49 protein-coding genes are annotated in these 57,671 nt (G+C 65.4%); 25 read left to right on the top strand and 24 right to left on the bottom strand.

Annotated features, from left to right (window positions below; all coding sequences use genetic code 11):
- Positions 1-73 precede the first annotated feature (73 nt).
- Positions 74-1,276, bottom strand: a complete 1,203-nt coding sequence (locus tag AU197_RS13520) for an acyl-CoA dehydrogenase family protein (protein WP_064403220.1) — start codon at positions 1,274-1,276, stop codon at positions 74-76.
- 2 nt (positions 1,277-1,278) lie between these two features.
- On the bottom strand, positions 1,279-2,091 hold the full coding sequence (locus tag AU197_RS13525) for an enoyl-CoA hydratase/isomerase family protein (protein WP_064403221.1): 813 nt from the start codon (positions 2,089-2,091) through the stop codon (positions 1,279-1,281).
- A gap of 91 nt (positions 2,092-2,182) precedes the next feature.
- Between AU197_RS13525 and AU197_RS13530 the strand changes: the two genes are divergently transcribed.
- The 3 genes from AU197_RS13530 to AU197_RS13540 are packed head-to-tail and all read left to right on the top strand — an operon-like array spanning position 2,183 to position 5,510.
- Positions 2,183-3,379, top strand: coding sequence for a cytochrome P450 (locus AU197_RS13530; protein WP_064403222.1), 1,197 nt, complete (start codon positions 2,183-2,185; stop codon positions 3,377-3,379).
- A complete protein-coding gene (locus AU197_RS13535; protein ID WP_064403223.1) occupies positions 3,376-4,176 on the top strand; it encodes an enoyl-CoA hydratase/isomerase family protein in 801 nt (266 codons plus the stop codon). The genes AU197_RS13530 and AU197_RS13535 overlap by 4 nt, the downstream gene beginning before the upstream one ends.
- A gap of 47 nt (positions 4,177-4,223) precedes the next feature.
- Entirely contained in the window at positions 4,224-5,510 is a 1,287-nt protein-coding gene (locus AU197_RS13540; protein ID WP_064403224.1) for a cytochrome P450, read from the top strand.
- Positions 5,511-5,611: 101 nt separating this feature from the next.
- On the opposite strand, the gene AU197_RS13545 is transcribed toward AU197_RS13540, so the two are convergent.
- Positions 5,612-6,964 carry a phosphotransferase gene (locus tag AU197_RS13545; protein ID WP_064403225.1) on the bottom strand — a complete coding sequence of 451 codons (1,353 nt, stop codon included), beginning with the start codon at positions 6,962-6,964 and terminating at the stop codon, positions 5,612-5,614.
- A gap of 81 nt (positions 6,965-7,045) precedes the next feature.
- Between AU197_RS13545 and AU197_RS13550 the strand changes: the two genes are divergently transcribed.
- The 4 genes from AU197_RS13550 to AU197_RS13565 are packed head-to-tail and all read left to right on the top strand — an operon-like array spanning position 7,046 to position 10,111.
- A complete protein-coding gene (locus AU197_RS13550) occupies positions 7,046-7,867 on the top strand; it encodes an SDR family oxidoreductase (protein WP_064403226.1) in 822 nt (273 codons plus the stop codon).
- Positions 7,868-7,872: 5 nt separating this feature from the next.
- Complete coding sequence (locus tag AU197_RS13555; RefSeq protein ID WP_082696666.1) at positions 7,873-8,649, top strand: SDR family NAD(P)-dependent oxidoreductase; 777 nt, start codon at positions 7,873-7,875, stop codon at positions 8,647-8,649.
- A gap of 5 nt (positions 8,650-8,654) precedes the next feature.
- The gene (locus tag AU197_RS13560; protein WP_064403267.1) at positions 8,655-9,176 is read left to right on the top strand and encodes a nuclear transport factor 2 family protein; all 522 of its coding nucleotides are present in this window, start codon (positions 8,655-8,657) and stop codon (positions 9,174-9,176) included.
- On the top strand, positions 9,158-10,111 hold the full coding sequence (locus tag AU197_RS13565) for an SMP-30/gluconolactonase/LRE family protein (protein WP_231744920.1): 954 nt from the start codon (positions 9,158-9,160) through the stop codon (positions 10,109-10,111). The genes AU197_RS13560 and AU197_RS13565 overlap by 19 nt, the downstream gene beginning before the upstream one ends.
- Positions 10,112-10,118: 7 nt before the next feature.
- On the opposite strand, the gene AU197_RS13570 is transcribed toward AU197_RS13565, so the two are convergent.
- Complete coding sequence (locus AU197_RS13570) at positions 10,119-11,414, bottom strand: amidohydrolase family protein (RefSeq protein ID WP_064403227.1); 1,296 nt, start codon at positions 11,412-11,414, stop codon at positions 10,119-10,121.
- Between the two features lie 114 nt (positions 11,415-11,528).
- Here AU197_RS13570 and AU197_RS13575 point away from each other — a divergent pair, with 114 nt between their 5' ends.
- A complete protein-coding gene (locus AU197_RS13575) occupies positions 11,529-11,735 on the top strand; it encodes a hypothetical protein (protein WP_064403269.1) in 207 nt (68 codons plus the stop codon).
- Position 11,736: 1 nt separating this feature from the next.
- Here AU197_RS13575 and AU197_RS13580 read toward each other — a convergent pair whose 3' ends face one another.
- The gene (locus AU197_RS13580; RefSeq protein ID WP_064403228.1) at positions 11,737-12,879 is read right to left on the bottom strand and encodes an acyl-CoA dehydrogenase family protein; all 1,143 of its coding nucleotides are present in this window, start codon (positions 12,877-12,879) and stop codon (positions 11,737-11,739) included.
- A gap of 3 nt (positions 12,880-12,882) precedes the next feature.
- Positions 12,883-13,929 carry an acyl-CoA dehydrogenase family protein gene (locus tag AU197_RS13585; protein ID WP_064403229.1) on the bottom strand — a complete coding sequence of 349 codons (1,047 nt, stop codon included), beginning with the start codon at positions 13,927-13,929 and terminating at the stop codon, positions 12,883-12,885.
- 167 nt (positions 13,930-14,096) lie between these two features.
- Between AU197_RS13585 and AU197_RS13590 the strand changes: the two genes are divergently transcribed.
- A complete protein-coding gene (locus AU197_RS13590) occupies positions 14,097-14,897 on the top strand; it encodes an SDR family NAD(P)-dependent oxidoreductase (RefSeq protein ID WP_064403230.1) in 801 nt (266 codons plus the stop codon).
- On the opposite strand, the gene AU197_RS13595 is transcribed toward AU197_RS13590, so the two are convergent.
- From AU197_RS13595 to AU197_RS13610, 4 genes are read right to left on the bottom strand one after another with little or no spacing between them, the layout of a single operon-like run.
- Entirely contained in the window at positions 14,890-16,086 is a 1,197-nt protein-coding gene (locus AU197_RS13595) for a cytochrome P450 (RefSeq protein WP_064403231.1), read from the bottom strand. The genes AU197_RS13590 and AU197_RS13595 overlap by 8 nt on opposite strands.
- Positions 16,087-16,093: 7 nt before the next feature.
- Complete coding sequence (locus tag AU197_RS13600; protein ID WP_064403232.1) at positions 16,094-16,546, bottom strand: VOC family protein; 453 nt, start codon at positions 16,544-16,546, stop codon at positions 16,094-16,096.
- Positions 16,543-17,787: a CoA transferase gene (locus tag AU197_RS13605; protein WP_353612131.1), complete on the bottom strand. Its 1,245-nt coding sequence runs from the start codon at positions 17,785-17,787 to the stop codon at positions 16,543-16,545. Before AU197_RS13605 ends, AU197_RS13600 begins: the two co-directional genes overlap by 4 nt.
- Positions 17,763-18,986, bottom strand: a complete 1,224-nt coding sequence (locus AU197_RS13610) for a CaiB/BaiF CoA transferase family protein (protein WP_231744922.1) — start codon at positions 18,984-18,986, stop codon at positions 17,763-17,765. The genes AU197_RS13605 and AU197_RS13610 overlap by 25 nt, the downstream gene beginning before the upstream one ends.
- Before the next feature lie 78 nt (positions 18,987-19,064).
- Here AU197_RS13610 and AU197_RS13615 point away from each other — a divergent pair, with 78 nt between their 5' ends.
- Positions 19,065-20,297 (top strand): CaiB/BaiF CoA transferase family protein, encoded by a 1,233-nt coding sequence (locus AU197_RS13615; protein WP_231744923.1) that lies wholly within the window; start codon positions 19,065-19,067, stop codon positions 20,295-20,297.
- A gap of 2 nt (positions 20,298-20,299) precedes the next feature.
- Here AU197_RS13615 and AU197_RS13620 read toward each other — a convergent pair whose 3' ends face one another.
- Genes AU197_RS13620 through AU197_RS13630 form a run of 3 tightly spaced genes read right to left on the bottom strand, consistent with a single transcriptional unit; the run spans position 20,300 to position 23,708 of the window.
- Positions 20,300-21,418, bottom strand: coding sequence for a thiolase family protein (locus AU197_RS13620; protein ID WP_064403235.1), 1,119 nt, complete (start codon positions 21,416-21,418; stop codon positions 20,300-20,302).
- Entirely contained in the window at positions 21,415-21,639 is a 225-nt protein-coding gene (locus tag AU197_RS13625; RefSeq protein ID WP_064403236.1) for a hypothetical protein, read from the bottom strand. Before AU197_RS13625 ends, AU197_RS13620 begins: the two co-directional genes overlap by 4 nt.
- A gap of 2 nt (positions 21,640-21,641) precedes the next feature.
- The gene (locus tag AU197_RS13630) at positions 21,642-23,708 is read right to left on the bottom strand and encodes a CoA transferase (RefSeq protein WP_231744924.1); all 2,067 of its coding nucleotides are present in this window, start codon (positions 23,706-23,708) and stop codon (positions 21,642-21,644) included.
- A gap of 128 nt (positions 23,709-23,836) precedes the next feature.
- Between AU197_RS13630 and AU197_RS13635 the strand changes: the two genes are divergently transcribed.
- Complete coding sequence (locus AU197_RS13635; RefSeq protein ID WP_064403237.1) at positions 23,837-25,051, top strand: cytochrome P450; 1,215 nt, start codon at positions 23,837-23,839, stop codon at positions 25,049-25,051.
- 25 nt (positions 25,052-25,076) lie between these two features.
- Here the strand turns inward: AU197_RS13635 and AU197_RS13640 are convergent, their stop codons facing one another.
- Genes AU197_RS13640 through AU197_RS13655 form a run of 4 tightly spaced genes read right to left on the bottom strand, consistent with a single transcriptional unit; the run spans position 25,077 to position 29,094 of the window.
- Positions 25,077-26,132, bottom strand: coding sequence for an acyl-CoA dehydrogenase family protein (locus tag AU197_RS13640; protein ID WP_064403238.1), 1,056 nt, complete (start codon positions 26,130-26,132; stop codon positions 25,077-25,079).
- The gene (locus AU197_RS13645) at positions 26,122-27,315 is read right to left on the bottom strand and encodes an acyl-CoA dehydrogenase family protein (protein WP_064403239.1); all 1,194 of its coding nucleotides are present in this window, start codon (positions 27,313-27,315) and stop codon (positions 26,122-26,124) included. Before AU197_RS13645 ends, AU197_RS13640 begins: the two co-directional genes overlap by 11 nt.
- On the bottom strand, positions 27,312-28,622 hold the full coding sequence (locus tag AU197_RS13650) for an amidohydrolase family protein (RefSeq protein ID WP_064403240.1): 1,311 nt from the start codon (positions 28,620-28,622) through the stop codon (positions 27,312-27,314). Before AU197_RS13650 ends, AU197_RS13645 begins: the two co-directional genes overlap by 4 nt.
- Before the next feature lie 46 nt (positions 28,623-28,668).
- Positions 28,669-29,094, bottom strand: a complete 426-nt coding sequence (locus tag AU197_RS13655) for an SRPBCC family protein (RefSeq protein WP_064403241.1) — start codon at positions 29,092-29,094, stop codon at positions 28,669-28,671.
- Positions 29,095-29,175: 81 nt separating this feature from the next.
- Between AU197_RS13655 and AU197_RS13660 the strand changes: the two genes are divergently transcribed.
- The 6 genes from AU197_RS13660 to AU197_RS13685 all read left to right on the top strand — a co-directional run bounded on the left by AU197_RS13660 (position 29,176) and on the right by AU197_RS13685 (position 34,543).
- Positions 29,176-30,072 (top strand): enoyl-CoA hydratase/isomerase family protein, encoded by an 897-nt coding sequence (locus AU197_RS13660; RefSeq protein WP_064403242.1) that lies wholly within the window; start codon positions 29,176-29,178, stop codon positions 30,070-30,072.
- Between the two features lie 65 nt (positions 30,073-30,137).
- Positions 30,138-31,043 (top strand): SDR family NAD(P)-dependent oxidoreductase, encoded by a 906-nt coding sequence (locus AU197_RS13665; RefSeq protein WP_064403243.1) that lies wholly within the window; start codon positions 30,138-30,140, stop codon positions 31,041-31,043.
- A gap of 20 nt (positions 31,044-31,063) precedes the next feature.
- Complete coding sequence (locus tag AU197_RS13670; RefSeq protein WP_064403244.1) at positions 31,064-32,446, top strand: aromatic ring-hydroxylating oxygenase subunit alpha; 1,383 nt, start codon at positions 31,064-31,066, stop codon at positions 32,444-32,446.
- Between the two features lie 17 nt (positions 32,447-32,463).
- Entirely contained in the window at positions 32,464-32,886 is a 423-nt protein-coding gene (locus tag AU197_RS13675) for a Zn-ribbon domain-containing OB-fold protein (protein WP_064403245.1), read from the top strand.
- Positions 32,886-34,064, top strand: coding sequence for a thiolase family protein (locus AU197_RS13680; RefSeq protein ID WP_064403246.1), 1,179 nt, complete (start codon positions 32,886-32,888; stop codon positions 34,062-34,064). Before AU197_RS13675 ends, AU197_RS13680 begins: the two co-directional genes overlap by 1 nt.
- 68 nt (positions 34,065-34,132) lie before the next feature.
- Positions 34,133-34,543, top strand: a complete 411-nt coding sequence (locus AU197_RS13685; RefSeq protein ID WP_231744925.1) for a nuclear transport factor 2 family protein — start codon at positions 34,133-34,135, stop codon at positions 34,541-34,543.
- Positions 34,544-34,558: 15 nt separating this feature from the next.
- On the opposite strand, the gene AU197_RS13690 is transcribed toward AU197_RS13685, so the two are convergent.
- From AU197_RS13690 to AU197_RS13720, 7 genes are read right to left on the bottom strand one after another with little or no spacing between them, the layout of a single operon-like run.
- Positions 34,559-36,277: an MCE family protein gene (locus AU197_RS13690; RefSeq protein ID WP_064403247.1), complete on the bottom strand. Its 1,719-nt coding sequence runs from the start codon at positions 36,275-36,277 to the stop codon at positions 34,559-34,561.
- Positions 36,277-37,467, bottom strand: a complete 1,191-nt coding sequence (locus AU197_RS13695) for an MCE family protein (RefSeq protein ID WP_064403248.1) — start codon at positions 37,465-37,467, stop codon at positions 36,277-36,279. The genes AU197_RS13690 and AU197_RS13695 overlap by 1 nt, the downstream gene beginning before the upstream one ends.
- A complete protein-coding gene (locus tag AU197_RS13700) occupies positions 37,464-38,795 on the bottom strand; it encodes an MCE family protein (protein ID WP_064403249.1) in 1,332 nt (443 codons plus the stop codon). The genes AU197_RS13695 and AU197_RS13700 overlap by 4 nt, the downstream gene beginning before the upstream one ends.
- Entirely contained in the window at positions 38,792-39,862 is a 1,071-nt protein-coding gene (locus tag AU197_RS13705) for an MCE family protein (protein WP_064403250.1), read from the bottom strand. The genes AU197_RS13700 and AU197_RS13705 overlap by 4 nt, the downstream gene beginning before the upstream one ends.
- Positions 39,852-40,883: an MCE family protein gene (locus tag AU197_RS13710; RefSeq protein WP_064403251.1), complete on the bottom strand. Its 1,032-nt coding sequence runs from the start codon at positions 40,881-40,883 to the stop codon at positions 39,852-39,854. The genes AU197_RS13705 and AU197_RS13710 overlap by 11 nt, the downstream gene beginning before the upstream one ends.
- Positions 40,883-42,082, bottom strand: coding sequence for an MCE family protein (locus AU197_RS13715; RefSeq protein WP_156434415.1), 1,200 nt, complete (start codon positions 42,080-42,082; stop codon positions 40,883-40,885). The genes AU197_RS13710 and AU197_RS13715 overlap by 1 nt, the downstream gene beginning before the upstream one ends.
- Positions 42,083-42,125: 43 nt before the next feature.
- Positions 42,126-43,340, bottom strand: coding sequence for a cytochrome P450 (locus AU197_RS13720; protein ID WP_064403252.1), 1,215 nt, complete (start codon positions 43,338-43,340; stop codon positions 42,126-42,128).
- A gap of 195 nt (positions 43,341-43,535) precedes the next feature.
- On the opposite strand from AU197_RS13720, the gene AU197_RS13725 reads away from it, so the two are divergent.
- From AU197_RS13725 to AU197_RS13760, 8 genes are all read left to right on the top strand, one after another.
- Entirely contained in the window at positions 43,536-44,099 is a 564-nt protein-coding gene (locus AU197_RS13725) for a TetR/AcrR family transcriptional regulator (protein ID WP_156434416.1), read from the top strand.
- 266 nt (positions 44,100-44,365) lie between these two features.
- Positions 44,366-45,139, top strand: a complete 774-nt coding sequence (locus AU197_RS13730; protein ID WP_064403254.1) for an SDR family NAD(P)-dependent oxidoreductase — start codon at positions 44,366-44,368, stop codon at positions 45,137-45,139.
- Between the two features lie 66 nt (positions 45,140-45,205).
- Positions 45,206-46,009 carry an alpha/beta fold hydrolase gene (locus tag AU197_RS13735; protein ID WP_064403255.1) on the top strand — a complete coding sequence of 268 codons (804 nt, stop codon included), beginning with the start codon at positions 45,206-45,208 and terminating at the stop codon, positions 46,007-46,009.
- 1,386 nt (positions 46,010-47,395) lie between these two features.
- On the top strand, positions 47,396-52,066 hold the full coding sequence (locus AU197_RS13740) for a hypothetical protein (RefSeq protein WP_231744926.1): 4,671 nt from the start codon (positions 47,396-47,398) through the stop codon (positions 52,064-52,066).
- A gap of 9 nt (positions 52,067-52,075) precedes the next feature.
- Positions 52,076-52,360 (top strand): hypothetical protein, encoded by a 285-nt coding sequence (locus AU197_RS13745; protein WP_064403257.1) that lies wholly within the window; start codon positions 52,076-52,078, stop codon positions 52,358-52,360.
- On the top strand, positions 52,360-56,463 hold the full coding sequence (locus tag AU197_RS13750) for a papain-like cysteine protease family protein (RefSeq protein WP_064403258.1): 4,104 nt from the start codon (positions 52,360-52,362) through the stop codon (positions 56,461-56,463). The genes AU197_RS13745 and AU197_RS13750 overlap by 1 nt, the downstream gene beginning before the upstream one ends.
- The gene (locus AU197_RS13755; RefSeq protein WP_064403259.1) at positions 56,456-56,716 is read left to right on the top strand and encodes a hypothetical protein; all 261 of its coding nucleotides are present in this window, start codon (positions 56,456-56,458) and stop codon (positions 56,714-56,716) included. The genes AU197_RS13750 and AU197_RS13755 overlap by 8 nt, the downstream gene beginning before the upstream one ends.
- Positions 56,717-56,752: 36 nt before the next feature.
- Entirely contained in the window at positions 56,753-57,256 is a 504-nt protein-coding gene (locus AU197_RS13760) for a DUF2505 domain-containing protein (protein WP_064403260.1), read from the top strand.
- Positions 57,257-57,671: the final 415 nt, after the last annotated feature.

Consider the following 57,671-nt stretch of genomic DNA (forward strand, 5'->3'; position numbering starts at 1 on the left):
ACCACCGCGGCCACACAGCACTCGGCGGTCAGCCACCAGCCAGTCGTGTACCTAACCTCTCAGGTCAGTACAGCTAGCGCGGCAAGCCGAGACCGGTGGTAGAGATCAGGTCCCGCTGAATCTCGCTGGTGCCGCCGCCGATGGTGTGCAGCAGCGACAGCAGCAGGCCTTCCGAGAAGTGACCGTCCAGCACGGCCTCGGGGTCGTCGGGCATCAGCGCGCCCGCGGGGCCCAGGATCCGCGCGCCCAGTGCGCGAAGCTCGGCAGTCAGTTCCGAGTGGTACAGCTTGGACAGCGACGGCAGCGCCGGATCCAACGATCCCGCCGCCTGTAGGTGTGCGACCCGGTAGGACAGGATCCGTCCCACCTCCACCCGCTCGACCGCCCGTGCCAGTGCCAGCCGGTTGGTCGGATCCGCCAGCGGGTCATGGGGTTTCCCGCGCTGCGCATGGCACCAGTCGACGAGCTCGTCGAGATAGCGCTGCGCCTGTGCGGCACGGGTCACGTTCGATCGTTCGGCGTTCAGAAGAACCTTGGCGACCTTCCACCCGTCACCCTCCGCGCCGACCAGGTTCGCCGCAGGCACCCGCACATCGTCGAAGAACTCCTCGGCGAATGTCGGGTAACCCGTCATCGATCTGATGGGCCGGCGGGTGATTCCCGGGCTGGAGAGGTCGACGAGGAAGAACGAGATCCCCGCCTGCCGTTTCTCGCCCACGGGCGAGGTCCTGGCGAGCACGAAGATCCAGTCGGCCAGCACGCCGTTGCTCGTCCACGTCTTCTGCCCGTTGAGCACGTAGTGATCGCCGCCGCGATGCGCGGTCATCCGCAACGCTGCCAGATCGGATCCGGCTTCGGGTTCGGAGTACCCCTGCGCCCACATCCGCTCCGAGCGCGCGATCAGCGGCAGGTGCTCGCGCTGTTGTTCGGGGGTGCCGAAGCGAAAAAGCACCGGCGCCAGCATGTTCACCCCGTTCGTGTTGACCAGCGGCGCCCCCGCGTAGGCGAGTTCCTCCCTGATGACCACCTGATCGACGACGCCGAGGCCGCCGCCTTCGTACGCCGCGGGCCAGTGTGGAACGAACCAGCCCTGGGCGTGCAGCGCGCGACAGAACGCCACCGCCCGTTCGTGGCCTTCGCGGGGCAGGTAGTCGGGGTTGGCGGCGGTGCGGCGGAACTCGTCGGGCAGGTTGTCGGCCAGCCAGCTGCGGACCGACTCGCGCAAGCGCTCGACGCGTTCCCCGCCGCCGAACCGGACGATCGGCCTCAGCGGCATGCTCAGACCCGGTCGGCGGGTTTGGCTGCCCTCTTCATCAGCTCCCGCATGTAATCCTGGAACTCCTTCGACCCGGTGACGACTGCCTGCAGGTCGTTGGTGGCCTGCTGGTGGGTGCGAAAGCCCATGGTCTCCCAGGCCCGCATGATGCCCGCCTTCGTGGCCTGCAGCGTGATCAACGGCGCCTTGGCGATCCTGGTGGCCAGCTCCTCTACCGTGCTCTCCAATTCATCGGCCGGTACGACGCGGTTGACCAACCCGAACTGCAGGGCCTGCTCGGCCGAGATCTTCTGCGCGGTATAGAGGTACTCCGCGGCCCGCTTGTAATTCATGAACACCCAGGGCTCGAACATCGTCTCGGCCCCCGGCAGTCCGAACCCGGGCACAAGCGGCATCTGGAACCAGGCGTCGTCGGAACAGACCGTGATCTCGGGCAGCAACGCCCAGGTGGTGCCGCCGCCGATCGCGTATCCGTGCACCTGAGCGATGACCGGTTTCGGAAACTCCCACAGCTTCAACACCGGCCACAGGAACAGTTGTGCAGCCGAACGCCACACCTTGCCCGAGGCGTCCAATTCCGCCTTGAACTCCGGGTAGCTGCCGTCGGGTACGTGACCCGAGCAGAAACCCTTTCCGTTGGCCTTGATGATGACGACCTTGATGTCATAGTCGTACTGCGCGTCGTCGAGCGCCTCGTTGACGCTGTGCACCATCTGGGAGGTCTGGGCGTTGGCACGTTCAGGATTGTTGAGAATGATCCGGGCGATCGGACCGTCCTTCTCATAGATGACATGGTCCAGGGTCCGCGTTTCCAACCTGCCCGTCCCTCCTCGACTTCACTGTTGTACAGAATTACGCGGAGTGTACCATTGTTTAACTCCTGACCACCCAGGAAAGGACCAGCCGATGGTGACAGCGGAGTTGCGCTGGGATCCGTTCGACCGTGCCCTGCACAAGAATCCCTACGAGGTGTGGCGACGACTGCGCGATGAGGCGCCTGTCTACTACAACGAGCAGTATGACTTTTACGCGTTGAGCCGGTTCGACGACGTGCTGTCGGCCTCCCTCGACACCGAGACGTTCTCTTCCGAGCACGGCATCACGTTGGATGCGATCACGCCCGAACCGTGGCCACCGCCGAAGGCGATGATCATGATGGATCCGCCCGACCACACGGCCATGCGAAAAATGGTCAACCGCACATTCTTTCGGAGCAAGATCGCCGAGCTCGAGGACCGGGTGCGCACGTTGTGCCGCGGATATCTGGAGCCCCATGTCGGCAGCGGGGGATTCGACTACGTCCGTGACTTCTCCATGAAGCTACCGGTCATGGTGATCAGTTCGTTGCTGGGCTTCCCGGAAGAAGACCATGACGATCTGCGTGAGTGGACGGATCTGCAGCTTCACCGAGAGGAGGGCACTGCGGAGCTCAGCGAGTTGGGCCAACAGGCCAACGAGAAGCTCTTCGGGTATTACAAAGAACAAATCCAGCAGCGCCGGGTGAACAGCACCAGCGATATCGTCGGCAACCTGATGGACTCCGACCTGGTGCAGCCCGGCCGAGAAACTCGTCGTCTCGACGACGGCGAAGTACTGTTCTTCATCGCGCTCATCAACGTGGCGGGCAACGAGACCGTCGCGCGACTGCTCGGCTGGACGGCGTTGACGCTCGCGCGCTTTCCTGGCGAACGCGCGAAACTCGTCGAGAACCCCGGCCTCATCGGCGGCGCGGTCGAGGAACTACTGCGATATGAGGCACCGTCGCCCGTGCAGGGCCGCTTCACGCTGCACGACACCACCTTTCACGACACCGTGATACCGGCCGACTCCAAGGTCGCGCTGTTGACGGGCTCAGCCGGGCGTGACGAACGCCAGTACCCGAACCCCGACGTCTTCGATGTCAACCGCACCGGCATCCGGCATGTCAGCTTCGGCCACGGCGCGCACTTCTGCCTGGGCGCCGCGCTCGCCCGACTGGAGGCCAGGGTGGCCATCGAGGAAACCCTGGCCCGCTTCCCGACGTGGGAGGTGGACGAGGATGCCGTCGAATACGTCCACACCAATTCGGTGCGCGGTCCGGCGAGCGTGCCGATCCTGCTGTGAGCGCCACCGGACTGACCGCGCGCACCGGGGACGGGGTGCGGTGGTTGGTACTGGACCGCGCGGACGTCGGCAACTCCGTGACCCGGGCGATGCAGCGGGACCTCATCGACAACTTGGAGCGCGCATCGAGCGATCCCGGCATCCGTGCCCTCGTGTTGACCGGCGCGGGCACCAGGCACTTCTGCACCGGCCCCAACCTGCGCGACCCCGAGATGCGGCCGAGTCAGGACCGGGTCGCCGGTGACGCCGCGCGCAGGCTTCGCACCGGATCACAGGCCGTGGTGTCGGCGATATTGGACTGTGAAAAGCCGGTCGTCTGCGCGCTGAACGGCGTCGCGGCCGGTGTCGGCGCGAGCATGGTCCTGGCCTGCGACCTGATCGTCGCCGCCGAAAGTGCGCGGCTGATCGAGCTGTTCGTGCGACGCGGCCTGGCGCCCGACGGCGGTGCCGCCTACCTACTCGCGCGGAAGGTGCCGTTCAACATCGCCAAGGAACTGCTGATGTTCGGCGAGGAGATCACCGCCCAGGAGGCGCTTCGCATCGGGTTGGTGAACAAGGTCGTTGCCGACGATCAGCTCACCGCGGAAGTGACGGCGTGGGCCCAGCGCCTCGCGCGCGGAGCGACACGCGGGATCGCCGCCGCCAAGGCGATGCTCAACCAAGCCCTCGACGTGGACCGCGCCGCGGCATTCGATACCGAGGCACTTCTCGTCGAGCAGGTGGCAGCCACCGATGACGTCGCCGAGGGGATGGCGGCCTTCATGGAGAAACGCGACCCGACGTTCCGCGGACGGTAGCGGCGCCCACGCCGCCGGCCGATGTAGCGACGACCAAGGAGACGAAGATGGCGCGCAGCACTCCCGGGGTGATCGGGCCCTTCGCCAACGCAGTCCGGATGAATGTCGTTGCCGCCGTGCAGAACCGCGCGCGTGGTTATCGGGGGTGGACGGGCGCGGTCAACACCGATTTCGATCCGATGGATCCTGCGACGGCGTCTGCGCCGTTTGAGGCCTACCGGACTCTCCATCGCAGCGGTCGGGTGCACTACAACCCCCGGCGGTCCAATTTCATTTTGAGCCGACTCTCCGATGTCAGGACCGCTCTGCGCGATACCGAGTACGTGACGAGCGCCGAAGGCGTCACCCGGCTCAAATTCTCGGCGCCGCTCGCTGTACTGACCGACGGCGACGAGCATGCCCGACTTCGCAAGCAGGTCCAGCCGGGCTTCAGTAAGGGCGCGATGGATAGCTGGAAGGGGATGACGGAGAAGCTGGCGACCGAACTCGTCACCGAGGTCATCGACGACCCCGGCTGTGATGTGGTGCAGCGATTGGCAATTCCGATGCCCATCCGGATGATCGCGCAGATCCTCGGCATACCGGAATGCGACGCCGACGACTTTCGGCGCTGGTCGGAAGCCGGTGTCGGCATCATGGACTTCTCGCCCACGCCGCGCGGTGTCGTCGGCGCGGTGAAGTCGATGGCGGCGATGGCCACCTTGCGTCGCTACTTCATGAACCAGTTCGCCCACGGTGGTTTGAAAGGCTCCGGCACCGTGCTGGGCCGCCTGCTCGAACACAACAGCGACGGCAGCCTCACTGATGAGCAGCTGTTCCTCATCGCGATCCACCTGCTGATCGCGGGCAACGAAACAACAACAAACCTGCTGGGCGGCATGTTCGACACCTTGGCGCACAACCCCGACCAGTACGACATGATCCGAGCCGACCCCGACCTCATCCCCATGGCGGTCGAGGAGCAGTTGCGCGTGACGACACCGATCCAGAACCTCTACCGGTACACCTGTGCCGACTACGAGATCGCCGGCGTCACGATACCCCGCGGATCCCGAATCCTTCTGTTGTTCGGCGCGGCCAACCGCGACCCCATCGCGTTTGAGGACCCCGATCAGTACCGTGCGGACCGAAATCCCCGGACGCACATCGCCTTCGGCTACGGTGCGCATATGTGCTTGGGTGCTCCGCTGGCGAGGATGGAGGCTCAAGCGATTCTACGTGAACTCGTTTCCCGGGTGTCGCGGATCGACGCGGTTGGCGACACGACGTGGTCGCGGCACAGCTCGTTGCGTGGGCCCACGCGACTTGCGGTCCGGCTCACGCCGGTGCGGTGAGCTCAGCGCATTCTGGCACGTAATGCGTTGAGCGTCAGATAGATCGGGTATGCGATTGACAGTGCGACATTCGCCGTGCGGGTTCTGGTCATGCTGACCGATTAGCCGAGCAGCTCGGTCAGTGGTGTCACGTGCCCGATCCGACCGCCGGTCAGGAGCGGTTCCATGAGCAGGAGTTGGCGCATCACCCGACGGTGGAGCAGCGCAATCAATGCGGGGTCGTGATGCGGCGCCGCGGTGCGGACGAACTTCTCGAGGGCCTGGTCGCCCTCCGCGCGGTCGGCGGGTCGAATCCCGAGCAGATCCTGGATGTCATCGAGGTCGGCGGCGTCGATGGCGTGCGCGTACTCGCTCACGCGGTGACAAAATCGCGCAACCTTCGCCACGGCGGACCGTTGGTACTCGGCGATACCGGCTGGCACTGGAAGTGACTCCACCATGGATGCCAGGCCGGCGATCGCGCCGGGGTAGGCCGTGGGCATCGGGTCGGGTAACGACACGGCCGATAGCTGGACGTCGGCCTGGCGGGCGATCGATTCGATCGCGTGCAGCGATAGGAGATGGAACCACTCGATGTACTGGACGATGTCAGTCAGCGGTAAGTCCAGGTGCAGAACGATCGCGACACCGAGCGGCGTGCAGAGCGCGAACTTGGCGGTGTGGAACTCGATCGCGGCCGGGTCCAACGGTGTTCCGGAGGCCGCCTCGTAACGCCGCAACACCCTACCGAGGTCACCCATCGGCTCCGTCACGTTGCGCAATCGCAGGCCCGCGAGATCGTGGGAGACGTCGCCGATGTGGGCGAGTTCGACGTCGATCAGGCCGGTGATGCGACCGTCGGCTGCCATGTACTGCCCGGTGTCACCGAGAACGAACGACGGGGTCGACCGGTGGGCCGGGGCGTTTCGCCGCAGCCATCCGATTGCGAACTCGAGTAACGGTTCCGGGCGCTGCTTGTTGTTCCGATAGCGGGTCACGAATGTCTCGAAGTTCTCGAGGGCGAGCGCACGTGCACCGTCGGGGATGCGCAGGTTCGCAGCCGCGAATGCCGCCGGGTCGATGGAGTGGGTACGCACGAGTGCGTCGACGTAGGAGTCCATGATCGCGTCGATGCCGTGAGCCTCGTCGGTGTGACACGGATTGGGCACTCCCGACAACAGGTCCATCACGATCGCCGATGCCAGAGAACCACACTCGGTGATCTCCCCGTGTATGTGGGGGACGGGGATCCGATGCGCCTCCAGCACCCGGAAAATCTCTGCCTCCGCGGCGACGGTGGCAAAGCCGAACCCCTCGCGATCTCCCCGGACGTAGAGGTCGACCTCCCGACCGCCGCGTTCTGCGGTGACGAACCACGCGGGCCGCCAACGGTGGTGGCGTTCGATGGTGCGCACCGGCCCGATATTCGCTGAAATCCAGTCCTCGACGACGGAGTCCACGCCGTGTTCAGTCACTAGACAATAGTACAGATAGTGTGCTCTCGTAATATCTGAAAGACTCCGCCGCCGAACGGCAGTGACCACACTGGAGGCATCATGAGCCTGTTCGACGCCTTCTCCTATCGAGACAAGCGTGTCGTCGTCGTCGGTGGCGCCACCGGGATGGGCAATGCCACCGCTCGACTCGCTCAGGACGCGGGTGCCGACGTCGTCGTCATGGACTACGCCGACTGCGACCTGCCCGGCGTCACCGCGATCCGAGTGAATCTGGCGGACCGGAACAGTATCGACACTGCGGTGGCCGAATGCGGGGGCACCGTCAACGCCGTCTTTGCGTGCGCGGGCGTGGCGGACGGTCCCGGTATCGAGCGCATCAACTTCATCGGTCACCGTTACCTCATCGAGCGACTGCGCGCCGAAGACATGCTCCCCCGGGGCAGTGCGATCGGGTTCATCTCGTCGGCGGCCGGGCTCGCCTGGCGGTCGAACCTGCCGCAGCTCACCGAGTTCCTGGACATCGTGGACTTCGACACCGCCGCCGCGTGGGCGGTCGACAACGGTTGTGCGCACTACATGTTCACCAAACAGGCGGTATGCGCGTACGTGGCGCGCGAGGCCATGGATCTCATCTCCGACGGCATTCGCATCAACGCCATCTGCCCCGGCCCTACCGACACGCCACTGGCGCGGGCCAATGCGGAACTCTGGCTCGACTTCGGTGCCGACTACCGCGCGAAGGTCGGTGTGGCTGCCGCTACTCCGATGGAACAGGCCTACCCGCTGCTGTTCCTGTGCAGTGATGCGGCGCGCGTCGTCAACGGCATCACAATGGTGACCGACTCGGGATATCTCAGCGCCGGCATCACCGAAGTGTTCCCCGCAGGCACGCCGATGGCGAAGATGCTGTTGGACGGGTAGTGGCCATGAGTGCGGACCTCGCGAACAGCGTCGTGGTCGTCACCGGCGCGAGCGGTGGAATCGGCCGTGTGATCGCGCGGCGGTACGCGCGCAGCGGCGCCACGGTCGCGTTGGTCGCGCGGCGGCCGGACCAACTGGCGGTGACCGCGGATGTGATCGCCGAAGACGCTGGCCATGCCTCGGTGCACATCGCCGACATCCGGGACGAGACTCAGTGCGGGGACGTCATTTCCGCGATCATGTCCCGCTGGGGACGCCTCGATGTCCTGGTCAACAACGCCGCGATACCGGGCACCGATCAGCCGGTCGCGGAGGCCACCGTCGACAACTGGAACGCGGTGCTCGCAACGAATCTGGTCGCCCCGATGGTGTTGTCGCGAGAGGCGCTGCGGCAGGCGATGATTCCGGCCAGGAGTGGCAATATCCAGTTTTTGTCCTCGGCCGCTGCGCGGACGGTTCAACCCCATAAGGCCCACTACGCCGCGGCCAAGCTGGCATTGAGCGCACTGGGGCAGACGCTGGCACTGGAAGTGGGGACCGCCGGGATCCGGGTCAACACCCTGGTGGTCGGCACGGTAGAGGGTCAGTTGGTCGACAACTACCTGGCCCGGCGGGCGGCCGCCGATGGAGTGAGTCCGGACGAGGTGCGACGCAAACTGGTCGCGTCGACCAAAATGGGCCGACTGATCCGCCCGGACGAGGTCGCGGACGTCTCCATCTGGCTGGCTTCCGACGCCGCGTCGGCGATCACCGGCCAGGACATCAACGTGACAGGAGGCTGATGCGGATGGCTCACCGCGACCAGGTCGCAATGTTGGTGGCACGCGACGAAATTCGCCAGCTCGCGTACCGGTACGTGGCCGCGCTCGAGTCACGAGACGTCGACGCGATGGTCGACCTGTACTCGCCGGACGCCCGCTTCGGCGAATACGGCGATGGTCCCGACGGACTGCGGCGGCTGATGACACACAGCCTCGACGGATGCCTATTCGTGGTGATCTTGGTGTCCAACCATCTGATCGACTTCGATGACGACGCGCAGGCCCACGGCCAGGTGTGGGCACACTGTTTCGCCCAGACCGAGGCCGACGGCTTCGTCGAGCAGCTCATCAAATACGAGGATCGCTACGAGCTGCGCGACGGCCGGTGGCTGTTCTCGCACCGTAGGCACCGCCTGTGGTACGGCATCGGGCACGCCCAGTCGCCGCTGCGCCAACCGGCAGCCAACTGGCCCGCCGGCCAAATCGGAGTCGGCGATATCCCGTTGTCCGACAGTGTGTTCCGCAGCTGGTGGGCGGGTCGATCGTGACGCGCGGCACCCACTACCTCGCCGACGGTCTGGCATTTCCGGAGAGCCCGATCGCGGAGGCGGACGGGTCGATTCTGGTCTCGGAGATCGCCGCCGGGTGCATCGCGCGGGTGCGGCCCGACGGCACCAAGGAGAAGGTCGCCGACACCGGCGGCGGGCCGAACGGGATCGCCCGGCTGCCAGATGGTCGGCTCGTCGTCTGCCAGAACGGCGGCTCCACGTTCGGAATCGGGCCGTGGCCGTACGATTTCGACGGCTGCGCCATGCTGTTCCGTCCGATCGGAGCCGCGGCTGCACCGCTGACACCGGCGATCCAGATCGTCGACCCAGACGGTCGGGTTGGCACGCTGACCACCGAATTCATCGCCCGCGATAGCCAACGGTCACCGCTGGTCCGTCCAAGCGACGTGTGCGTGGACTCCTCTGGTGGCTTCTACGTCACCGACGGCGGGACGGTCAGGGGTCGCACTCGCGATGTCACCGGACTCCTGTACGGCACCGTCGACGGCGGATTGCGCGAGGTGGTCTACCCACTGGAGATGCCGAACGGGGTTGCGCTCTCGCCGGACGAATCCAAACTGTATGTTGCCGAGACCAGAACGCGCCGGATCTGGGAGTTCGACCTCGCCGCGCCCGGCGTCATCAAGGCGGCGCGCGGATTGGCGACGGTGCCGAGCGGAGGACCGCTGAATGTCGGTGGCGCCGATGGCCTGTGCGTCGACACGGCGGGTCGGATTCTGGTGGCGACGCTCGGCACCGGCGGGGTGACGATCTTCTCGGCGGACGGGGCACTGCTCGGCGCGATTCCCGCGGACGATCCGATGACCACCAACGTCACGCTCAGCGGTAACGAGGCGACGCTCTACATGACCCTCGCCTCGTCCGGGCGGATCCTGGTCGTCGAGGACTGGTTGGCCGCCGCGGGAATTCGGTGAGTCGCGGCTATTCCTTGTTGGTCATCTGGTCGGCGAGATTCTGGATGAAGGCGCCGTACCCGACGCCGCCGTGGTCGGACATCACGGCGTCGTAGTCGTACTCCGGTGGATTGCCGGCGTTGGGCCGCCAGCCGGAGTCGGCCGTGCAGGAGGCGAACCCCTCCTCTGGGAACGCGTACCACCGGCGGGTGTTCAGTTCGACGATCTTGTGCGCTTCTTCGTCGGGAACACCGGCCAGCATCTCCTCGGCGCGAGCCCGGCTCTTCGGCCAGAACGAGTCGGAGTGCGGATAGTCGCATTCCCAGGTGATGTTGTCGATGCCGATCAGGTGGCGCAGCCCGACCCCGACCTCATCCTCGATGAAGCAACCGGTGATGTTGCGGCGGAACAACTCTGACGGCGCGATCGTTGGATGGATGTTCTGGTAATACTTGTGTTTGCGCCACACGTAGTCGGCCCGCTCGATGATGTACGGCATCCACCCGATGCCACCTTCGGAGAACGCGACCTTCAAGTTCGGGTGTTTGTGGAACACCGGGGAGAACATCAGCTCGACCGCCGCCGACATCGACGTCGTGCCCATGAGCGTCACCATCACCGCGAACGGCGCTTCGGGCGCGGTGGCCGGTGGCATGCCGCCGGAGCCGAAGTGCATGACCGCGGTCAAGTTGGTCTCCTCCAAAGCCGACCAGACCGGATCCCAATGCGGGGTGTGGAAGCTCGGTAGACCGAGGTTCAGGGGGTTGTCGGGCAGGCCGACGGCGCGACACCCCTTGGCCGCCATGCGCTCGATCTCCTTGACCATGAGCTGGGTGTCCCACAGCGGGGTGATCATCATCGGGATGAAGCGCGCCGGATCGGTGGCGCACCACTCGTCGATCGAGAAGTCGTTCCATGCCTGCACGCACAGCAGTGCCAGGTCCTTGTCGGTGCCCTCGAGGAAGACCGTGCCGCAGAACCGCGGGAACGACGGGAAGCACAGCATCGCGTGGACTCCGTCGATGTCCATGTCCAGCAGGCGCGCCTTGGGGTCGTAGCACCCGGGGATCATGTCGTCGTAACGCACCGGGTCCACGCCGAACTCCTCGGGGCGCTTGCCGGCGACGGCGTTGAGCCCGATGTTGGGATACGCGCGCCCCTCGTAGACCCACTGGTGCATCGGCGGCTTGCCGTCCCGCGGGAACTCGACGATGCGCGGGCCGTCGTGCAGATACTTCTCGGGCAGGCGGTCGGACCAGACGTGCGGAGGTTCGATGAGGTGGTCGTCGACCGAGAGCAGCTTCATCGACGGTTGCAGTGGCATCGCTGGTTCCCCGTCCTTCCGGCTGATAGACTTTATAGAACAATTGAACAGATTGTGCTTATTTGACTATAGCGCCCGGTGGTGTGGGAACTCAACCGTGGCAAGGAGGCGCCGATGGATCCCAGTGATCGCATTCCGCACGACGACTGGGCCGATCAGGACCTGCTGACCCGCGCCGAAGCCGCCGAACGGTTGGCCGCCGAGATCGCCGACGTCAGGGCCAGAGTGGACGGCGGCGAGACCGACGAGGTCACGCTGCGCCGCCTCGCGGCGCTTCAAGAGGCGCATGCCCAACTCGTTGATGGACGGGCGCCGAACTGAGTTACTTCGATCGCGGGAGGCCGAGCACCCGTTGCGCGACGATGTTGCGTTGAATCTGCGCGGTCCCGCCGTAGATCCCCGCGGCCCGCGACCACACGTAGATGTCCCACTCCAGCCCCTCGCGCAGCAGCGGTTCGCTGTCGGTGAGATCCATCATCGTGTGGCCGAACACCTGGTCGGCGTGGGCCATCAGCAGCTTGTCGACGGACCCCTCCGGACCCGGGAGGGCGCCACGCTGCCGCTCACTCAACGACCGCAACACCTTGACCTGCAGGGCACGCAATTCCGCGTACACGCGACCGAGCCGAACCCGGGCCATCGGGGAGTTCTCCAACTGCCCGGAGCGCACCTGCTGTTCTAAGTCGCGCAATTGCCTTGACAGCCTGCTGATCCAGTTGATGTCGCTGGGGCCGCGTTCGTAGGCGAGCAACTGGTTGGCGATCGTCCAGCCCTGTCCGCGCTCGCCGAGCAGGTTCTCCTCGGGCACCTCGACGTCGTCGAACGTCACCTCGGTGAATTCGCGGTTGCGTGCGGAGTTGACGATCGGCGTGACGGTGATCCCGGGTGTCGACATCGGCACCAGCAACACCGAGATGCCCTGATGCTTGGGGGCGTCGGGTTCGGTGCGGCACAACAGAAAACACCAGTCCGCGACCGCGGCGAAACTTGTCCAGATCTTGCGCCCGTTGACCCGAAACACGCTCCGACCGCCGGTTTCGACGAGGTCGGCCCGGGTCTTGAGGCCGGCCAGGTCCGATCCGGCCTCGGGTTCGCTGAACCCCTGACACCACCGCACCCGGCCCGAGAGCAGGCCGGGCAGCAGTTCGGCGCGTTGGGTGTCAGAGCCGAACAGCCGCAGTGCGTTACTGAGGTGGCCGACCCCTTCGATCGGCGCCGCGCCGGCGCGGCCCAACTCGTCGTTGAGGATGGCTTCGTAGATGGGGGGCAGGCCGTGGCCGCCGTACTCGACGGGAAACGACAACCCGATGTATCCGGCTTCATACAGGGTCTGATGCCAGGCGTTCTGGGCGTCCGCGCGTGCCGCGGGGTCGTCGGGGATTGCAGCGTCGGCGCTGTGGTCGCGCAGCCACTGACGCAGGTGTGCCCGGAATTGCGCTTCCTCAGGGGTGTCGTTGAAGTCCATCGCCTACGCCAACCCCTCGTTCGCCAACCGCAGGTGTGCGATTGCCTCGTACTGGGCCGTCTCGTCGCCGAACAGACGGCGGTTCAGCAGAGTTCGGCGCACACGTAGATGCGAGACGTGCTCCCAGGTGATGGCGATCCCGCCGAACACCTGAACGGCGGTCTCCACGACGTCACGGCCGGCCGCGGCGGCGTACGCCTTGGCCGTCATGGCCGCCAACAAGGCCTCCTCGGTGGGCAGGTGGTCGACGGCCCACGCCGCGTGCCACACGCAGCTTCGCGCGCCCTCGACGCCGATCAGCGCATCGGCGAGCATGTGCTGCACCGCCTGGAACGAGCCGATCGGGACCCCGAATTGGACTCGCTCCCCGGCGTAGCGGACCGCGTCATCGAGGGCGCCCTGCATGACCCCGAGCAGGTCGGCGGCGACGACGGTCAGTGCGAGTGCTTCGACGCGACGCCAGCGCTCCTCGGAGATCGGCTCGCCGACGGTGGCGATGGGCACCGCGCTGTCGGAGGACAGTCGGCGCAGCGTCCGGGTGAGATCGAGGCCGTCGGCGGCCGCGCCGCCATCCAGTGGGGCCGTGCCGAGGTGGCGCAGCCCGTCGGCCTGGTTGGCCACCAGAACGTGGGTCGCGCCTGCGGCGTCGAACGCCACCGCGGCGCCGTCTGAGGCGCCGAACCGGCGCAGGTCAACGGTCAGCGCCGGGGCGATGCGCAGTTGTCCCTCGGCCAGAAGATCCAATTCCTTCTCGGCGCGCGCGGCTTCCAACAACTCGGCGGCGAGCACAGCTTGACCGGCGACCGGCACCGCGCACAGCGTGCGGGCCAGCTGCTCGATCGCCAGGACCGTCTCGACCCCACTGGCCTCCAGCCCGCACAGAGCGGGGGAGCGCAGGGTGGGAATGCCGATCTCGACCACCTGGCTCCACTGCCGCGCCAGGGTGTCACCGCTACCGATGTCGCTCGGATCCGTGGTCGCCAACTGATCCGCCAGCGCGGATACGGTGTCCCGCAGGAGCTTTTGCTCGTCGGTCAGGCCGATGTCCATCGAGCGATCAGCCGTCTGTCAGAGGACGTGTCAGCCCACACACCGCATTGGATTCGCAGCGCTCGCGATCCACTTCGACACGCATCCGGCTTCCTTCCTGGGCGTTCGGATACCATCATGAATGATAGAACGAATATTGTTCAACTGTTCACTCGAGGAGGCTCGTCTTGTCCCGGCTGGAGAATCGAAACACCCTCGTCACGGGCGGTGCTCAGGGGCTCGGGCGCGCGGTCGCCCGTCGACTTGCGGCCGAAGGCGCGCGGGTGACGATCGTCGACCTGAACGAGGAGAAGGGTCGCGAGTGCGTCGGGATCATCGAATCGGCAGGCGGTAGGGCGTCATTCGTCCGGGCGAACGTGGCCAAGCGGGAGGACATCGAGGCCGCCGTGCGGGCGGCCTGCGTCGACGGGCGCCTCGACGTCCTGGTCAACGCCGCCCAGTATTTCGCGATGCCCAAGGCGCTGGAACTGGTATCGGACAAGGATTGGGAACTGTCGGAAGCCACGGGCCCGAAGGCGACGTTCCGGTTCATGCAGGCGGCGTTCGGCGCGCTGAAGGAATCCGGTAAGGCGTCGGTGGTCAACTTCGTATCGGGTTCCGCACTCGGCGGGATGGCTTACACCGCACCGTATTCCGCGGCCAAGGGGGCGATTCAGGCGTTGACGAAGGTCGCCGCCAACGAGTGGGCGCGCCATGGCATCCGGGTGAACGCGGTGTGCCCCTTCGCGCTGACGGACGTGCAGCGCAAGATGATCGGCACCGAATGGGACAACTACACCCGCACCGCGGACGCATCGCCGATGAAGCGCGGCGCCGATCCGGACACCGAGATCGCACCGGCCGTAACCTTTCTCGCCAGTGACGACGCGGCGTTCGTCACCGGAACCGTGCTGCACGTTGACGGCGGCATGACCGAGTTGTCGACCGTGGACTATTCGCAGTCGCCGGGTGTGTTCAGCGCTACCTGAGCGTCATCTCCACGCTGGTGTATCCCCGGACGGTGGCGGTCAGCACGCGCTCGTGCGCCCCGATCGAGTAGTTCGGGAACTTCTTGGCGATGTACTCCAATACGAGTTGAGCCTCCCGGCGGGCCAACCACTGGCCGAGGCAGATGTGGATGCCCCAACCGAAGTACACGTCCGTGCCGCGTGGACGGTCGATGATGAACCGGTCGGGGTCGGGGTAGCGGCGTTCGTCGCGGTTGGCGCTGCCGAGCAGCAGGAGTACCCAGTCACCGGCGGCCATTGTCACACCGTGTTTTTCGACAGGTCGGGTCAGGGTGCGCGCGACCCAGTGGCTGGGGGTGTCGTATCTGAGTGCCTCGTTGACGGCGGCCGGGATCAATGTCGGGTCGTTGACGATTCGGCGCCACTGGTCGGGATGCTCGTACAGCGCCACCAGTCCGTTGGAGATCAGCTTCTGGGTGGTCTCCGAGCCCGCCGCCGACAACAGGTTCGCGAACATCAGCACCTCGTGGGGGGTGAGCGAGCGCTCGCCGCCGGCCTCGGGGTCGTCGAAGGTCGCGTTCAGCACGGTGCTGATGAGATCGTCGCCGGGATGCCGGCGGCGATGGTCGATGAGATCGCCGATATACGCGCTGATCTTGCGGTTGGCCTCGATGGCGCTGGCCGGCATCGCGACCTCGCCTTCGTGCCGGGTCAGGAACGCCTCCCACCACACTCGGAGCTGCTCGCGGTCGGCCTGCGGAACGCCGAGCAGGTCGCCGATCACATCGGTGGGAATGGAGAAGGCGAACGCCTCCATGGCGTCAACGGTGGTGTCCGGTCGCAGCTTGTCGAGGTGGTGTGCCACGACCGCGCGCAGCGCATTCTCCAAGGCCGCGACCGCCTTCGGGGTGAAGAATCCCTTGAGTACTCCACGGACCCGGTCGTGCCGTGGCGGATCCATGGAGATGATCGAGTACTTGCGCCCGTCGTTGTCCGGGTTCTCCGGCGCCGGGCCCTGCTTGGAGGAGTACGTCGACCAATCGCGCAGCGCGCCGGAGACGTCGTCGAATCGGGACAGCACCCACCATCGGTCTTCAGGATCCCGGTACACCGGCGCCTCGTCGCGCAACCGGCGGTACACGGGATAGGGATCATCGAAGATCGCCTTGGAGAACGGCGAATACGTCAGCTCGTTGATCGCTGGCACCATGATTTCGTCACCTGTCAACCGGGGGAGTTCGTTCGATGAGCTCGAGCAGGTTGCCGTCCGGGTCGGTCGCCATCAGACCGCGGTTGCCGGCGCCGAACGCGACGGTGCGATCTGGAAGCGCTCGGCCCCCGTGCGCCACGATCGCGTCCACCGCCCGATCGGCGTCGTCGACCCGAAACGACAGGTGGGTGAAGCCGAGGGTGTTCATCGGGCGCGGCCCCGTTGCCCCCACGGTTCCCGGCCGGACGTAGCCGAGCAGTTCGAGGCGAAACCCGTCGCGCTGCAGGTAGACGAGTTCGAGCAACAGGCCGGGCACGTCGAGCAGCTGGGCGGTGGCGTCGTCGTCGACTGTCATCCGGCCGACGACTTCGAAACCCAGTGCCGAGCAGTAGAACTGCTCGGCACGACCGATGTCACGAACGCACAGCCCGATGTGGGTGAGGCGGTGCCCGTCGCTCATCGCGGTCGTTCGGCGAGGTCGTCGAGCAGTGCGTTGTGCTCACCCAGCAGCGGCGGCCGCGTCGGTGCGGCCGGCGGGGTCGCGCTGAACAGGTACGGCGTGCCCGGGTAGGTGATGGTCCTGTCCAGGTCCGGGTGTGGCACCGGAACGTGAAAGCCCCGTGCGATCGTGTGCTCGTCGTCGAACGCCTCGTTGGGGGGAAGCACTGCGCCGCAGGGAAAGCCGCGGCGCTGACTGGTCACGAAGAACTCCTTGGCGGGCAGTCTTGACGCGATGAGGCGGATCGCGTCACGCGCGGCGCTGAGGATCGCCGTGGTTTCGTCGTCGACACCGATCATGGCCAGGTCGACGGGTTCCTCCCGGCCGGCCGCCAGTTCGAGGAACACGGCTTCCGGTAGTTCCTCGGAGAGGCCGAGCTCGTCGAGCCACGCCAGCAGCCGGGCGAAGTCCTCCTGCTTGCGGGGGAGCACCCCGGTGGTGGCGTAATGCCCGTCGGCGCACCGTACTTGCACTGGAGAGCTGCGTATCGGGTAGGCGTGTCTGCCCGTCTGGCGCAGACAGATGTCCTGGTTCACCAGCCAGTGATACGTCGTCTGCTCGCTCGTGACGTTGCACGCGGCATTGACGTTGACATCGACCAGTTGGCCCTGCCCGGTTCGATCGCGGTGTGCGAGGGCCACGAGAGCACCGATAGCGCAGTACATTCCGGCGATGTTGGCCGACTGATCGCCGGCTCCCCGGATCGGCGGCAGGGTGCGGTCGTCGTATCCGCAGTTCCACACCGGGCCGCCACCCGCGAGCATCGTCAGGTCGGTCGTCGGTTGGCCGCTGCGGACGCTGCCCAGCCCGAACGGGCTGACCGACACCCAGATCAACCGGGCATCACGGGACGCGCATGCGGCATAGTCGACGTCCTCACACCGGTCGCTGCCCGCGATGACCACGTCGGCAGTGGCGATCAGCGCCGCAAGATCCCGCTGTCCGGGATCGGTGCGCAGATCGATTGTGACCGAGCGCTTCCCGACGTTTCCCGCCCACCAACGCAGACTCCGATCCACCCCCGGCTGATCGTCGACGAATGGCGGCCGGGCCCGGTCAGTCGATCCGGTCGGCGGCTCGACGACGATCACGTCGGCGCCCAACTCGGCCAGCACCCGACCGCCGACCTGAGTGAACTGGTCGGCGATCTCGATGACCCGCAGGTCGCTCAGCGCGGTCAGATGACACCTCGCTGTGCCCAGTCGTCGAGTTCTGCCTCGGAGTGGCCGAGCAGATCCACGAGCACCTCGCGATTGTGTTGGCCAAGGCGGGGTGCGGCCGAGGTGATCTGCCACGGAGTGGCAGAACATCGCATCGGGATGCCCTCGACACGCACCTCGCCCATATCGGGATGGGTCACCGTGGGGAAGAGCCCCATCGCGGCCAGATCGGGGTCGTCATCGATACGTTCCGACGGGCTTTTGACCATGCTCGCCGGTAATCCAGCGGCCACGAGGTCGTCGGCGAGCGTCGCCGCGTCGCGGGTGGCGGTGACGTCGCCGATCAGCGCGTCCAGTTCATCAGCGGCGCGCACACGCTGCTCGAGGGTGGTGAACCGATCCGACGACAGCTCGGGTTCGTTGAGGATCTTCGCGAGCACGCCGAGTTCACGCTCGTCGCGGCAGGCGATCGCGATCCAGCGGTCCGCGCCCGCACAGGGGTAGATGCCGTGCGGCGCCATCTCTGTGAAATCGGCGCGATTACCGCCGGCGGTCGCGGCGCGGCCGTTGACCGTCCAGTCGAGTACCTCCGTCGGCAGCATCGCGATGCCCGCGGGCACGGTCGCCAGATCGACGTGCTGGCCCTCCCCGGTCCTGTCGCGGTGGTGCAGTGCCGCAAGGATGGCCGTGGTCATGTACAGCGCCGACATGTGATCCATGTAGGAGAAGCCCCACCCGGCGGGTTCGGCGTCGGGGAGGCCGGCGGTGAACGTCAAGCCGCTCATCGCCTGGACGATCGGCCCCCATGTCTTGAAATCCCGATACGGGCCGGTGTGGCCGAACCCGCAGTTGGAAACGTAGATGATGTCGGCTTTGATCTTCTGCAGTTCCGCATAGCCGAAGCCGCGCTTGTCCAGGACGCCGGCCGCGAAGTTCTCACAGACGACGTCGCTGATCGAGATCAGCTCGCGCAGCAGGTCTTTGCCTTCCGGCGTGCGCATGTTGATCGTGACGCCGTACTTGCCGACATTGTGGTTGTTGAACCCGGCGCCGAAATTCACCCCGCGGCGCTCGTCGACGTACGGGCCGACACCGCGCAAGGCGTCCCACAGTCCCTGCGTGGCAGGGTCTTCGACCCTGAGGACCTCCGCTCCGAACGCAGCAAGGATCTTGGTGGCTCCGGCACCCGCCAGCTGACCACTCAAGTCGCACACTCGTACGTGGGACAACGCGCCCGTCACAGAAGCGACAATAGCAGCTGGACATAAAGTGTTCTATTGTTCAATTCGATGGTGTTGACCACAACGGAGGCTGTGCGGATGACAGCAGGTGTCCCTGCGCCGATGACGGGTGTGCGCGTGCTGGAAGTCGCGCAGTGGACGTTCGTCCCCGCTGCGGGGGCGGTGCTGGCCGACTGGGGGGCCGACGTCATCAAGGTCGAACACCCGCGCACGGGCGACTCCCAACGCGGGCTGCGCAGCCTGGGCCACATCACCATCGAGGGCGACCGAAACCCGGTGATGGAACACGCCAACCGCGGCAAACGGTCGATGGCCATCGACATGTCGACGCCGGACGGCCACGCGCTGCTGATGGACATCGCGCGCACGGCCGATGTGTTCCTGACCAACTTCCTGCCCGAGGCCCGCAAGAAGCTCAAGATCGACGTCGATGACATGCGCGCGGTCAATCCCCGCCTCATCTATGCCCGCGGCAGTGCGTACGGGCCACTCGGCGCCGAGGCCGACACCGGTGGTTACGACATGACCGGATTCTGGAGCCGCGCCGCGGGGGCCATGGGGTCGACCCCGTCCGACCTGGAAGGTGTTGTCCCGCAACCGGGCCCGGCCTACGGTGACTCGATCGGCGGCATGGCCATCGCCGGCGGGATCGCGGCGGCGCTGTTCGAGCGTGAGCGCACCGGGCATGCCCGTGTGGTCGACATCTCGCTACTCGGCGTGGGTGTGTGGGCGTCGGGGGTGGCGATAAACGCGGCCCTCATCAGCGGCGAACCCTGGGTGGCCAACCCCGCCGGCGCGAACGTCGCGCCGAACAATCCGCTGGTCGGCTTCTACCGGACCGCGGACGGCCGCTTCCTCGGCCTGTCGATGATGCAGGGTTTCCGCTACTTCGGCGAGTTCTGCCGTCGCGTCGGAGTGGGCGAGTTGGCCGACGACGAGCGCTTCGCGAGCCATGAGGCGTTGACCGAGAACGCCGCGGCGGCCGCCCAGATCCTACGGTCCGCGATCGCCGCGCGGCCGCTCTCGCACTGGCGGGCGGCGCTGGAGGGCTTCGACGGCCAATGGGCGGTGGTGCAGAACACCGTCGAGGTTGCCGCGGACCCGCAGTTGCGCGCCAACGGCGGCATCGTCGACGTCGAAACCGGCGGCGAGCGAGCCGAACTCGTCGCCAGCCCGGTGCTGTTCGACGAGACGCCGCTGCGGCTGCGCCCGATGCCGGAGTTCGCCGCCGACACCGAACAACTGATTCTCGAACTCGGCGGTGACTGGGACCGCATCACGGCGCTGAAGGAAAGCGGTGCGATCGCGTGAGATCACCCACGCAGTAGGGCCACCACGCACGAGCCACCACCGCCGACGGCCTGTGTGAGGCCGATTCGCGGTTGTGGTACCTGGCGCGGACCCGCCTCTCCGCGAAGCTGGCTGACGATTTCGGCGGCCTGTGCCAGCCCGGTCGCGCCGATCGGATGGCCGCGGGCGATGCAGCCGCCGTCCGTATTGGTGGGTAGGGAGCCGTCCGACGCCAGACCCCCGGACTCGGCAAGGTTCACCGCCCCGGCCGCGTCGGTCAGGCCCATGGCGATCAATGCGGTGATCTCCTCGCTGGCGCACATGTCGTGTAGCGACACCACCCCGATGTCCTGTGGATCCACGCCCGCGTTGGCGTACGCGCGTTTGGCGGTCAGGGTGATCTGGGAGGGTGGGCCCACGACCGGTCCGACCAGGGGCCAGTCGCGGTCGGCCGGCCAGCTGGTCTGCTCGATCGCCAGCACCGGCACCGAACGCGGTACCGGATCTGTCGAGACGACGATGGCCGCGCCGCCGTCGACCGAGGCGTGGCACATCATCTTGGTCAGCGGTTCGGCGACCATCCGCGAGCCGAGCACGTCGTCGACCGTCACCTCGTCCGGGTTACGGCGTGCGGCAAGAGGATTGAGACGGGCCTGGTTGTAAGACTTGGCGGCGACGGCGGCGATGACGTCTGGCCCGCAGCCCGTGTCGTGCAGGAAACGGGCGGCCTCGATGGCGTAGTGCAGTTGCGGTGGGAAGCGGTCCCAGAAGCCGACCGCGGCCGGGACCACTCCGCCCGGTTCCAGTGCGGTGGTCTTCTCGTACCCGATGGCCAGCGCGGTGCGACAGCGACCGGACGCGACCGCCCAGACCGCATGCCGCAGGGCGACCATTCCGCCGGCGGACGCACTCTCGGTCGCGGTCACCGGTATTCCTGTGCGGCCCAACCGGTGTGCCACACCGATGCCGGTCTGCGGTCCTGCCAATGCCGAGGCGGTGAACACCTCGCCGACGGCGTCGTACCCGACGCCCGCGTCCTCCAGCGCCTTCTCGGCCGCGGCGACGCCGAGGTCGGCCAGCGGGGTCTGGCCGTGCTTGCCGAATTCGGTGACACCGACCCCGGTGATGTGTACCCCGGTCACGACGGATCCGCCACGAACATCTCGACGGTGTCCTCGCCGAGCGTGGCGCGAATCAATCGACCGGGAGTGCCCGGTGCGGGCCGGGCACCGTCGACCAGAACCTGGAACCGGCCGGTGTGGGTGTCGACCCACGCGACGCTGTAGCCGTCGCGACCGTAGTCGGGGTAGGGCGATTTCGACGGCACAAAAGTCGATGACCACACGGTCGCGATCTCGGACATCGTCAGACAGTCGTCCTCTCGTAGAGCGCACTGGAGGGTGTACTGCCCAGTGCGGGAGGTGGTGTCAGTGGCAGCGGTCCCGCGCCGGCGAACCGCCACGGCAGACCCACCAGCCGTCCGGTGCGCAAATCCGGGTCGGGGTGAGCGATTTCGGGGAAGAAGCCACGTGCGGCCAGGTGCGGGTCGCCGACCAGTTCGTCGGCGCTGCGTACGACGGCGGCGCGGACACCAGTGGCGGCGAGTTTCGTCGCGATGACCTCGGCGCGGGACGACCCGATCTGTGCGGTGAGCTCGGCCGTGTCGATGGACTCGTCGTCGGTCGACTCGACCGCCACCCACCGCTCGTCGGCGCTGCGGTACACCGCGCGGCGCACGGCCGAATCCGAGTCCACCAGTTCCGCTGATGCCGCGGCGAGGTATTCGGCGACGGTGTAGGCGACCACCTCCGACATCGACAGGTCGACGACCGCACCGGTGTCGGCGCGCGGCCCGACCGCCCACGCGGCGATGACGACCGCGGCCACCACGGACGACAACGGATCGGCCAGCACGGTGCCCAGCCGCGCGGGTTTCCCGTCGTCTCCCGTCGTCAGGCCCGCCAGGCCGCCGTAGGACTGAACATTGTTCGCGTACACGCGATATCCGGCCAACGGCCCGTCCGATCCGAAGCCCGACACCCGCATCACGAGTCGCCCCGACGCGGCCAGTCGCTCCGGTGACACGTTCAGCCGATTCAGCCGGGACGACCCGACGTTCTCGATGACGACGTCGGCCTGCGACAGTGCCGCGGCGACGTCGTCGATTGCGTGATCCGGGTCGATCAGCACGCTCCGTTTGGAATGGTTGGCCACGGCGTAATAGGCGCCGCGTTCCAGCCCCGCGATCCCGTCGGCGAACGGACCGCTGCGCCGGTAGATGTCGAGGCGGTCGGGATCCTCCAGGCGTACCACGGTCGCCCCCATCGCACCGAGCAGCGAGCCGACGATCGGGCCCGCCAGGACGTGGGTGAGCTCGGCGATGCGCAGCCCACGTAGGCCATCGGTCCGGCGTTGACTGCTGTCACCGAGATCGGTACGCCACGGCGGACCCAGCACGGTGACGTCGCGGTCACCGATTCGCCCCGTGGTCAACGACTTCCGGTGGGCCAGCTGCGGCGAAGTCAGCAACTCACCGGGCAGATTCACCGGTGTCGAGGGGACGCCGTTGGCCTGCAGGATGGCTGCGCATTCGGCCTTGTCGCGGTCGCGGGTCCACTCGGTGACCTTGGCGTTGATCAGGTCGGCGTTTTCGATCCGGGCGGGACGGTCGTCGAGACCGGCCGCCCATTCGGGCTGTCCGAACGCCGCCAACAGGCCCCTCCACTGATGGTTCTCCACCGCCGTGATCCGCACCAGCCCGTCGCGGCACGCAAACACCCCCGACGGTGCAAGGTACCGACCGCTGCCCGCGCGACCCGGGCATCGGTACATGACATGTGCGCACTCCGGCAGAGCAGAGGTGTAAATGACCGCTTCCTGGATCGACACGTCGACGCGTACAGGTGTCGAGGATTCGCGCCGGTCCAGTCCGTGGAGCGCGGCCAGTGCCGCGACGGCTCCCGCGGACTTGAGGGCGACGTAGCCCGGCGCGGGAACTGGCCGCCCGTCACCGTCCTCGATCGTCGCGAGGAGTCCACCGCTGGCCTGGGCGACCAGTTCGCCTCCGGGGTGCGGTGGTCCGTCGGCGCCGAACGGGGTAAGTGTCACCACCACCGCGGGCCCGTCGACGGGTGGGGCTGCTGTGCCGTCGACGATGACGATGTCTGCGTCGCGGGCGTGTTGGGCCGGGTCGGCGGCGGGGTCGAGTATCCGCTTGCGGCGGTCGAGCACGAAGTCGACCGCAGCGACCGGACCCTCGGGCGCCGCCAATTGCGGGCCCTCCCGACGCGCGTTCTCGCCGGGAATCCTGGCGACGTCGGCGCCCAGGCTCGCCAGGAGCGCGGCGGCGGCCGAGCCGGCGACGCCATCGCCGACCTGCAGAACGGCGACGCCGGCCAGGACATCCGTCGTCGCGGGACGTTCCTGGCTCACTGCGCGCTCCTTCCCGCGGTTGCTGAACAATTGAACATTATTCGTTCTGTTGAGTCCACAGTGACTTGACGGACGGGCCCCGCGCCATGACTTCACAGATTCACATCATCTGTTTTATTGTTCATAGCATGTCGCCACTTGCCGGCCTCTCGGAAGCACGCTTCGATGACCCCGCGTTCTACCTGGGTGACCCCAACGCGACGTTCCGGCGGCTGAGGGAGAGCGACCCGCTGCACTGGTACGACGAAGGCCAGTTCTGGGTCGTCACCAAGTACGACGACATCAAGGCGATCTCGGCGCGACCGGAGAAGTTCAAGTCGGAGCGCATTGCGATCATGATGGATTTGATCGCGCATCGCCAAGGGGTCGACCCGCAGGGATTCGGAAGTCGCGGGATCATGTTCATGGACCCGCCCGAACACCGTGCGCATCGCAAGGCGATCGGGGTCAGGTTCACCCCGGCGGCGGTCGCCAAGATGGAGGATCGCGTGCAGCAGGTCGTCGCTGAGGCGTTCGACAGTCTGCCCGACGGTGAGTTCGACTGGGTCGAGCACATCGCAGAACCGATTCCGGTGTACATCTTTTCCCACTTTCTCGGTGTGCCGGAGTCGGACTGGTCAAAGGTCGCGTCGTGGGCGACGACCATAGCGAAAGCGGGCAGCGGGCTGGCCAGCGACGAGGATTTTCAGCTGATCTTCGATCAGATCGCGCCTTACTTGTTGGCGCTGGCCGCAGAGCGAGCGAAGGATCCGCGTGACGACCTGTTGACGATGCTCACGCAGGTGAGTATCGACGGGGAACCGTTCAACGAGGTCCAGATCATGGTCTACGCGATGACGCTGCTGGCGGCGGGTAGCGAAACCACCCAGAGCCTGCTGGCCGGCCTCATTCACTGTCTCGATGTGCACCCCGGGCAGGCCGAGGCGCTGTTCGCCGATCCTTCGCTGGCGGAGAACACCGTCGAGGAGACGATGCGCTGGTGGACCCCCGTGATGAGCATGGCCCGGCAGGCCGCCGCCGACGTCGAGCTGCGGGGTAAGACGGTCCGTGCGGGCGACGGACTCCTGATGGCGTACGCCTCGGCCAATCGCGACGTCGACCACTGGGGCCCGACGGCCGACGAGTTCGACATCACCCGCCCCGATGCGTCCGGCCATCTCGGTTTCGGTGTCGGGGAACACTTCTGCATGGGGGCGGCGCTGGCCCGCCGCGAGGCGCGGTTCGTGCTCGCCGAGGTGATCAAGCGGGCGAAGCGAGTTCGCGTCACGGGGCAGCGGGTCAAGCGAAACTCGTCCTTGGTCAACACCTTCGACCGGCTGGGCGTCACGCTCGACTACCGCTGACGAGTACTGCTTCGCGACAACGGGATCAGCCGCGTCCGGCCAGCCAGTCGGTGACGACTCGGCGATGCTGCGCACGCGAACCCAACGCCGCGATGAGCGTGGTGGCCCGCCGCAGGTACACATGCGCGTCGTGTTCCCACGTGTAGGCGATGCCGCCGAAGACCTGCATCGCCCCCTCCGGGACGGCGCGTAGCGAATCGATGGCCCAAAAAGCCGCCAGCGACACCAGCGCTTCCGCGTCGGGTTGATCGTGGTCACAGGCATCGGCGGCCCGGTTGACCAGCGCCCGACCGACTTCGATCGCCCCGCGCTGGTCGACGAGCCGATGTTTGATCGCCTGAAACGCGCCGATCGGCCGGTCGAACGCGACGCGGACCTTCGCGTACTCGGTCGCGGCCTCGTTCGCGGCGGCGACGACGCCGACGACCTCGGCCACCTCCGCCACGCGCATGCGCATGACGGCTTCGCGGTGGCGGCGGACCGCTTCCCCGGCTCGGGCGATCGTCTCGAGCGGCGCCCGGTCGAGACCGATGCGCGCCGCGGGGCCGTGATCGAGGGGGGTGACCGGCGTGCGCTGCACTCCCGCGCCCGCGAGGTCGACGACACCCAGCACCTGCCCGCCATCCGCCTGGGCAAGCACGACGAGGCGGGTGGCGACGGCGCCGTACGGGACGCAGTCGAATGTGCCCGACACCGTCTGCCCGACGAGCGTGGCCGGCTCCGCAACCACGAGCGCGACGCCGTCGACCCTTCGGCCCTCGGACCAGGCCGCGGCCCCGGTCGCGGCCAGTGGCAGCGGTGCCGCGATCGATCCGGTCACCTCGGTCAACACCGCCAGCTCGCGCAGGGTGCCACCGGCGCCGCCACCGCTTTCGGGCACCAGCACGTCGGGCCAGCCCAGCTCGCGGATGGTCGCCCATAGCGCGTCGTCGAACGCGGCGGTCGGCCCTTCCAGAAGCGCGCGGCTGCGGTCGACCGACCACGCCCGGGCCACGATGTCGAGTGCGGAGCGACGCAGCTCGGCCAGTTCGGCTGCCGTGTCGGCTATCTCGGCGAGGGAGACGGTGGTATCAGGGGTCACGGGGCAGCCCCAGCAGTCGTTCGGCGATGACGTTGCGTTGGATCTCCGACGTGCCTGCACCAAAGGTGGCCGCCCGCATCAGCAGGTAGCTCGCGGCGACGTTGCCCCGCTTGGCGGCGCCGGGCGATCCGCGCTCCAAAACCCCTGACGCTCCGGACAGTTCGACACCGAAGTTGGCCATCGACTGGTCGACCTCCGAGCTGAGAAGCTTGGCGACGGAGGCCTCCGGGCCAGGAGCGACGCCCCGCACGCCGGCAGCGGTGGCCTGGGCGGCGATCTGACGCAACGCCTCGACCTGGGCCGCGTACCGGGCGATCCGGTCGGCGACATAGCTGTCATCGAACCCGCTGTCGGTCAGCGCATTCGGCTCCTGCGCCATCTTCACCAGGATGTCGAGGCGACGCTCGATCCGGTGCGTGCGGCTTTGGCCCACCCGCTCGTAGCCCAGCGTCGACTTCGCCACCTTCCAGCCGCCGTGCAGCGGTCCGAGCACATTGGCCAGCGGCACGCGCACTGCGTCGAAGAACACCTCGCTGAACTCGGCGGCACCGGTGATCTGCCGAATCGGCCGTACCTCGATGCCCGGCGTGGACAGCTCGGCCAGGATGTAGCTGATTCCCTCCCGCTTCGGCGCGTCCGGGTCGGTCCGGGCCAACAGGTAGATCCGGTTCGCGTAGGAGGCCTTCGATGTCCAGATCTTCTGTCCGGTGATGACGAGTTCGTCGCCGTCGATGACTGCCTTGGTGTTGAGCGCCGCGAGGTCGCTGCCGGCCTCCGGCTCCGAGAAGCCCTGACACCAGACATCTTCCGCCGACAGGATGCGGGGGAGGTAACGCGCACGCTGCTCGTCGGTGCCCCACTGGATGATGGTCGGACCCAGTTGGTTGATCGCGCTGCGGTTGATCGGTTCCGGGGCGTGCGCGGCAGCCATCTCGGTGTTGAAGATGAGCTGTTGGGTGGGAGTCGCGGCCCGCCCGCCGAATTCGGTCGGCCACGAGATGGCCGCCAGCCCGGCGACGTGCAGGCGATTCTGCCACCGTCGCAGTCGGTCGAGGCGAGCCGTTTCGTCTCCGTCGCGGCTGAGCAGGTCGGAGGTCAGCGACGACGACAGGAAGGCGCGCACCTCGTCGCGGAAGGTCCGGTCGGCGTCGGTGAGCATGACGCCGTAATCACGATCGGTCACGTGCCGCCGCGGATGATCGACGCCATGCGCTGTTTCATTTCACCGTAGGTGATCGCGGTGGTGCCGGCCTTGGGGGCGCGGCCCGCATCGACCTTCGGCGCGGACAGATCGAGTTCGGCGATCTTCTCGCGCAACGCCTTCACGGTGCAGTTCTGCCGTCCGAGACGCTCGACGGCGTCATAGCCGAAGGCGCGCGAGGCATTTCGCCAGGTGATGTCTTCGACCTCATCGGGCGAACAACCTTCCAACTGGGCGGCGAGCTGCTCGGGTGCGTCCGGCCAGCTGCTGTCGGAATGCGGGTAGTCCATTTCCCAGCAGAGGGTCTTTACGCCGATGCGGTCGCGCATCTCGACACCGACCCGGTCGCGGATGAAGCATGACATGAAATTGCGGCGGAAGACATCGGTCGGGGTCAGGCCGTCACCGAGGTCGTCACCCGTCCACGCGCGCTGGCGGGCGTAGAGGTCTTCGAACCGTTCGAGCATGAACGGAATCCAGCCGATGCCGCCTTCGGAGAGGGCGAACTTTATCGTGGGGAACTTGACGACGACGGGGGAGAACAACAGGTCTGCGGTGAACCGCATGGTGTCGATGGCCAGCATCGAGTTGTACGCGAGGTAGGTCGTTTGGTCGGAGGGGACGGGAACGCCGCCGCCGGTGCCGATGTGAATGTTGACGATCGTGTCGTGCTCACAGACCGCTTCCCACAGCGGATCCCATTGCGGGTCCTGCCACGGCGGCTGCCCGTAGTTTCCGATGTGTTGGGGCACCGTCACCGCGTGACAGCCGTTCGCCGCGAGCCGCGCCACCTCGCCGGCCGCGAGAACGGGGTCCCACAGTGGAAGGATGCCCAGCGGGATGAAGCGGTCCGGATGGCGGCCGCACCAATCCTCCAGATGCCAGTCGTTGTAGGCGCGGACCATCACTTCGGACACGTCGCGGTCGCCGCGGTAGGTGAACAGCGCCCCGGAGATGGTCGGAAAAGACGGGAAGCACAACGAGGCCAGCACCCCGGCCGCGTTCATGTCATCGACGCGGGCATCGACGTCAAAGCAGCCGGTGCGCATGTCCTCGAAGCGCGACGGTTCGAAGCCCCACTCGTCGTTGGGTCGGCCCGCCACGGCGTTGAGCCCGATGTTGGGCATCTGCAGACCCGCGTACTCCCAAAAGCAGACGCCGTTGTTGTCCTGCACGACCTTTGGTGCCTGGTCTGCATAACGCGACGGCACCCTGTCCTTGAACATGTCGGGTGGTTCGACAGTGTGGTCGTCGACGCTGATCAGCACGAGGTCCAGAGGGTCGATCACCGGGAACAGTCTAGGCTATTGAACAAAGTATGTATATCTGTTCCAGCTATACGGTGGAGTTCACCGCCGCCGCCGCCAGCCAGTCGGCCATCATCCCGTAGACCGACTCGATGCTCTCTCGCGCGCTGGCGTCGTCGCCGGATGGTTCGTAGTCCACGTCCCACTCGACCCGGCAACCGTCGGCACCGGACCCGATGACCGAGACGACGGTCTCGAAGCGGCTAACCGGCAGCGGGTTGTTGGTGATCCGGTAGGAGATCTGTCTCTGCTCGGGCCGGGCCCACAACAGCGTCTCGACCGTCGGCTCGCCGTCTGCGGAGCCGCGGATCCTGCGGCTCATGCCGGGCCCGTCCCCTTCGACCTCGACGTCGTTGATCACCGGAATCCACCGGACGTCGGCGAAGTCGGCGAGTAGGCGCCAGACCGCCTCGGCGCTCGCGGCGACGTCCTTGCTGACCGTGATCGACGCCATGTGGCGACCCTACCATCTATGTAACAATAGAGCGGAATATGTTCAGATGTGCAGTGTGCTGCCGGGTGGAATCGGGGTGTCGTGAGCGCTGACGATGGGTCCGCGGGCGATTTCGAGGTCGACGAGAATTGGGTGCGCTACGAACTTGTAGAACCACACATCGCGCAGATCGCGATCAGCAGGCCCGACCGCCGCAACGCGATCCTGTCGCCCGACATGCACGCCCTGTTCAAGGCTCACCTCGATCGCGCCGAGGCCGACGACGAGGTGAAGGTTGTCATCCTCGCGGCCGACGGCAAAGACTTCTGCAGCGGCGACGATGTCCGGCGGCTGCCCGTCGAACAGGCCGGCCTGAAGAAGGGCAGAAAACTGCCGCAGACCGCGCGGATGGGCAATGCCCGCCGGTTGCACCGCCACCTGACCAACTGGCTGGAGTTTCCGAAGACGGTCATCGCCGCGTGCCAGGGTGCGACGCTGGGAGCCGGGATGAACCTGGCGCTGGCCGCCGACATCCTCGTCGTCTCCGAGGACATGTACCTGGCGCGGCCGCAGGCGCGGATCGGGTTCGCCGGGTTCTCCACCGCGATGCCGTTGATCCTGCTCAAGTTGGGTCCGAACCGCGGCTACGAGGCGATGATCACCGGACGGAAGGTGCGCGCCGCGGAACTGCGCGACTGGGGGGTGGCCGCGTCGGTCGTGCCGGCCGACGGTCTGCGTGAGGAGGCGCTGCGCTACGCGCGTGCGATCGCCCACCACTCGGCCGACGGGCTGATGGTCGGCAAGCACGGGTTGATCACGTTCTGGCACGCGGTGGGAATGGCGCAGTTCGGGGACTGGGTTCCCATGGCGCACAGCGTTTTCAGCAACCTGTCCTGGCGGGACGACGAGTTCAACTTCATGAAGGAGCGGTCGGCCAGGGGCGGCCGTGAGGCGCTCGCCGAACTCGAGCGCCGGTACCGGGAGTGGGACTTCGACTAGACAAAACAATTAAACAGAGACTGTGTTTGTGTTTTGTATGATGAACGTGCGGTGAGGAGAGACGAATGGGTGTGCTGGACGGACGGACGGCCTTGGTCACCGGTGCAGGTCGAGGGATCGGTGCCGCCGTAGCCGAGGGTTTGGCGGCCGAGGGGGCGACCGTCCTGGTCTCCGACGCCGGCGTTGCGGTGGACGGCACGGGGCACGACGCGGGGCCGGCGGAGGCGGTGGCAGCTGCCATCAATCAGCAGGGTGGCAAGGCGTTCGCCGACGCCACCGACATCACTGACTTCGCCTCCTGCGAGGACTTGATCGGCCGCGCCGCCGATACGCTCGGCGGTCTGGACGTCGTGGTCAACGCCGCGGGCATACTGCGCGACGGCATGGTCTTCAAGATGAGCGAGCGGGACTGGGATTCCGTCGTCGCCGTCCATCTCAAGGGCACGTTCAACATCACCCGGCATGCCGCCGCATGGTGGCGGGAGAACCGTGGCGGCCAGTACCGGCTGATCAACTTCACCTCGATGTCCGGACTGCAGGGCGCACCCAGCCAACCGAACTATGCGGCCGCGAAGATGGGCGTCGTCGGTCTCACCTTCTCCTGCGCCAACGCCCTGCGCAACTACGGCGTCACGTCGAACGCGATCGCGCCGATCGCCGGAACCCGAATGACGCAGGGCATCAAGGGCGGTGGAAGCATGGACTATTCCGATTCGAACGTGCGTCTGTCACCGAAAAATTGCGTGCCCCCGGTGGTGTACCTGGCGAGCGCACAGTCCGACTGGCTCAATCGGCGCGTCATCTTTGCCGGAAACGGTCGCATCAGCCTGATGTCGAACCCCGTCGTCGAGCGAGAGCTCGTCTCGGCCACCGGCACCTGGGACATCCCCACCGCCTTCGCCGAGATCGAGACGTCGTTCAAGGAAGCCGTCCTATGGCCCAACATCTTCGACAAGCCCCCTGCCAAGTGAGCCGACGGGGGAGGTGACGAATGACTGAGATGACGACCCACCGCGTACCGCAGAAGTACGCCTGCGGCGAGACTTTCGTCCCCAAGAGCCGCTACATCGAGCCAGAGTTCTTGCAACTCGAACTCGACCGGCTCTTCTCTTCGGTCTGGCAGCCCGCCTGCCGTGAGGAGGAGATACCCGACCCCGGCTGCTACTACGAGTACCGCATCGGCGGGCAGTCGATCGTGGTGGTGCGCCAGAAGGATCGCAGCATCAAGGCGTTCTACAACTCATGCGCACACCGCGGGATGAAGATCGTCTGCGGTACCGGCACCGCGACCGAGGGCGACCTGCGGTGCGGATTTCACGGCTGGCGCTACTCGCTGGACGGCCGGTCCTCCTTTGTGCCGTGCCGTGAGGAGTTCGCCCCTCGGCCGCGCGAACAGTGGGGGCTGACGCCGGTCCACGTCGGGAGCTGGGGCGGTTGGGTATTCATCAGCATGGCGGCCGATCCGCCGGACCTGCTCGACTGGCTCGATCCGCTGCCCACCGCACTCGCCCCGTTTCGCCTGCAGGACATGCGATATGGGTGGCGTAAGCGGACGACACTGCCGGCCAACTACAAGACCGTCATCGATGCGTTCATCGAGGGCTACCACACGCCCGGCACGCATCCGCAGACGTTGCGCACCGCCAAGACTCCGCACCCGAGCACCGAGCCCGCCCAACCCCAGGAGTACGTCTACGCGCCCTACACGCCGACAATCGCCTACAAGAACCACTCCCGGTTCATCTACACGCAGCGTCCCGAGACCACCGAACGCGACAAAGGCCGCCAGCAGCAGGCCTCCCGCCCGGAGGTGTTCGCGAACGCGATGCAGTACAACTACCTCGGCGTGAACGCGCTTGTCACCGAGCGCGATTACCGAGCCGCGCAACGGTTGGCGACGATGGAGCCCAGCGAGATTCCGCCGTTCGTCCTCTACCACCAAATGTGCGAGGAACTGGCGCTGGCCGAAGGTATCGACTTTCCGCAAATGTCGATGGAGGAGTATTTCGCGGGCAACGGCGACTGGCACATCTTTCCCACGTTGGTCGTCCTCGTCGAGAAGTCGTGTCTGCTCGGATACCGGATGCTGCCCGACGCGACGGATCCGAACAAGTGCACCTTCGAGATGTTCACGCTCGAACACTTCGCTCCCGGTGAGGTCCCCGACACCAACTGGCAGGAGTTCGAGCGCTGGCAAGATCATGACGGCTGGGGTGAACTGCCGACGCAGGACCTGCAGAACATCGCCGCGATCCACGCGGGCATGCACTCGAACGGCTTCGAGGGGCTCTGGCTGAACACCGCCCAGGAGATGACGATCCGCAACGAGCATGCAATCGCCGATCGGTTCCTCTTCGGCGCCGACGAGCGGTGAGTGCCGGGGCGACGGGGATGAGTGAGGCGATCCCGCAGCGGCCGGTGCCGCTGCTCACCGAGCTGAACCGGCCCTATTGGACGGGCGGCTCCGACGGCACGTGGCGGCTGCAACGCTGCCTCGGCTGCGAGCGCCTGGTCCATCCGCCGGCCCTACGCTGCCCGCACGATCACGGTGTTCTCGAGTACGTGGCGCTCAGCGGCCGGGGACGGGTCGAAACGTGGACCGTCAACGAGCATCCGTTCTTCCCGGGTTTCGCGCCGCCCTACCTGGTGGCGTTCGTGAATCCGATTGAGGACAGCCGCGTTCGGGTGCTGACGAACGTCGTGAACGTGCGGCCGGGAGACGTCTCCGTCGGACTGCCGGTACGCGTCACGTTCGAACGGCACACCGACGGAGACGACGAGGTGTTCATCCCGCTGTTCGAACCGGACCTCTGATGGGTTCACCGCTTGCCGACAGGGTCGTCCTCAGTGGGGTCGGCCAGTCCGAGATCGGTCGGCGGCTGGGCCGAGACCCCCTGCGACTCACCGCGGACGCGTGCCTGGCCGCCGTCGAAGATGCAGGGCTCACCCTCGCCGACATCGACGGGTTGACGACGTATCCGGGTGCGTCCCAGGCCGGTCCGGGGTTCTCGGGGGCGTCGCTGCGCGACATTCACGATGCGCTCGGCGTCAAACCGAATTGGGTAGCCGGAGGGGTCGAGTCTCCGGGCCAGCTGGGCGCCGTGGTCGATGCGATGCTCGCCGTCGCCGGTGGCATGGCCAACCATGTGCTGTGCTGGCGCAGCATCTGGGAGGGCACGGCCCAGGGCGCGGGCCGACGTCAAGGCTACGGCGCGCGGGGTGGTCGGCCGAGCGGGATGATGGCCTGGCAGCTACCCTACGGCGTCACCGCGGCCAATCTGGCTGCAATGCAAGTGCGCGCCAGGATGATTCGATACGGCCTTACGCGCGAACAGCTCGCCTCGATTGCGATCGTCGAGCGCGCCAATGCGCGACGAAATCCGTCGGCGATATACACCGACCCCCTCGACGTTGAGACCTACCTGAATGCGCGGATGGTGTCGGAGCCGCTGTGCATGTACGACTGCGACATCGCCTGCGACGGAGCGACCGCGTTCGTCATCTCGCGGGCCGAGCATGCTCGAGCACTGGACCATCCCGCGGTCACGGTCGAGTCGCTGGACTGCGCTCATCACGACCGCTTCACCTGGGAGGGCGGCGAGGACATCACCCGGATCAGCTCGCGTTGGTCGACCATCTGGGACAGAACGGATTTCACCGTGGCCGATGTCGATTACGCCTCGTTGTACGACGGGTTCAGCGTATTCGTGCTGTGCTGGTTGGAAGATTTCGGCTTCTGCAAGGTGGGAGAATCCGGCGACTTCATTGCCGACCCGGCACGCATCTCGCTCGGCGGTGACCTGCCGATCAACACGGCGGGCGGCCAATTGTCCGGTGGACGGCTGCACGGATTCGGTCACCTGTACGAGGCGTGTTTGCAGATCCGGGCCGAGGCAAGCGGCCGTCAGGTTGACGACGTATCACTGGCAGCGGTCGGGGTCGGGGCTGCCAACAGTGGAACGACAGCCATGCTGCTGCGACGGACGCTGTAGGTGGGCAGAAGATCCCAGCGTGCTTCGAACACCCCGAGCCATTTTCTCGTCAACGTAGAGGAGCCCCTGTGCACATCGACTTACAGACGTGTTTCGAGCTGGAGCAGGCCAAATCGAGATACTGCCGGCTGTTGGACACCAAGGACTGGGCCGGATTGGCTGAGCTGATGACCGACGACATCGTGTTCGATCTAGGCGGCGGCGATGAGGTGCCGCCGATCGTCGGACGCGACGCCACGCTCGAAGCAGTGCAGACGTCTGTGACAGATGCGGTCACGGTTCATCAGGTGCACAGCCCGGAGTTTCACCTCGACGAGGATGAGGCACGCGTGATCTGGGCGGCTCAAGAGCGAGTGAAGTGGAACAACGGGACGGGGCTGACTGCCTACGGTCACTACCATGACCGATGGGTGCGACGCGACGGAGTGTGGCGTATCGCGGAGCTTCGGCTCACCCACCTTCTCATCGACGTCGACTGACGGGTCTCGCTGACGTCAACTGAGGCGGGGATAGGTCATGAGGTCCACCCAATTCTCGGCTATGGCCGTTTTAGCTGACCCACTGGCGTACAAGCTGATTCCGGCGTACGGGTCGAGAAACTTGCCGGTCGCCGGATCGTAGGTCGTCACGGCGGCGCCCGCTTGTGGTTGGGTTGCTCCCGCCAATCCGGCTTCAGCCGGTAACGGGTCGTTCCGGGGAGCGGGCGGCGCTGTGGGACTCGGACCTGCCGGAGCGGGCGGCGCCGACGGCCGGACGTATGGCGGGATCACCTGGTCGGGCGGCGGCTGAAATGGTAGCGGCGGTGGGGGCGGTCCGGGGGTCACCGGCGGGACTTGCGTCGGATACGGCGCGGTCAGTGCCGGCCCCGGCCCGGGCGGCACACCTGGCGGAAGCTGTACGGCAGGAGGACCGGGATCGTAGTCCGCTTGCGGCGGAATGTAGGGATACTTGTTCTGCGGCAGGGTCATCCGAGGATCGGTTACCGGTGTTCCCACGGGCACCGACGGTCCACGCCATGGGTTGCTTCCGACCGGCACATAACCCCGCGGATCGCGGCAGAGCTGCACCGTCGGCGCCCGTTTTCCGGGGAATTCCTGGCAGGGATAGTTGCGTGCGCCGCGAACGACTGTCGGATCGTTGTGCGGGACCTTGCAGTACATGTCTTTGGGGACGTCGCGAAGCGTGGTGTCGGCGGGCGAACGTATTTCGGCCGGGGGCACGAACCCGGTGATACACGGCGGCGGATCACCGAAGTTCAGCTTGAAGTCCGCCTTGGCGCCTTCGTCCGCTGGGTACTGATTGGCGATCGTGATGACTGCCGCGGCAAGGGCAGGCATGATCACCAGAACCTGTTCGATCGACTTGTGATAGATGACGCCAACACGGCCGGCGTTGGCGAGGTTAGCGGCCAGCACCGGAAACGTGGGACGGATACCTTCGAAGAGGGCAGTTGCTTCGCCGGTGGCGCCGGGAGCCGACTGCAGAACGGCGCGTATCTGCGGGTCGGCTTCGCGAAGCTGAGTCGTGAGGCGTGCCAGGCCATCTGCCACCGACCTGATGTTCTGCCCGGACGCACGCTGAGCGTCGAGCAGCGGTTGAGATCGTTCGAGGAGCTCAATTGTCTCACTGGACGTGTTGTCGGCTTCTTCGATCAGCGACCGTGACGATTCGATGAGCCGCGCGAGCTCGGGACCCGACCCGTCGAAAGCGGTGAATGCCTCCCTCAGTACGTCCCGCAACCGGCTTCGATCAAGCGAATCGACCAGGCTTTGCGCCTCGCGCAGCAGGCCGGCGATGTCGCCGCTGATGTGCGTGCGGTCGCGGTCGATGTGCCCATCGTCACCCAGGAAATCCGTGGACGCATTCGGCGGCGGCACCAGATCGACGTACAGCTCGCCGATGGCCGACACGCTCTTGACGTAGGCGTCGACGTCGTCGGGAACTTTCATGGCGTCGTCGATCCGCATCTCGACCAGGACATCGTTGTCGCGGGTCAGCGAGACCGATGTGACCTTGCCGATGGTTGTCCCGCGGTAGGCGACGTTCGCATTCGTATACAGACCGCCGCTGGCCACGAAATTGGCCGTCACGGTGTAGGTTCCGAGGCCGAACGCCTTCGGCAACTGCACGTAGAACACCGCGATCACGAACACACTGACGAGCGCGACCAGAGAGAAGATGGTCAGCTGCAGGCGGACGAGGGGAGTGAGCATCAGGGTTGGCCTGCGAACTGTGGATCGGGAGGATTGAGGGGCGGGATCTTGAACGGATCGGCAGCCTGCCCGGACAACGACGATGTCGCTCCGACGAGGTAATCGGGGACGGAGACGACTTCAGAAAGACGTTTCATGTTGGGATCGAGAGCGCTTGTCGTGAAGAAATTCTCACCCATCCGTCGCACCGTGAGGTCAAACGTGGCGAAGACGTTGAGGAAGTCGCCCCTGACTGCCCGCGGCAGTCCTTCGTTGAGCGGTATCGGAAACGCAGGCAGGATCGGCAACGCGTCGACGAGCGTTTCGGCGTTGTCGCTGAGGGCCTTGACCAAGGCATAAGCGTGGACGAGATCAGCGGCGAAGTCCGCTTTCGTCTGGGCCAAGAGGGGGGCAGAGACGTCCGCGAGCCGCTTCAGAGCCGCAAAGGCATCAACGATGCGGTGGCCATTGTCGTTCAGTACGCGCGTGGCCGACGGAAGTGTCGCCAGTGCGCGCTCGATCTTGTCCCGACCGCCGGCGAGTCGACCTGCTAGGCGATTGACCTTCTCCATCGCCGTTGTGATGTCGTGCGCCTGAGCATTCAAACCTGCGGCCAATTCGGCGAGTCTGGGCAGGAACGCGGCGAACTGACCGGCGCGCCCGGCAATGGCAGCGTACGTCTCATCCGTAATATCCTGCAGCACACCGAGGTTACCGTTGTTGACGACGATGGCCAGGGACGACAGCACATCCTCGGTGCTCGGATAATTGCCGGTGTTTTCAATGCCGATTCGGGAATTCGGGCCCAGGGAGCCGATGGGTCGTTCGGCGACGGGTTCGGCCAATTCCAAATGCCGCGAGCCCAGCAGAGATGTCTGAGCGACGGTCGCAGTGGCGTTGGCGGGCAGATGCACCGAGCCGTCGAGGGACAGCTGCACCAGCGCATAGAACGTGCCGTCGTCACGCTGCACGGGCTTGATACCTGACACACTGCCGACGGTCACGTCGTCCACCTTGACGGGGGAATTCTGTGGCAGCGACGAAATGTCGGGTAGCTCGACCGATACGGTGAACGACCCGTCGCCGTGGCCCGCGGTACCCGGCATGTTCAGTGAGTTCAACCCATTGAATTGGCATGCCGAAACCACCACTGCGAGTGACCCGATCGCCGTGGCTCGCCGCGCCCATCTGTGAAGGTGTCGGTTGATCATCTGCCGGCTCCCGCCTGTCCGTCGGGCTGGTGGGGCGCGGTTGGCGCGTCCGGCACCATGAGCGAACTCAGATCGGCGTCGGGCGGTATTGATGGCGGAGTCACCCCGGGCAGCGGGTGCCATTGCAGTTGTGCAATCGGCGTCTGCGCTTTGGCTTCCGTCTGCGGTGTGTCATAGATGATCTGTCCCTTGTACGCCGTGATGCTGGTTATCGGGCGAAACAGGAACGGCGGATAGTTCATCTGGAGCCGCTTGACCACCGGCGCCATCCGCTGACGGCAGATCTCCGCGCGTTTGTAATTCTCTGGTGTCTCCGCGGTCTCGAACATTCCCGCGCACATCAGTTGTACCGGGTTTCCGAAATTGGGCAACGTCACGATTCCTGCCAACGACGCCTGGGCCGGATTGTAGATGTTGTAGAAGTTGGCCAGCGCCGTCGGCGCCAGGTGCAGAACTTGTTCGATATCGTCGCTGCGTTCGTTCAGCAGACTGGTGAAGTCGGCGAGTCGGTCGATCTGGCCGATCAATGCGTCGTTGTTGTCGCTGAGCAGGCCCCGGACGTCGGAGAGTGCATTGTTCAGCGCGGCCAGCGCTTGATCGATGTCGAGGGAACTGTCCGCGAGCACCTGAGACACTGAAGCGACGTGAGATGTGAACGCCACGATCTGTTCGTTGCTCTCGGCCAGGGCGTTCACCACGATGTGCAGGTTCTTCACGGTGTCGAAGATGTCGGCACGCGAATCGCCGAGACGCCCTGCCACTTGCGATAGTTCACGGACTGCACTTCTGAATGACTCACCGGAACCGTCGAAAGTGTCTGCGGCTTGGTTGATCAACTCGCTCAGTGGCCCCTGCACCGAGCCTGGTCTGGGCCCAAGCTGCGCGGACAACTTGGTCAGTTCGTCCTTGACCTGATCCCATTCGATCGGTACCGCGGTCCGATCGAGTCCAACGATTGCGTTGTCGGACAGCGTCGGGCCGCCGTCGTAGATCGGCGCGAATTCCACGAACCGAGCGGAGACCAGATTCGGCGAAACGATGAGCGCGGCGGCATCGGCCGGAATGGGGACTCCCGCCTCGACACTCATCGCCACCCTGGTGTGCTCTGGGCCTGGTTCGATTCCGGTGATCCGACCGACGGTGACTCCGGCAACCTTCACTTCGTCGCCGACATACAGACCCACCGCCGAGGAGAACAAACCCGTGATGCTGCGCTGCTGCGCGCGCGGCCATACTGTGTACACCCCTGCAATGAGTGTCACGGTCAGCACCGCGGCGAGCACAGCCCTGGGCCATCGTCGGGGCTGGGCGAGTCCGAGCGCGGTCATGGCGTTTTCGGCCTGATCACGAGTCGCTCCCGAATGAATCCGCGGAGCATGTCGGCCAGACTGTCGGGCAGCTTGCCCGGCTGGAAGTAGGTGTCCAACAGCACGCCGGCGACGGCAGGAGTCGGCACACCCCAGACGTTGACGGAAAAGCCCGGGCCGGACCCCACAACTTCACCCAGTGTCGTGGAGAAGGCAGGGAGCCGCTTGAGCGCCTCGTCGAGATGGGCGCGGCGGGAGTTCAGATTTTCGAGCACGAGGTTGAGCTTGACCAGCGCGGGACCGAATTCACGACGGTTGTCGGCGACGAACCCCGATATTTGCCGCGACACATCGCCGATTCCCGCGACGAGAGAGGCGAGCGCGGTGCGCTGTGCACTGAGCTCGGCGAACAGCGCGTTACCGTCGGTGATCAGCTGATTCAGTTGACGGGAGCGAGTGGCCAGGATGGCCGACAGCGACTTCGCGTGAGCCAGTAAATCGGCGAGATCCTCGTCGCGGGCGTTGATGCTGCGGGAAAGCGCGGTCACGCCGTCGAGTGCGCTACGCAGTTGGGGGGTGGCCTCACGCATCGTGGCGGTCAGAGTTTGCAGCGCGGTTTCGAAGGTGTCGGTGTCCAACTCGGCTGCGGAATTTCCCAGATCCTGTAACGCGTCGGGCAAGGTGTACGGGGTTGTCGTGCGTCCGAGCGGCACGGTGTCGACCGACCCTGCACCACCCGGGGTGACCGCCAGGATCCGTTGGCCGAGAACGGTGTCGGTCTTGATCGCCACCAGCGTCTGGTCGCCGAGGCGCAGATCGCGGTCGACGGTGAAAATCACCTTTGCGGCGCGGGCGCTCACGTCGAGGTCGACCGAGTTCACTTTGCCGACGTTGTAACCGTAGATCTGCACATCGCTGCCGCTGGTGACTCCGGCGGCGTTGGTGAAGTAAGCGGTGTAGACCTTTCCCTGCGGCATGAAGGGCAGTGTGGAGTAACCGAATGAAACGAGCACCAGCAGGATGACGAGAATGATCCCGAAGATGCCTGTGCGTAGGGGGTTTCGGCGACCCCGCTCCTCAACCGTCATCGGAGCACCGTCCCTTTGACGAATCCGTCGGCCCGAGAAGCGGAATCAAGATGTCGCTCCCTGCGGGACCGTTTATCTTGATCTTCACCGCGCAGAAGAAGATGTTGAAGAAAGCGCCGTATTGACCGAGCGCGCTGAGTCGCAGGTAGTTTTCGGCTAGGGGTTCGATCACGGCGTTGACCTCGTCTTTCCGGTCATCGAGAACGGTCGCCAGGGGGCGCGCATTTTCGATCACCCCCTGCAGCGGACGTCGCGACGAGGTCAACAGATCGGTGAGGTCGGCCTGCGCGGAGGCGAGCGGCTGGATCGCCCCGGCAATCGGGGCCCGACCCTCCGATAGGGTTGTGGTCAGTTGCTGCAGGTGATCGATACTCGTGTCCAGTTGTGCCCCTTCGTCATCGATCGATGTGAGGACGGTGTTGAGATCGTCGATGACTTCGCCGATCAACTGGTCGCGTCCCGCCAGCGTTCGGGTGAAGGAGTCGGTATCGGACAGGACCTTGGCCAAAGTGCCGCCGTTGCCTTGGAGTAGTTCGATGATCGCGTTGCTGACCTCGTTGACCTTGCTCGCGTCGAGGCCTTTGAGGACCGGGCGCAAACCGCCCAGCAGAGCGTCGAGATCCACTGCCGGTACGGTGTGCGAGCGCGGTATGGTACCGCCGGGCGCCAGCGGCCGTAGTTCCCCTGAGCCAGTGCTGATTTCGAGGTAGCGGTTGCCGACCAGGTCCTCATATCGAATCGCCGCGCGGGTCGAGCTGTAGATCCGATACTCCTTGTCGATCTCGAACTCGACGTCGACATGGTCGCCGTTGATGGCGATGTCGGTGACGGACCCGACGGGGATGCCTGCGACACGTACGTCTTGGCCGGGCTTCAGGCGTGAGACGGAGTCGAACTCTGCACGGTAGGACACCGCTGAACCGAAACGGAACTTTCCGAAGGTCACGACAAGAAGGCCGAGGACGAGCAGCATCACAACGGTGAAGGCTGCAACCTTCATGCCGAGTCGGTCCTTGGGCATCAGTAATCGTCTCGCTCGGCATAGGCGCCGTTGAACAGAAACTGGAAGGTTGACAGCGGATCGAATTGCAGTTCGGTGTTGGGCTGGTAGGGAATGTATGCGTTGTCCGTCACCAGGAACTGCGGCCGAAACCACGATCCGTTCTTCATCTTTCCTGGCAGATTCGGCAGTCCCCGACAATTGGGGCCGCCGGATGCGTTGACGATGGGAAGGCTTTCGGGGTAGGTGTACGGCGCGACGCCGGGGATGAAGAAGGCGTTCATGAAGACCCCGGGCACAGTGCCGCCCCAAGCGGGGGCGAATTCCTTGAGCGTGGTCGCCAAACCGGCGAGCAGGCAACCCAATTGGGGGGAGTAGTCGCCCAGGACCTTCAATGGGGCCCGCAACCGCTGAATCGCGGCGATCAAGTCGCGCTGGGAGGGCTCGAGCACGTCCGATGCGGTGTTCCCCAGCCCGACCGCCGCCATCAACGTCGTAGCCAGGTTCTCCTGCTGGTCGACAATGGTCGTGCTGATCGAATCGGTGTTGTCGAACAAGGTCAGTAGGTCCGGCGTCGCTTCTGCGTAGATATCGGCGACTTCGCCCACCTTTTGGATTCCCGACTGGAGCGTGGGCAGGTGCGGGTTGAACGTTCCCATGTAGTCGGTGAACGTCGAGATCGTGGTCCCGATGTCCCTCCCGTTTCCGCGCAACCCTTCGCCGATTGCAGTCATGGTGGCGTTCAGCTCCACCGGATCGATCTTCTTCAGAGTGTTGACAAGCGTTTCGAAGAGCGTGTTGGCTTCCACGGCGACCTCGGCGGCATGCAGATGTGAGTTGGCCGCGAGTGCGCTCTTGTCGGGAATCGTCGGGCTGAGGAACTCAACGGATTTCGCGCCGAACACGGTGTTGCTGGCGATACGGACGGTGACGTTGGAAGGGATGTAGTTCATCTGATCGCGGCGGATCTCCAGTGTCAGTTCCGCCTGTGCCCCGTCGTATTCGATCGAGGACACTTTGCCGACTTCGACTCCCAGGTACTTGACCTTGGCGTCCCGGTCCATCACGAGACCGGCCCGCGCCGAGGTCACTGTGACGGTGTCGACGGGAATGAACGCCCCCGAGTAAGCAAGGTAGGTCAGCGATGAGATCACTGCGAACACCGCGGCCATGATGAGCGCCGCTATCCGCAGCGCTCTCTTGCGGTGGATCTTGATCAACGCCCTGCATCCTGCGCGGGATTCGGCGGGAGTTGAACCGTGATCATCGGACTGCCAGTTCCAGACGTTCCAATCTGCGGACCAAGATGCTGGTCAGCCAGTCACCCACGTCGACAGCCTCGATCCATTCGGTCCGTTCTAGCAGCATGCGCAGGACGATCCGGGCCTCAAGCCGGGCAAGCGCTGCGCCTACACAGAAATGAGCCCCCTTGCCGAACGTGACGTGGCCCTTGCCGCTGCCGCGGTCGAGCCGGAACTCGTGCGGTGAATCGAATTGTGCGGCATCGCGATTGGCGGCGCCCCACAACAGCAGCAGATGTGAGTTGGCGGGGAGGTCGACCCCGCCCAGCGTGGTGTCGTGCAGGACGTGGCGGTAGTGGCCGCGGAATGGAGGCTCGTATCGCAGCGTCTCCTCGATGAAGGGGACCAGGAGGTCACGATCGTCGCGGACCTGTTTCTGAATGTCGGGTTGGCTGACGAGAACCCATGCGGCGCTGCCGAGCAGCGAGGCTGTGGATTCCCCGGCGGCGCTGAAGAGCGTGAGCATGATACTCAAGGCGACCGGCTGTTCCACCTCGCCGGAAGCGCAGCGCGCAGCGAGATCGCTGATCAGTCCCGGTTGTGGATCCCTGCCCGCCGCATCGAAGTGTTCCAGCACATAGCCGCCCAGTTCCATTGCCGCCAGACCGGCGGCTTCGAGTTGCTCCGGGGTGACGATCCCGTCGAGCAACGTGGTGGTGGCGTATCCCAGCCTGATGAGTTTGTCCACATCGTCGTGGGGCAAGCCGAGCAGTTGGGCGACCACCTTCATCGGGAGACGGTTGGCGATGGCGCTCATCCATTCGATTCGTCCGTCGTCCACCGACTCCGTCCACAGCTGGTGCGTAGTCTCCTCCGCGAACTCCTCGATCACCTGGACTCGTCTAGCCGACAGGTGCGGCAACAGAATCTTGCGATGCACGGCGTGTGCGGGGTCGTCTGCGGTGGCGAGCGCGTGCGCCGGGTCGCCGAGCGGCATCATCGGAAACGGGTTGACCGCGCCGCTGTGGTCGTAGACCACGGTTGCGGTGAGATTTGAGGAGAAATCCTGCACCCGGTTGGTCGCCTCGACGAGCGCGTCCCAGCCGCAGACCGCGTAGAAATCGGACTCGCCGATGCGGTGCACCGGTGCTTCTGACCGCATCTGCTCGTAGAGCGGGTACGGGTCCTGGATGGCGGCATTTCCGAAGAATTGAGCAGGGTCATCCAAGATCGCCATGGTCCTAGCGTTCGTCTTGTGGCCGAGGCCGTCAACGGCGCCGGCCGAAGTTGACACGCTCCTCGTGGCGCGGTCGGGCAAGGCCTTCTCACGAACGCCTCCTCACCAGCGGCGTTTCGTGAGAGAATCGGCGCTGTTCTTCTCATCCTGAGAGACTGAACCTTCAAGCCTGTCGGCGAGCAGGAGATGCGTGCGGTGGCTGGTACCGATTGGCTGGTCGGTCGAGATCGCGGTTCCGAGGCGAGCAGACGGATACACGCCGCCGCCGCCGACCTGATCGCCCGTAAGGGGTGGGAGGCGTTCACCATCGACACGCTGGCTGCGCAGGTGCACTGCTCGCCCGCCACGATTTACCGGCACGCCGGCGGCAAGACCGCGATCCGCGACGCCGTCGTGGCGATCCACGCGGCCCGCACGGTCGAAACCGTGCGCGAAGCCATCCGCGGACTCACCGGCGCGGAGCGGGTGGTGGAGGCGACGGCGTTGGCGTTGCGGCGCGCCCGGTCCGACCCGTTGACCAAAGCCCTCCGCTCCGCCCATCCGCTCGTCGAAAGCGACTGGCTTCCCATGTCTGAGGCCGTCGCGCAGTTCGCTGCCGAGATGATCGGACAAAAGGAGTCCGACACCCTCGCGCAGCAATGGCTGATTCGCGTCTTCTTGGCACTCTTGACCTGGCCCATGAAGGATCCCGACGCCGAGTACCGGATGCTGCAGCGATTCCTCGGTCCGCCCTACCGTCAAGACGCCCGGCAGGACTGACCCGAAAGTTGAGGTACGCGGCCGGCGGCTGGTTGCCACCGCGTGCGCGGTGTCGCCCTGCCAATTTGGCCGTTTCGACCGGCACCCCCTGCGTGTGGACATAGGCTTTGCGCGTCCAGCCCGAGGCGACTGTCCGATCGTGATGTCTCCCAGGGATTTCCGATTCAATCGCGCGACCGCAAGGTCAAGCCTGACGGCTACCGGGTCGGCGACGTCGGCGCACAAGGGAGGCTCGCAACGTTGTCGACGAAGGCGATGGCCAAGCGGTGACCCACGAACTAGGGCGTCTGCTCGGGAAGTCCGCCGTGATCACCGGGGCGGCGTTCGGCATCGGCCGGGCGACGGCGGTGCGCTTCGCGGGCGAGGGAGCCCGGTTGGTCGTGACCGATATTCAAAGCGAGCCACTGCGTGCGCTGGCCGACGAATTGCGAGAGACCGGGACGGAAGTCGAGACGGTCGTCGGTGACGTCTCGGTCGCCGACGATGCGAAGCGGATGGTCACGGCTGCTGTCGACCGCTACGGACGGCTCGACGTGCTGGTCGCCAACGCCGGAATCATTCCGCTCGGCGACGCGCTGGAGGTCTCCGCCTCCGACTGGGAGGAGGTCATGGCCATCGACGGGCGTGGGATGTTCCTGACGTGCAAATTCGCGATCGAGGCGATGTTGTCCACCGGGGGCGGCGCCATCGTCTGCCTCTCCTCGATCTCCGGACTGGCAGGGCAGAAGCGGCAGGCGGCCTACGGGCCCGCCAAGTTCATCGCCACCGGCCTGACCAAGCATCTGGCGGTCGAGTGGGCCGACCGGGGGATCAGAGTCAATGCCGTTGCGCCCGGGACGATTCGAACCGAGCGAGTCAAGCAGCTTCCGAATGAGCCGGGTGGCTCGGAGTATCTGGCGGCGATCGAGCGCATGCACCCGATCGGCCGTATCGGCGAGCCCGCCGAAGTCGCCAGCGCCATCGCCTTCCTCGCCTCCGACGACGCCTCGTTCATCACCGGTGCCGTGCTACCCGTCGATGGGGGCTACCTAGCGCAATAGTGGTCGCCACTCCGCCCCGCGCATCGATAGAGAAGGCGCCTGTGCTCGAGCAAAGGAGCTCCGAGGATGAAAGCGACACGAACCGGTTCCGGCGGCCCACCCTTGGTCTTCGTGCACGGACTTGCCTGCGATGCCACGGACTGGCAGGCCCAGGTCGACTGGTTCGAGGAAAGGACCACCGTCGTCGCATGTGAGCTGCCGGGGCACGGTTCGGTATCGGGCGCACCGGCGGACTGCACCGTCGAGACGTATGGCGCTGCGGTAGCCCAATCCTTGTTGGAGATGTCGCTGCCACCGGCGATCGTCGTGGGCCACAGCATGGGTTGTCGCGTCGCCCTTCAGGCGTACCGGACACAGCCCGGCGCCGTGGCCGGGCTCGTACTCGTCGACGGCAGCCGGATCGCCGAGGGAGATCCCGCAGTCGCCGAGCGGGCCATGTCCGATGAACTCACCGGGGATGGCTACGGGCGATTCATGAAGCGGTTTTTCGAATCGATGTTCGTCGCGTCGAGCGATCCCGTTCTGGCGAACCGGATCGTCGATCGAGGGGTCGGCTTTCCCGCGCCGTTGGGCAGGAATCTGCTGACAAGTCTGGCCGGTTGGGACGCCGGGGAGGTGGAGAGTGCACTCGACTCTGTGCGCGTCCCGCTGCTCGCGATTCAAAGCACGACGCTCGACGCGGCGCGCGAGCGTGTCTCGCTCGAATCGGGACAGAGTTCAGCCTGGATTGACCTGGTGCTCGATCATGTGCCACAGGCCACCGTCGCGATGTTGCCGGGGCTGGGCCACTTCCCGCAGCTCGAACAGGCCGAGGAGATCACCGCGCTGATTGCCGACTTCTCCGACGCCATCTCAGTGTCGCCGAAATGACTGTCGGTAGTTACCCGAGCCGCCAGTCACAATGCCAGCGTTCCTTGAAATCCCGAATACTTTGTCCTCCGGCGCGACCCAAGAGGGGATCCAGCATCGCGCGTTGCTACCACGTCAACCAGCGTAGGTCAGCACGCGTCCGGGTCGCAGAGCGCGTGCGCGCGACGCGTCCGGCCCCGGCGAGCGCGACGCCAAGGCAGTGGCAGCGAATCGCAGGAATCGAGATCGGGATGCAGGTAACTGTCGCGACTGTGCGGCCCACTTGTTAACCATGACCAGGATGGAGCGAAAGCCGCCGACGCCGAACGGGTTCGAGCGCAGCAGTTCCCTCAGGGGCAGGGGCGGAGGCGCAGCCCTTCTTTGAACGCGATCCGAGCGCGGCCGGCGGGTTACGGCAAACCGACCGGAGTTTGCTCACGCGGAACTCGCACGGTTTCGCATTGAGTATGTGGCTGAAGCATTTTCGCGCGATGGCTGCACATTCAGCCGCAATTCATGCATACCCCCTCGCCGTGCACACATTGGGTCTAGCGTTATCGAGTCGGGGATGCAGCGCAACCACGAGTCGTCACTTGGCTCACGGGGGTGGTGATGACCAACCAGAAGCTCATCTTGCGGGGTCGTCTGAAGTCGCCAACGGGTGGAAGCCTGCCGGCCGGCTACCGCGCAGTCGCGAACTTCATACAGAACTTCGCAGTTGACCCCGACGACGCTGCAAGCGTTGTCCCGGTGCCGGTCTCGCGGAGTGCCGATGCAGACAGCGGCGGTGTGTTCGCCGTTGAATTAGCCCCCGAAGACGAGATTCAGGGACCGATCAACCTCACTGCGCTTGCGCCCGACGGCACCACCGCGGGACGCACCACGGTCGAGCTGACCGCGGTCGCGCAGGAGATCTCGCTCGATATCAGTGAACTGAAACCGTTCGTACTGACGCCCACCGACGACCCCACTCTCGGTCGTCCCGTGAACCTGACAGGCCGAGTGATGGGCCCCGCGGGACAGCCCGCGCCCGCAGCTGTGCCCGTCATCATCTGGGGCATCAGCGATACCGACGGGCAGAGCTCCGATGCCAGGCCACTGGTTGTCACCCAGACACAAAAGGAGGGCTACTTCTCCGGAGAGTGGCCTTCGACGACATTGATGTCGGCGTTCGGCACCGTCTCCGGTGGCGCGCCGATTCCAGTCCCGTTGGACCCTCAGAAGCGGTTGCCGCGTCGCGTCATTCTCCTTACCGCCCTTGACGTCCGGCCGCCCGAAGCGGATCCGTGTTCGTGTCACGCACTGCCGCCTCGCACGCCGGACGCCATCGATTTGGTGAGCAATCCCGCCGCGTTCTCCACCGACCTCGGCGGTGGGCGCTGCGTGAACCTCAACACGCCCAATCGAGTGCTCGAGGAGTTCTCGTACTTCAAGGTCGTGCGGACGACGCAGCCAGAGATCAAGGGCCTGACACCGACCCGCCCGCCGTTCTTGCCGCCCCGCGTGGTCGCAGAGCTCGTCGATCTCGCTGCCGAACCGGTGCAACTCAACGAAGAACCCGCCATTCCTCGTGAAATGACTGCCTCCGCTGCGACGAAGCTGACGCTCGATGCGGCGGTGACAAAGCAAACCCTCGGATATCCCGAGAACGTGACGGCGCGGGCCCTGGCCAATGTGGGCCTATTTAGTGAATTCAAGCAGCTGGCCGAGCTGGTCCGGGCCATCGCCTGTCCGGTGCCCGGCCGGGACGCGAATCTGGGTGTAGCGATCGACTGGGACAACTCGTCGCTGCCCTGGCAGGCGACCACGGTGGCGCACGGACATCTGCTGCATTTCAAGCAAACGTGGCGCGCGGACGGCTACTCGATGGGTGATCTGCTGTACTCGCTGCCGCTGGCGCCGTGTCAGAAGAAAGAGATCGCCGTCATCGACTGGGAGCGGCAAGAAACCGCGGCTCGCGAGGAGCTGCTCGAGGAAGAGGAGACGCTGTCTTCACTGCTCAGCCGTGATCGCGACGTCGCTGAAATAGTCGCGTCATCGCTGGACCAAGGCCAGCGAGGCGGCTCGTCGACCACGGTCTGGGGCGCCGGCGGCGGGGCGGGGGCCGGATTCATCGGGTCGGGATTCGGGATCTTCGCGGGTGCGGCAGGCGGGGGTGGCGGCGCCAGCTCGACCGCGTGGTCGGACTCGTCGCGAAGCCTGAGTGCCAGTTCGCTGCAACAGATCCGGGATCAGACTATCCAGGCCGCCAGTGCCATTCGGGATCAGCGGGCCACGGTGGTTCAAACGTCGAGCCAAGGCGAGACGATGACCGTCGAGACCGAAGTCGTCGCGAATCACAATCATTGCCACGCCATTACCGTCGAGTACTTCGAAGTCCTTCGTCACTTCCAGTTGACGCATGAGCTCGTGGATGTGCAGGAGTGCCTCCTCATCCCGTTGCTGATGACGTATTTCGACGAGGATAAAGCGCTGCGATGGCGAGAGGTTCTGGAAGGTGAATTGCTGGACGCCTCCCTGGGTGGCGCGTTCGACTCCGCGCAGCGAGTGCGCAACAGCTGGTTGAACAGCGACACCCCGCAGAACCGCTACAGCGAAGAGAGCCCGGAGGCGTTGGAGGGCGAGCTTCGAATCAGCTTCATCCTCCCGCGCCCCCGCGACGACGACGAAGCAAAGTTCGTCCCGAACAACTGGGGTCCGTATCAGTCGTACCTGTGGTCGAGTGCCTTCGAGTGGTGGGTGGCGAAACTGGAGCGGCTCGCGATCGCAGAACGGGATCGGGTTTTCCGCGAGGAGGCCGCGCCACGCATCGCCGAAAACATGATTCAGAACCTGCGATTCGCATACATCACGTCCTCCGGGGCCGAGATCGAGATCAGCTTGGACGCGACACTCGTCTCGCGGTACGCCGAGGGCGCGCCGCTCTACGTCAGCATCAGACCCGCGGGCGGGTTGCCGTCGATTCCGCGGGAAGACATCGCCCGATTCAAAATTTGGTTCGAGGGCGAGCTCCCACCGGATGCCCGCATTTTGGTCGAGAGCGGCGCCGTCCGATACCGCACCCCACACCTGACGCATTTCCTCTTCGACGCACCGCGCATCCTGAATGACCTCGTCAACGACGACGCGGTCGTGGTCGCCACACCGCTGTCACGCCAGGAACTGCGCAGCCCGAGGGAAGAGGATCGACAGCGCAGCCGCGAACTCATCGCACATCTGAACAAACATCTGGAGTTGTTCCACCAGATCATCTTTCGGAGTTTTCATCCGAATCACCGATACATGCTGCTCGACGGCTTCGAGGTGCCGGACGGCAGCGGACGGAGTCTCGCCAGCGTCCTGGAGAACCGACTGATCGGCATTGTCGGCAACAGTCTGGTGATGCCGGTGGCGCGTGGACACCATCTCGATCCGATCTTCAACCAAGACGCCGAACGTCCGATCGACCTGTTGGCGCATTACGCACCAACCGAACCCGTGCCGGCGATGCGAGTGAGCGTTCCCACTCGCGGTGTTTACGCCGAGGCTGTCATGGGCGAGTGCAATGCCTGCGAGAAGAAGGACGACACCGTTTTCTGGCGATGGCAGGAGGCCCCGTGCCCTGATGAACCGACACCTATTCAGCCCGTGTCGACCGCCAGTCGCGCCACCGCGCCCCCAGACGTCACACCGACGCCGCTGCCCGAACCGGTCATCAACATCCAGAACGCCCCCGCCATCCCCGACCCCACAGGTCTGGGCCAGGCGCTCGACATTCTCGGACGCGCCGATCTGTTCAAGGACATCACTGGCTTGGAAGGCAATCAACGCAACGCCCTCGCCGCGCTGCAGGGTGCCATGAACACCGCGAAGTTCTTCGGCGGGAAGGCCGCAGACTTCGCGATGCAGCAGGAGACCAGCAAGAACATCGACCGCACCCTGGAAAACATCGATCAGGCGCGAGCGGCCAAGCTCATCACCGACGAACAGGCCCGCGCGATCACTCGGAGCGCTCTTCAGTCGATGGTGGGTCAATCCCGGCCGCCTGCGCAGGCTCCGCAGGACGCCCCTGCGATCCAGAAGGCCATCGACGCCGCTTCGCAGGGCGCACAGGGGGAGATCACGGTCACGACGCCGGGCGAATCGGTGCAGGCGAGCTTCGAGGATCCCGAACCCGGTGTGGAACAGGAAGGGGCCACGGGCGGGGCGTTCGTCCCACAGTTCGAGAACTTCTCCAGCTGGGCATCGATCGGCCTGTCCACCGGTGGCCAGGTCAGCCCGGTCAGCGGGTCTCCCGGGCACACGGAGTTCGTCGAACCGGCGCCGTCGACGGCCCGTTCGCTGCTCGACGGCTTGGTGACCACCAGGCCTGGCTTTGTTCAGATAGGAGCAAACCTGGTCCCGGCCACTTACCACCAGCTCTGGGGTCGGTCCGTGCTCGATGACGGCGTCTACGCACGGGTGGACCCGAGTGACGCCACCAAATTCCAGATTCGGCTGGCCGGCCGCATCTGCTACCCCGCGGATCCGAAGCAGCCGAATCGGGTCGCGGGCAAGAAGCCGGTCCCGGTCGTGGCCATTCTCCATGGCTTCTCCGGGCAAGCCCTCGATTTCCAAGGCTGGGCTCAGACGGGTCAGACCCAGATGCCCGATGGTTCCATCAAAGTAGAGGCCCGAGCCAGCACCATCACGCAGCCGATGCCGAGTCATCACGGCTTCGAGTATCTGCAAAAGGAATTGGCGAAGTACGGCATCGCGTCGATCAGCGTCGACAACACCATGCATGACTTGCTGAACAATTTCCTCGATGCCCGCGCGGTCGGCTTCCTGGCAACCCTCGATGAGTGGAAGAAGAAGGTCGACGGCGATGCCAAGAATCCATGCCATGGCATGGTCGACTTCGACAACGTGGGCTTCCTCGGCCATTCCCGCGGCGGTGACGCTGTGGTGCGCGCAACAAAACTGAACAAGACCCGCGCCACCTCGACATCTGGACCGCGGCGCTTCGGCGTGAGCGCAGTATGTTCCCTGGCGCCAAGCGATTTCACAGGCTCATCCACGGACAGTGCGATGATCCTGTTCAACAATGACCAACCGGTCAACCCGCTCATGCTGTCGTACCTGGTGGTCTATGGCTCACTGGACGGCGACATCCTCGGCAACAGTGAGGGCGGCGTCGGCCCCCACAGCACCCTGGCGGGAACCGGATTCCGCCTCTACGATCGCGCCAACTGCCGAAAGATGATGGTGTTCGCGAAAGGTGCCTGCCACAACCGATTCAATACCAATTGGGGCACCGAACCTCGCGTGATAGCAAGCGATCCAAACCTTCTCGGTGATGCGAAACACCAGGAACTTGCGAACTTCTACATCGGTGGATTCTTCAGGTTCACGCTCGGCGGAGACACAGCGCTCTACCGTCGGTTCACACGCGACGCCAAGCCGCCATCCGGCCTGACGGTCGCGCTCCAATACTCCCACGCGCAAGAGAGAATGATCGACAACTTCGAGGGTCCACAGAACCAGACCGGGGTCGCACGCACCCTTGCGATCGGCACCGTTGGGCCCCTCAAGGACCTCGCCGTACAGCTTCCCGGGACGACATCGGCCACTCCCCAGGGCGCGCACGTACCGCATGCCACTGGCGTGGTCCGTGCCGATGTCACGCAAGCGACCTCGTCGTCACTGTGGTTTACCGATCCGCTGCCGGATCCGATGGGAGACAAATCCGACTGGTCCACCTTCACGTTCCTGGTGTTCCGGTGGGGCCAGTGGTACGACGTGCGCACGGATACGATTCCGGGTGCGCCTGCCCATCTGCGAGTCATTCTCAGGGACTTCGACAACAAAGAGGCCGTCGTGAAGGAAAACGAGTTCTTTCCCCCCGGCGGCCCGGGGAAGCCGTTCGTCCACAAGTATCTCGATGACAGCGGACTTCCCACGCTGTCGACGCTTCTGCGCATGGACACGGTCCGAATCCAACTCGCGCTGTTCAAAAAGCGAGGTGTCAACTTGCAGAAGGTCCGAGAGGTCAGGTTCGAGGTCGACAAGACCGATAGGACCCACCTCTATATCGATTCGCTCGAGATCTCGCAATGAGGTGACGAAATGCAGGTGCACAGAGGTCATTTCGAAGAGCTGGAGTCAGGCGCTGTTCCTGGCTTCGTGATGAAGGTGTATGTCGAGGGGGAGAACTTCGAGGGTCGGGCCGTGCCGTTGCAGGCCCGTGTGGGCGACCAGCGGGTCGACCAGCTCTTCATCGCTCCAGACGGCTCTGGCTTTGCCGGACTGCTCGCGGAGACACCGAATGACGGCGACCGGGTGTTCGTGAGATACGCGGACGAAACGGAATTGGCGACACCGATTGTATTCGGCCCGCAGGTGGTCGGCTGATGGTGACGCTGAAGGGAAAACTGACCGGACCCGACGAGACCGACTTCACCCGCTTCGGCCTAACGGTCATATGCCAACGGGTCATCGTGCCGGCTCGACGAGGGGACGAAGGCCTGCTGTCGCCGGTGTCCGTCACCGCCCGGCCTGAGGCGGACGGAGTCTTCGCCGTCGACTTGGGGACGGACGAAGAGATAATGGGCCCGTTCGAACTCATCGTGACCTCGCCGGCAGGAACCGCCGTCGCCGAACGCACAGTTGCGGCGAGCGACATCGGACAACCGGTGACGATTGCCGTCACGCCGGTGTCGCCTGTCACGCTTCCTGAAGGTCGTGACCCTTTCGAAGGTATTCGGACCAGGATCGCGGGCCGCGTACTGCGCACCACCGGCGACCCCGCGGCCGCCGGACTCCCCGTCGTCATATGGGGCTCGGCAGATACGAACGACACACCGAGGGCACTGGTGACGGCCACTACCGTTACCGCCGGCTATTTTTCGGCGGATTGGCCCGCCGATCGGCTCGTGCAGGCGTTCGCGACGGTATCCGGCTTGGATGCCGGTGCTGTCACGCTCGAGAGCGAGCGGCTGCCTCTACGCGTCGTCCTCGTGCTCGACCTGCCCGTAACCGAAGACCCGCAGACCCCCGACTGCGATTGCGAGACCGCGCCACCGCGCACGCCCGACCAGGAAGACCTCGTCGCCAATCCGGAAGCCTTCTCCACTGACCTCGGCGGGAAGTGTGTCGACTTCACCACGCCGAATCGCGTCCTCGAGGAGTTCTCGTTCTTCGCGGTGGTTCGCACGACACAACCCGACGTCAAGGGCCTCACGATGGACCCGCCGAAGGTGCTACCCAAACCGATCGTCAGGAAGCTCCTGGACGTCGCGAACAGGGCCGAACTCCTCCAGGCGGAAGCCGAGCCCATGCGGGGCAGCGAAACGCGGCCGGCCGGTACGCGGGCGCGGGACTCGAGAGCGGAGCCGGCGAGGGCGGCGAGGGCCGAGGCATTGGCTGATGCCAACCTCACACCACGGGTGGTTTCGGAGATGCTCGCGGGACCAAGCCTTTTCACGTCCGGCCAGGTTGCGCAGGCGGAACGCGTGTCCAAGTTCCAGACGGCTTCGAACCTGATAAACGGCGCTCTGTTCGCAGGGGCGCCGCGCGGCCCCGTGACAGCCGGCAACGCAATCGACTGGGATAGCACCGCAACGACATACCAGGCCATCTCTGTCGCCCACGGCCATCTGCTGACTCTCAAGCAGATATGGCGGGCCGATGGCTATTCGCTCGGTGACCTGTTGTATTCGCTTCCGTTGGCGCCGTGCCAGAAGAAACAGGTCGCGGTCATCGACTGGGACCGCCGCGCGGTCACCGCACGGATGGAATCGCGCACCGTCGCGGAGAGCCTTCAGGCGACGATCTCGCGCGATCGGGACGTCAGCGAAATCATCAGCACCACCTTGACCGAGTCGATGCGAGGCGGGTCGAAGGCCAAGACGTGGGCTGCCGGCGGTGGATTCGGCGCATTCATCGGCCCGTTGGTCATCGGCGGGGGCGGCGGGGCGAGCGGGGCGAGCTCCACGGCTTGGCAGAACTCGGCCAGGCACGTTGCGGGGTCCAGTCTGCAGCAGGTCAGAGACCGTACCCTTCAGGCCGCGAGTTCTACACGCAGCCAACGCAGTACCATCGTTCAGACCGTGCGGCAGGGCGAGACGATGCGCGTCCAAACGGAGGTCGTAGCGAACCACAATCACTGTCACGCGGTGACCATGGAGTACTTCGAAGTGTTGCGACACTTTCAAGTCTCACACGAACTCGCCGACGTCCAGGAATGTCTCTTCGTTCCGATGGCCGTCAGCCACTTCAACGGCGACCGTGCGCTGCGCTGGCGCGAATCGCTGTTGGCCGCGCTACGCCGCGCCGAGCTCGCCGGTGGCTTCGACTCGCTCGAGCGTGTGCAGTCGAACTGGGCCAACGCTGACTACCCACCGGCACGCTACGCCGACGAGGAGGTGCGCTATCTCGACGGCGAGTTCTACATCTCCTTCGACCTCCCGCGCCCGGCAGACACCGCGGACACGCAGCAGTTCGACGCCGCGCAGTGGGTGCCTTACCACGGGCTGTTGACGCCCGCCGACGCAACTGAGACACAACCTCAAGCGGCCCAGCGGATCTGGCTCACCTTCCTTGGCCTCGAGCGGCCCGAGAATCGCGACCACGTCTGGAACAGCCAGCTCGCACCGAGGATCGCGCAGCGTTTGGTCAACCAATTCCGGTACGAGCTGATCCTCGACAACAACGCGCCTCAACCGCTCGCGATGGACACGACATTGGTTAGCAGGTTCAAGCAGGGATCCGCGCTGCTCGTCAGTATCCGTCCCGAGAGCGCCATTCCGAACGTCGTGCGGGCACGCATAAAGACGTTCCGCATCACCACCACGGCCGGTCTTCCGGTCGGTGGTCGCGTGCTCGTCGAGCGGGGTTCGGCCCGGTATCGGACCGACCATCTGTCGCGCGATCTGTTCAATGACTACCGTGTGAACAACGACCTCAGCTCGGTTGACCGGGTCGACATTGCGATCAGCCTCGACTCGTTCGAAAAGTCGAATCCGCGCGCGCGTGACCGTGATCTCGCCGAGAAGTTGCTCGACCATCTCAACAGCAATGTCGAGCACTACCTCCAAGCAACGTGGATGCTGATGGATCGCAACAAGCGACACATACTGCTCGACGGCGTTCCGGCGCCGGGCGCCAACGGCAAAAGCGTTGCGAGCGTGTGCGAGAACAGGGTCCTGGGAATCGTCGGCAATTGTCTGGTGCTGCCGGTCGCGCCGGGATACCACCTCGACCCCACGTATGCGGAGTCGGACAGGGCCACACTCTTCGACGCCTATCGACCGACTACACCGATACCGCCGGTGCGCGTCAGCGTACCGACGCGCGGGGTGTTCGCCGAAGCGGTCATGGGCGCCTGCAACTCGTGCGAGACGCCTGATGAGACCCGGTTCTGGCGGTGGGAGGAGGCGCCATGCCCCGACGATCCGCCACGCATTCAAGACGTTTCGACCGAGAGTCGGGCCTCCGCGGAGCCGACACTGACGCCGTCACCCTTTGCGTCGCCGTTGGTGCGAATCCAAAATGCGCCGGATCTGCCGGCGCCGGCGTCGCTGGCCGCCGCGATGAATCTCATCGGCACGCCCAACCTCTTCAAGGACATCACCGGTCTGGACTTGAACCAGCAGAATGCGGCTGCAGCGTTCCAAACGGCCTTGGACACCGCTCAGTTCTTCGGTGGACGGGCGGCCGACCTCGCGCAGCAGAAGTTCCTCAACGGCGATATGGACCGGACTCTGAAGGCGATCGCTGACGCCAAGAAGAAGGGGCTCCTCGACGAGGAGGGCGCACAGGAGTTGACGCAGCAGGCACTGCTCGGGTCGGCAGGGGACCGGCAATCAGAACAAGGCCGCCCCACATCGAGTTCGGCAGTTCAGCGTTTCCTCGACCGCGCGACATCCAGCGCGTCAGGTGAAGTCAACGTGAGCAGGCCCGAGGGATCGGTCAGCGTGAAGTCGGGCGACAACTCGGGCCGAGTCGATTTCAAGGTCGAGCCGGTGGTGCCCTTCATCCGGCAACCGGACCTCCTGACGTGCTGGGCAGCGGCCGCCGCGATGATGTATGCGTGGCGTCACGGTGAGATCGCATCGATCGACGAGATTCTGGGCCGCTTGAACGTGCGATGGTCCGAGATGTTCAAGGACAAGCAAGCCATCCCCAATTCCCAACTGCCAGATCTGATGCAGGATCTCGGCTTGGTCGCCGACGGGCCTGCGAAGTACGTACCTCGCGGTATCGAGCGTCTGCTCAAGACCGGCCCCCTGTGGGTGGTGGCCGACGAGGACATGACGACCAACGGTATGACGCACGCACAGGTCGTGACGGGAATCGTGGGCGACGGGACCCCGGAGAAGACCATGGTGCTTGCCAACGATCCGAGCCTGGAGAAGCCACGAGAAGTGGTCTTCAGCGAGTTTCGGTCTCGTATCGAGGCATCGGATGTCGCCGCGACTGGTTTCGGGATCTACCACTTCCCGAACAGTGGGTGAACCCCGCGATCAGCGCCATCCGCATCCCTGTGTACGTCCACATCGGCCGCGTGCCGATGGCCGCAGGGCAGCCATCGCCAAGACCTACTCGCCAGAAGTTCGGTGGCCCGACGACGACGGCGTGTCGGTCGGACATGACGCGCTGGATGCTGAAGCCCAAGCGCGGCAGAACGGGCAGTTGGCCGGGCTGTCCTTCCTCGCTGAGGACCGCATCACCGACTTGTTCACCGTGATCACCGCCGCACGGCAATGATCGGACGAGCCGCCCGCAGGGCGATAGCCTTCTGACATGTCAAAGTCATTCGACTGCACAGTCGAATCCGCGGTCAGCGTCCAACAGATCCAGGCCGCGTTCTCCGAGCGGGGATACTGGCTGGCGCGGTTGGAACCGCACAACGGCACCGCAGAACTGCGCTCATTCGACGTCGAGGTGGGGGGCGAGGTACGGGTGACGGTCGCCCAAGACCTGCGAAACACGGTGCTGCCCGGTGTCCTTGGCAAGCTGTACCCCGGCGGTGTGGAACTCGTGCAAAGCGAGACCTGGACGGTCGACCGTAGCGACAAGGTGCGAGGGATGATCCACGTCCGCGCCCACGGAGCACCGGGCTCCGGCCGCGGCACCATCGAGATGACGCCGACGCCCGACAAAAAGCGCCTCGAGTGCAGCGGCACCGTCAAAGTCAAGATCCCGATCGTCGGCGGCAAGATCGAAAGCTACTTCGGGCGCCAGATGATGGATCAGATCCCGGAGATACTTCGCTTCATCGGCGAGTGGACCCGCGAGCGCGCTTGACGCTGCGGCCGCGAGTGGACGAGCAGAGGCGCTACGCGGCCGCTTCAGGTACCCCGGCGGACTGCCTACCCCTAATGCCCGGCTACGCGCGAAATATTCGCTGCCAGCGAATTATTCGCGCGTAACCGGGCAGAGGCAGCAGTGGTTCCGGCGGCGATTGACGACGCGGTGTGTCAGCCGCCGCCCTCCGAACTCACCTGGGCGGATCACAGTCCCGGCGCAGGTTCTGGCGAAGCCGAAGAATCGGCGGGCACGATCGGTGGTATTGCCCCCAGTGGGGACAGTGCTGGGCGGTGTTCTGGGTGCCCAGGGTGCGGCCGCTCCAGACAGGCGCTGTCCGCAAACCGAAGTTTCTCCGATTTACCCGGTCAGACGACGCCGATCGTGATTCACTGACCTCCACGCAAATTCTTGA

This window comes from Mycobacterium sp. IS-1590, assembly GCF_001500025.1.
In the GTDB taxonomy this organism is placed as follows: Bacteria; Actinomycetota; Actinomycetes; order Mycobacteriales; family Mycobacteriaceae; genus Mycobacterium.

Excerpts from the sequence above, each read along its gene's own strand:
- AU197_RS13520 (WP_064403220.1), bottom strand. The coding sequence starts at position 1,276 with ATGCCGCTGAGGCCGATCGTCCGGTTCGGCGGCGGGGAACGCGTCGAG.
- AU197_RS13530 (WP_064403222.1), top strand. The coding sequence starts at position 2,183 with ATGGTGACAGCGGAGTTGCGCTGGGATCCGTTCGACCGTGCCCTGCAC.
- AU197_RS13540 (WP_064403224.1), top strand. The coding sequence starts at position 4,224 with ATGGCGCGCAGCACTCCCGGGGTGATCGGGCCCTTCGCCAACGCAGTC.
- AU197_RS13550 (WP_064403226.1), top strand. The coding sequence starts at position 7,046 with ATGAGCCTGTTCGACGCCTTCTCCTATCGAGACAAGCGTGTCGTCGTC.
- AU197_RS13555 (WP_082696666.1), top strand. The coding sequence starts at position 7,873 with ATGAGTGCGGACCTCGCGAACAGCGTCGTGGTCGTCACCGGCGCGAGC.
- AU197_RS13560 (WP_064403267.1), top strand. The coding sequence starts at position 8,655 with ATGGCTCACCGCGACCAGGTCGCAATGTTGGTGGCACGCGACGAAATT.
- AU197_RS13570 (WP_064403227.1), bottom strand. The coding sequence starts at position 11,414 with ATGCCACTGCAACCGTCGATGAAGCTGCTCTCGGTCGACGACCACCTC.
- AU197_RS13575 (WP_064403269.1), top strand. The coding sequence starts at position 11,529 with ATGGATCCCAGTGATCGCATTCCGCACGACGACTGGGCCGATCAGGAC.
- AU197_RS13580 (WP_064403228.1), bottom strand. The coding sequence starts at position 12,879 with ATGGACTTCAACGACACCCCTGAGGAAGCGCAATTCCGGGCACACCTG.
- AU197_RS13585 (WP_064403229.1), bottom strand. The coding sequence starts at position 13,929 with ATGGACATCGGCCTGACCGACGAGCAAAAGCTCCTGCGGGACACCGTA.
- AU197_RS13595 (WP_064403231.1), bottom strand. The coding sequence starts at position 16,086 with ATGGTGCCAGCGATCAACGAGCTGACGTATTCGCCGTTCTCCAAGGCG.
- AU197_RS13600 (WP_064403232.1), bottom strand. The coding sequence starts at position 16,546 with ATGAGCGACGGGCACCGCCTCACCCACATCGGGCTGTGCGTTCGTGAC.
- AU197_RS13615 (WP_231744923.1), top strand. The coding sequence starts at position 19,065 with ATGACAGCAGGTGTCCCTGCGCCGATGACGGGTGTGCGCGTGCTGGAA.
- AU197_RS13625 (WP_064403236.1), bottom strand. The coding sequence starts at position 21,639 with ATGTCCGAGATCGCGACCGTGTGGTCATCGACTTTTGTGCCGTCGAAA.
- AU197_RS13635 (WP_064403237.1), top strand. The coding sequence starts at position 23,837 with ATGTCGCCACTTGCCGGCCTCTCGGAAGCACGCTTCGATGACCCCGCG.
- AU197_RS13655 (WP_064403241.1), bottom strand. The coding sequence starts at position 29,094 with ATGGCGTCGATCACGGTCAGCAAGGACGTCGCCGCGAGCGCCGAGGCG.
- AU197_RS13665 (WP_064403243.1), top strand. The coding sequence starts at position 30,138 with ATGGGTGTGCTGGACGGACGGACGGCCTTGGTCACCGGTGCAGGTCGA.
- AU197_RS13670 (WP_064403244.1), top strand. The coding sequence starts at position 31,064 with ATGACTGAGATGACGACCCACCGCGTACCGCAGAAGTACGCCTGCGGC.
- AU197_RS13675 (WP_064403245.1), top strand. The coding sequence starts at position 32,464 with ATGAGTGAGGCGATCCCGCAGCGGCCGGTGCCGCTGCTCACCGAGCTG.
- AU197_RS13680 (WP_064403246.1), top strand. The coding sequence starts at position 32,886 with ATGGGTTCACCGCTTGCCGACAGGGTCGTCCTCAGTGGGGTCGGCCAG.
- AU197_RS13690 (WP_064403247.1), bottom strand. The coding sequence starts at position 36,277 with ATGCTCACTCCCCTCGTCCGCCTGCAGCTGACCATCTTCTCTCTGGTC.
- AU197_RS13695 (WP_064403248.1), bottom strand. The coding sequence starts at position 37,467 with ATGATCAACCGACACCTTCACAGATGGGCGCGGCGAGCCACGGCGATC.
- AU197_RS13700 (WP_064403249.1), bottom strand. The coding sequence starts at position 38,795 with ATGACCGCGCTCGGACTCGCCCAGCCCCGACGATGGCCCAGGGCTGTG.
- AU197_RS13705 (WP_064403250.1), bottom strand. The coding sequence starts at position 39,862 with ATGACGGTTGAGGAGCGGGGTCGCCGAAACCCCCTACGCACAGGCATC.
- AU197_RS13710 (WP_064403251.1), bottom strand. The coding sequence starts at position 40,883 with ATGCCCAAGGACCGACTCGGCATGAAGGTTGCAGCCTTCACCGTTGTG.
- AU197_RS13720 (WP_064403252.1), bottom strand. The coding sequence starts at position 43,340 with ATGGCGATCTTGGATGACCCTGCTCAATTCTTCGGAAATGCCGCCATC.
- AU197_RS13735 (WP_064403255.1), top strand. The coding sequence starts at position 45,206 with ATGAAAGCGACACGAACCGGTTCCGGCGGCCCACCCTTGGTCTTCGTG.
- AU197_RS13745 (WP_064403257.1), top strand. The coding sequence starts at position 52,076 with ATGCAGGTGCACAGAGGTCATTTCGAAGAGCTGGAGTCAGGCGCTGTT.
- AU197_RS13750 (WP_064403258.1), top strand. The coding sequence starts at position 52,360 with ATGGTGACGCTGAAGGGAAAACTGACCGGACCCGACGAGACCGACTTC.
- AU197_RS13760 (WP_064403260.1), top strand. The coding sequence starts at position 56,753 with ATGTCAAAGTCATTCGACTGCACAGTCGAATCCGCGGTCAGCGTCCAA.